This window comes from Nonomuraea sp. NPDC003709 (assembly GCF_040610775.1).
Taxonomy (GTDB): Bacteria; Actinomycetota; Actinomycetes; order Streptosporangiales; family Streptosporangiaceae; genus Nonomuraea; species Nonomuraea angiospora_A.
Window position 1 is genome coordinate 172136 of the sequence record NZ_JBEXMW010000014.1, and the last position, 55753, is coordinate 227888.

Sequence of the window (55753 nt, forward strand, 5' to 3'; positions counted from 1 at the left end):
TACAACGCGGCCAGGACCCTGCGCCTGTGCCTGGAGTCGGCGCTGTCCCAGACCCGGCCGCCCGACGAGATCGTCGTGGTGGACGACGCCAGCGACGACGGCTCCCGGGCCATCGCCGAGGAGCTGGGCTGCCGGGTCGTCCGGCTCCCCGACAACCGCGGCGTCTCGGCGGCCAGGAACGCCGGGGTGGAGAGCACCACCGGCGACGTGATCTTCTTTCTCGACAGCGACGTGGCGTTACGCCCGGACGCGGTAGCGGGCGCCGTCCGGATCCTGGAGGAGGATCCCGGGGTCGGCTGCGTCCACGGCGTCTACGACACCGAGCCGCTCATCGACGACGGCCCGGTCGAGTGGTATCGCCTGCTCCACCAGGTCCACTGGCGGCGCAGGCACCTCGGCGAGGTCAACAGCGTCGTGTTCGCGCTGGCCGCGATCCGCCGCTCGGTGTGGCTGGAGGCGGGCCGGCTCGACGAGGGCCTGCGCGACAGCGAGGACGTGGAGTACAGCAGCCGCCTGGCCGTGCGCACCAGGATCCTGCTGACCGACGCGGTGATGGGCCGCCACGACGAGGGGCACCGGTTCCTGCCGGTGCTCGCCGAGCAGTGGCGGCGCGCGCTGCCGCTGATCCCGCTCGCCCTGGCCACGGCCAGGCGCGGCGCGGCCAAGCCCGAGAACGCCAACAGCCGGGCCGGCATCCTCGCCTGCGCGCTCGCGCTGGCGTCCCTGCCGCTGGGGCTGGTGCATCCCGGCCTGTTCGCGGTGCCGGTCGCGCTGGTGGGGTGGTTCGTGGTGGCCGATCCGCGGCTGCTGCGGTTCGTGCACCGGGAGCGGGGGGCGGCCTTCACCGCCTACTTCATGGCCGTCCACCTGGCGGTCCACGTGGTGCTCGTCACCGGCCTCGCGGTGGGCTCCCTGCGCGTGCTCAAGGGCGGCGCTCCCGCATGACCCGGCCGCGCGGCACACGTGGTCAGCGGAGCTGCCGCCCGGCCTGCACCGCCGTCCGGTAGACCTCGGCCGTCCCGGCGGCGGCGCGCGACCAGCTGAGGCTCTCCCTGACGAACCGCTCGCCCCGCTCGGCCAGCCCCCGCCGCAGTGCCGCGTCGGACATCACCTCGATCACGGCCCGCGCGATGTCGGCGGGCTCGCCCGCCCGCACGACGTACGCCGCGGGCCGGTCCGGGTCCGGGCCGAGGAAGACCCGGGAGAAGCCGTCCCCCAGGATCGTCGCCCGGCCCATCGCCATCGCCTCGGTCGCCACCAGCCCGAACGGCTCGAACAGCGACGGGAACACGCACGCCGCGGCCAGCTCGTAGTACTCCAGCAGCTCCCGCCCCCCGACGAACCGCCCCGGGACCAGCACCCGCCCCCGCAGCCCCGTCGCGGCGACGATCCGCTCGACGCCCTCGACGTCCCCCTCGCCGAGGATCACCAGCCGCAGCCCCGGCACCGCCCCGGCGGCCGCCCGCATCGCCTCCAGCAGCTGGTAGACGCCCTTCTGCCGCTCGATCCTGCCCACGAACAGCAGCACCGGGTCCCCTTCCGCCAGCCCCAGCCGCCCGCGCAGGGCCGCCGCCCCGGCCCGCAGCGCGTCGCGGTCCAGCGACGGGAGCACCGCCTCGTACGTCCCGCCCAGCGGCACCACGTCGATGGGCGTCCGGGCCCACCCGGCGGCCACGAGCTGGTCGCGCACCTCCGGCGTGGCCACCACCACCCGCCGGGCGACCCGGGCCAGCCACCGCTCCAGCGCCGCGAACACCTTCAGCGGGTCGGAGATGCTGCGCTGCGGCGCGACGCCGTACTCCGTGGTGTGCACGTGGAAGACCACCGGCAGCCGCAGCACGTAGTGGCAGAGCAGGCCCGACAGGAAGTTCGTCGAGTCGTGCACGGCGACCAGGTCGGGCCGCTCCCGGCGGCGGCGCAGCCGCAGGAAGTAGCGCCAGTTGCTGACCACGACGTTCAGCGCGAGCAGCAGGAACTCCGAGCGCCTGGTGCGGTTGAGCCGCCTTCCCCCGAGCAGGGAGCCGCGCGGCCGGTGCACGCGGACGCCGTCCACGATCTCGTCCACCGGCAGGCGGCCGTCGTTCGTCGTGTACACGGTCAGCTCGTGGCCGCGGGCCAGGTACGGGGTGATCAGCTCGGCGTACCTGCCCAGCCCGGCGGTGACGTTCGGCGGGAACTGGTTGACGACGCAGGCGATTCTCATCGGGGGCTCCGGTAGACGCGGGCGGCCGCCACGGCCACGACGGCCAGCAGGACGAGGTTGGCCAGCGCGAAGCCGGCGAGCCCGCCCGCCAGCCCCTGCCGGTGGATGCAGGCCGCCAGCACGGCCAGGGCGGGCGGCGTCCCCGCGGCCAGGCAGCCGATGAGCACCCTGGCCCCGCGCACCCCGTCCATGGACAGGGCGACCGAGTACAGGTTGAACGCCGTGTGCGCGCCGATGCCCAGCGCCGACAGCGCCATCAGGCCCAGCGAGTACGGGTACTCGCCGCCCATCACCCGGAAGAACACCGTGCTCGCGGCGAACGAGAACACCGCCGTGACCCCGGCGACCGCCGGAACCAGCCGGGCGATCCGCCGCATCAGCAGCGCTTTGTCCATGGTGGCCATCGCCGGCAGCAGCACCAGCCCGACCCCGTCGGTGAACACCACGCCCAGCAGCCGCTTGGGGAAGCCGTTGTAGACCGAGTACACGCCGACCTCGGCCGGGCCCGCCCAGTGGTTCAGGAAGATCACGTCGACGCCGAAGAGCACGCCGGTGAGCGCGGCGATGACGGTCACGTACATGCCGTGCCGGTACAGCGACCGGGCCAGCCGCGCCGACCAGAGCCCCGGCCGCACCCGCACCGCCGCCAGCGCCGCCACGGCGAACGCCACGTTCGTGGCGATCAGCGCGACCAGGTACGGCTCGGCCTCCCTGATCCCCAGCACCAGCAGGCAGTATGCGGCGGAGCCCAGGTACACGACCGCGATGGCCAGCTTGAGCCCCGCCACGAAGGCGAAGCGCTTCAGCCCGCGCAGGAAGCTCTCGGTGAGCTGGTTCACCGTCATCGACGCCGCCAGCGCCAGCCCGAAGGCGAGCGTGCGCGTGTCCACGTTCAGCGCGGCCGTGAGCAGCGGCGCCGCCAGCAGGCCCAGCGCGGCCAGCCCGGCGCTGACCGCCAGCGTGGCCGGCAGCGCCGTCGCCACCAGCTCGGCCCGCCGCCCCGGCTCGGCCCGGGGCAGCTCCTGCAGCATCACGTAGTGCAGGCTCGTCAGCATCCCGACGGTGACGATCAGCGCGATCGACAGCACCACCGTGAACTGGCCGAACGCGCTCGCCCCCGCGCCCCGCGCGATGACCAGCGTGGTCGCCGCCGCCGTGCCGCTGGCCACCGTGCTCACCAGCGTCGGCCCCGCCACCGGGCGCAGGCGCGCCGTGCGGGACTTCAGGAGCCGCACCGCTGGTACGCCCGCCGCGCGAACTCCAGGTCCTCCGGAGTGTTGATCCCGCGCGCCTCGGCCGCGTCCGCCACCGGCACGACGGTCACCGGCCGCCCTTCGGCCCGCGACAGGTGCGTCAGGAACGGCAGGAAGTTCACCTCGCCGGTGGCCGCGCCCGCCGCCGCCCCGGCCGCGTACCGCTCCCACGCCTGCCGCAGCCCGCCGGTGGCCAGGCAGAACACGCCGACGTCGCTGAGCCCGCCGGGACGGCACTCGTCGCCCTCGCGGGACTGCCGCACGCGTACGAGCCCGTCCCCGTCCAGCTCGTACTCCACGTACGGATCGGCCATCGGCACCAGCGGCAGCGTCAGCCCCTCGCCCGGGTGGGCGGCCAGGACGTCGCGCACGGTCGCGGGGGAGAGGTTGGCCTGGTCGCCCCAGACCACCAGGATCGTCTCGTACGCCGCCCAGTGCGCGGCGGCACCGAAGATCGCGTCCCCCATGCCGGTCGGCCGCTCCTGCACGCTCACCGACACCGCGCCCGCGGCGATCTCCCCCGCGGCGAGCTCCCGGAACGGGCCCTCGCCGTCGGGGGAGACGACGACGTGCACGTGCCGCGTCCACGGCCGCAGCCGCCGCAGCAGCAGGTGCCACACGGTGACACCCTCGGCCACCTCGATCATGATCTTCGGAACCCCCTGGCCCAGCCGCGTCCCCCGCCCCGCCGCCGGGATCACCGCACAAACAGTCACTTGTCCTCCAGCAGGGACACGATGTCCTCCAGCCCGCGCACCGCGACCGCGCCGGGGGCGGGCTCGGTGGTGTGGACGTGCAGCGTCGCCAGGCCGGCGCCGACGGCGGAGGCCACCCCGTGGGCGGAGTCCTCCAGCACCACGGCCTCGGCCGGATCGACGCCCCAGCGGCGGCAGGCCAGGCCGTAGAACTCCGGGTCCGGCTTGCTCACCGGAACGTCGTCGGCGGTGAGCACGTCGCGGAAGCACGCCCCCAGCGACGAGCCCGCCAGCACCCGCTCCACCGACCCCCGGCTGCCGGCGGTGACCAGGTACGCCACCCGTCCCCGCGCCGCCAGCCGGTCGAGCAGCCGGCGCGCCCCCGGGAACGGCCGGACCCGGCCCGCCGCCACGAACTCCCGGTAGAGCGCCTGCTTGCGCCGCGCCAGCCGGGCCGCCACGTCCCGGTCCCCGGTGAGGAGCGCGGCGACCTCGGCGGTGCTCGCGCCCGCGTGGTCGGCGTACCGGAAGGACGGGAGGGCGGCCGGTACGAGCTCGGCGACGGCCTGCCGGAACGCGGCCTCGTGCGCGGGGAAGGAGTCCACGAGCGTCCCGTCGAGATCGCACAACCACACCCGCCGCCCGGCCACCAGCCTCGCGACCGGCCCCGCGACCGGCCCCGCGACCGGCGCACCGGCGCCGACGGCGCTTCCCCGGGTGGCGCCGGGTGCGGCGGCCTTCTGGACGGCGCCGGGTGCGGCGCCCGCGGGGCCGCTCATCCGGCCCGTGCCAGCGGGATCTCGCCGAGCACGGCCCGCAGCGCCGCGGCCGTGCGCGGGCCGTCGTGCGTGCCGGGACGCCCGGCGTCCTCGACGTCCGCGCCGATCCAGCGGGCCCCCGCCCAGCAGCCGCGCTCCACGACCCCGAGCGGCACGGCGGGACCCCCGGATCCGCCCCGGCGGCTGAGCACGTGCGTGATCGTGCGCCGCTCGTTGCCCGGGTCGCCCAGGTACGTCAGCGTGCGGTCTACCAGGTCGGTGGCGGTCAGCCCCTGGATGTCGTGGTCGCCCCCGAGGTTGACGACGAACACCCTGGCCGCGGCCCGGCTCTCCGCGACCGCCCCGGCCAGCCCCGGCGTCAGGTAACTGGGCAGCAGCGACGAGTGCGGCGTGCCCGGGCCGTACACGATGAGGTCGCTGTCCCGGACGGCCGCCAGCGCCTCGGGGCTGGGCGTGACCGTGGCGGCGCGCCGCGCGAGCAGCTCCGGCGACCCGGAGAGCTCGTCCGGGCCGGGCGGCTCGCGCAGCAGGAACAGCCCGGTGATGGCCACCGCGTCCTGCGGCGCGACGATGTCGGCCTCGTCGGCCAGCACCCGCCCGTCCGCCTTGAGCGCGACCAGGAACGCGTTCTCGCCGCCCGTCACGTTGAGCAGCCGCGCCGGCGACCCGAACGTGTGCGCGCACGCGCGTACCGCCGCGTTGAAGTCCTCGCCCAGCCGCAGGTACGCCCCCGCGAGCACCAGGTTGCCCAGCGCGCAGCCGGCCAGGTCGAGCCCGTCCGGCTCGGCGCGCAGCCGCCCGGCGAACACCCGCAGCTCCCGCGCGATCCGGTAGTCCAGCGGCCCGTCCGCCAGCCGCGCCAGGTCCGCGGCCGTGGTCCCGGCCGGCAGGCGGCGTTCGAGCAGCTCGCGCCGGGGGTCGCCGGGGTCCAGGTGGAGCAGGAGGTTCTTGCGGAAGTCCGAGGGGCCGAGCATGCCCGGCAGGTAGCGGCGCAGCGCGCCGGTGGACAGCCCGTTGTCGTACCCGTTGATCAGCAGGGACAGCTCCAGCCCCGGCACCCGCAGGAGGGCGCGGGCGATCCCCGCCGCGCCGCGCCCGCCGCTGAACATGGCGACCCTCACCGGACCTCCTCGTGGCCCGCGGGGACCCGCAGCACGCCGCGCCGCAGCAGCCAGTGGCGCAGCCCGAGGTAGCCGACGAACAGGGCCCGGTCGCGCGCCCCCCGCCAGAACCGCCAGCCCCGGCTGCCGCCGCCCCGCTCGCGGTGCTCGATCGGCAGCTCCACCCACGCGTGGCCCAGCTCGGCGACGCGGGCGGTGATCTCGGTCGAGCAGTTCATCCCGGCCGACTCCAGCGGCAGCGCGCGGAACAGCGGCCCGTGCACCACCTTGAAGATCGAGTTGAAGTCGCGGTAGCGGGTGCGGTGCAGCAGGTTGCTGACCGCGCCGCTGGCCGCCGACCCCCACCGGTACGGCAGGCTGTCGGCCTTCCTGATCCGGGCGCCCGAGAACGCGAGCCCCGCCCCGGCCCGGATGCGCTCGATGAACCGGTCCAGGTTCGCGATCGGGAACTGGCCGTCGGAGTCGAGCAGCACGACCCAGTTCATCCGGGTACGCGCGATCGCGGCCGCGATGGCGGCACCCGCGCCCCGGTTGCGCTCGAACGTGACGACGACGAGCCGCGGGCACTCCGCCCGCAGGCCCTCCAGGATCCTCCCGGTCGCGTCGGCGCTGCCGTCGTCGCACACGACGATCTCCCAGGCGCCGATCGCCGGGTTACGCTCCAGGTAGTCCCGCCATTCCGTCACCGCGGCCGCGATGTTGTCCGCCTCGTTGTACGCGGGCGCCGCTACCGAGATGTCGATGAGGGGCGCCGCGTCAGGCGCGTTCGGCAAGGGTCACCTCCTCCGGGTGGCATCCGCGCCGGCTCCCGTCAGGCGCGCGATCCAGCGGTCAAGGGGAAGCAGGTTGACGCCCACGATCAGGGGGACGTGCGCCAGCGTGAACCAGATCGCCGCGCCGAACGTGATCGGCCCGCCGGTGAACAGGTTGATGTGCGGGGCGTCGATGCGCTCGGGGATCGGCACCGGGTTGACCACCTGCCACATCACGTCCAGGAATCCCGAGAACACGATCAGCACCCCCGTGGCCATGATCTTCAGGCAGCGGCCGGGGGAGCCGCCGCCGATCCGGTACGCGGCGGCGGCGGTGAGCACGATCCCCGGGTAGAGCAGCAGGTAGAGATGGGTGTAGAAGCCGTCGCCGTACGCCCGAGCGCCGTCGCCGTAGTAGAACCAGCTGATCCGCGGGATCAGGTAGCCGGTCAGGAAGACGAACGGGGCGTACAGCAGCCAGTGCAGGCGTGGCGACACCCACGGGAAGAACGCGATCGCGCAGCACAGGAAGGCGAAGGCGAGCAGCTTGGCCACGAGCTGCCAGGCGGCGCCGATCTCCCGGGCGTGCGGGGTGGCCAGCCAGACGAAGGCGAAGCCGGCCGCCCCGATGGCCAGGGCGATCCACCAGATGTGCGCGGCCCATGGGCGCCGGGCGTCGAGAAGGGGGTCGGGATGGTTCACTGCCGGTCCTCGTGGAGGGGCGTCATGGGGGAACGCGCTCGCGGGAGCGCTCCCAAACGCAGTATGGCACCTGCGCCCGCAATGGTGGCCTCAATACCAAATATCGGACCCGCCGGAATTGTCTGGCCTATTGACTAACCGTAGTGAAGGGGCAAAAGCCCAGCTCATCACCCTTACTTCAAGGTATCTGGAAATCTGGAACGTTTTACTCGCGAATCGGCACGGGCGGGCCTGCCTGGGATGTCAAGCCCTCGCTCTCGACGTGATTGCGCCAGCCGTTAGCCGCCCCTCAATTGGGAAAATTTCAGAATTTATGGGCATGTGTGCAGTTCAAGCGGGGTCTGATAGGCTTGGGAGCGCTCCCGCGCCTGGTCCGCATTCTGGGCCCGAAACACTGGTTTCCGGATCGCCGGAACCAGGCCCTGTGGAGGATCCGGCCGGGTGGCATCCCTGCGGGGCCCGCGTCTCGGCGCGACGGCGGGCGAGGGCCGGACCGAATCCTCCAAGGCGTAGAGCGTTGATCCCGGGCCGGAGCTCGGGAATTGCCGGACGATCTCACGATATGTGGGCTGTTGCCCACATATGTCCGACATATTTCGCGACGATAGATCGGGCTTTTCGTTTCTGTCAACATAAGTCGGCCGATCATCGAAGTAAGGTAGTACCCATGACAACGGGATCCAACGGCCAGAGCGCCGGAGCGGGGGCGCTGCTGGCGATCCTCCGGGACGGGCGGGCGCGCACCCGCGGCGAGCTGGCCCAGCTCACCGGCCTGTCCAGGTCCACCGTGTCGCAGCGGCTCGACGCGCTGATCGCCGGGAGCTGGGTGGTGGCCGCCGACGACTCGATCTCCTCCGGGGGCCGCCCGGCGGCCGTGTTCGCGTTCAACGAGGGCGCGCGGGTGGTGCTCGCGGCCGACCTGGGCGCCACCCGCGCCCGCCTGGCCGTGCTCGACCTCGGCATGACCGTCCTCGCCGAACGGGCCGCAGACCTGTCCGTCGACCGGGGGCCCGAGCCCACCCTGGAGTGGGTCGCCACCGCCTTCCGCGAGCTGCTGGCCGACGCCGGGTATGACCTCGACCAGGTGTGCGGGGTCGGCGTCGGGCTGCCCGGGCCGGTGGAGCACGCGTCGGGACGGCCGGTGAACCCGCCGATCATGCCCGGCTGGGACGGCTTCGACGTGCCCGGATGGCTCGGGTCGCGGCTCGGCGCGCCGGTGCTGGCCGACAACGACGTGAACATCATGGCGCTCGGCGAGCACTGGGCCGCCGGGCCCGAGATCGACCACCTGATCTTCATCAAGATCGGCACCGGGATCGGCTGCGGCATCATCTCCGGCGGCCGGCTGCACCGGGGCGCGCAGGGCGCCGCGGGGGACGTCGGCCACATCCGGGTCCCGGCGTCCGAGGCGCCCTGCAGGTGCGGGAACACCGGCTGCCTGGAGGCGGTCGCGGGCGGCGCGTCCATGGCCGCGCAGCTGCGCGCCGCCGGGGTCGACGCGCACGGCAGCCGGGACGTGGTGGCGCTGATGCGCGCGGGCGATTTGCGCGCCACGCGGCTCGTCAGGCAGGCCGGCCGCGAGGTCGGCGCCGTGATGGCCTCGATCGTGAACTTCTTCAACCCCTCGCTCATCGTCATCGGCGGGGACGTCGCCGAGGCGGGCGAGCAGGTGCTGGCGGGGGTCAGGGAGACGATCTACAGCCGGTCGCTCCCGCTGGCCACCCAGCACCTCGGCATCAGGTCGAGCCGGCTCGGCGACCGGGCGGGCGTCGTCGGAGCCGCCGTCATGGTCGTCGACCACGTGCTCGCGCCGGACGCCATCGATCAGGCTTTCGGGCACCATTGACCGCTTCTGCGCGGCGTAGTAACAATTGATCGTCGCAGGCTCCCCGCGCGGTGGCATGTTCGTGGAGCCGGGCACAGTTACGCCGTGACGTGGTCGGCGCACGCGTCCCTCGAGAAAGGGAAACACGCGTGAGCCAGCTCCATGAGCAGGAAGAGGCGCTCCGCCGCACGTTCGGCCTGAGCCGCCGCCGTCTCTTCGCGGCCACCGCCGGCATCGCCGCCGCGGCCGCCGTCCCCCTCGCCCAGCCCGCCGCCGCCGACCCCGTGCAGGCCCAGGGCGGGTGGAACCGGCCGCTGATCCCGCCGGGCAAGCGCGGCATCATCCTCTACACCGTCCGCGACGCGATCGGCCGCGACCCGGCGTCCACGACCCTGCCGTCCGGCTTCCGCCGCGTGTTCGAGGCGCTCGCGCGCATCGGCTACCAGCAGGTCGAGTTCGCCGGGTACCGGCAGCACGCCAACGCCGAGGGCGGCGCGAACCTGGAGACCGTCGAGGGCGCCCGGCTGCTGCGGAGCTGGCTCGACGACAACGGGCTGCGGGCCGAGGGCAACCACGGCTTCATCCCGGCCTCGTGGCCGCTGAGCACCGCCGACCTCGACCGGTTCAAGCAGGTGCTGGAGATCGCGAACATCCTCGGCCTGGACCACGTGGGCACCGGCTCCGACCCGACGGGCAGCGCGTACAAGGCCGACTGGGACGTGGCGGCGGAGAAGTGGAACGCGCTCGGCGAGCTCGCCTGCCGGGCCGGGGTCAAGCTCTACACGCACAACCACGACGCGGCGTACGCGTTCCTGCTCGACAGCGGCCCGCTCGACGACCAGGGCCGGCCCACCCGCTCCTCGGGCATCCGCAAGCTGGAGTACTTCTTCGGGATCAGCGACCCCAGGCGGGTCTACTTCGAGATGGACATCTTCTGGGCGCACGTGGCCCAGTTCAAGCACCGTACGTACACCGCGCCCGACGGCTCGGCGCAGACCGACGTCTTCGACCCGCTCGCCACCGTGCTGGCGCAGGAGAAGCGGTTCCCGCTGTTCCACGCCAAGGACGGCACCGCCAACCCGGGCACCGCCAACGGCTACGACATGGTGCCGTTCGGGGCCGGGGACATCGACTACTCCCGCTTCTTCGGCCGGCTCCGCTCCAGGGGCCTGCACAACCCGATGTACGAGCAGGACAACGCGCCCGGCACGGACCCGGGCCAGTCGCTGCAGTACGCCGAGCTCAGCTACCGCAACATGGCCGCCCTGCGCGGCTGACCCCCACCACAACGCCGGACCGCCACGCGATCCCTGCCGTTGCAGCGGCAGGCGTGGCGGCCCGGATCATGACACTCCTCGTCCTAGGAGCGGCATCACCATGCAGCGTACCCTCGCGGTGCTCGGCGGCTTCTTCCTCGCCGCCACCGCACTCGTCTTACCCGGCCCCGCCCAGGCACACGAACCGGCCACCGAGTGGTCGAGCTACGAGAAGATCACGCTGACCAAGAACGTGGGCGAGCCGATCGACCTGGCCGTCCTGCCCGACCGGCGGGTCCTGCACACCGCGCGCAACGGCGACATCAGGCTGACCGACCCGGCCAGCGGCGTCACGAAGATCGTCAACACCGTCCCGGTCTACAACAACTCCGAGGACGGCCTCCAGACGGTCTCCCTCGACCCCCGCTTCGACGACAACCACTGGGTCTACCTCTACTACGCGCCCAAGACCATGTCGGCGCCGTACCCGGAGACGACGCCGACCGGTTCGGCGCCCAACTCGCTGCCCGCCGGGGCCGACGAGACGTACTGGAACCAGTGGAAGGGCTACAACCAGCTCTCCCGCTTCAAGTGGACCGGCAACGCGCTCGACCTGTCCACCGAGCAGGTCATCATCAAGGTCGAGACGCAGCGTGGGCAGTGCTGCCACGTGGCCGGCGACGTGGACTGGGACGCCGACGGCAACCTCTACCTCGCCACCGGCGACAACACCCCGGCGGGCGCGCCGGGCGCCAACGGGTACGCGCCCAACAACGACGCGCCCGGCATGAACCCGGGCTTCGACTCCCGGCGCGGCGCGGGCAGCAGCGACGACCTGCGCGGCAAGATCCTGCGGATCAAGGTCGCGGACGACGGCACGTACACGATCCCCCAGGGCAACCTGTTCCCGCCGGGCACGGCCAAGACGCGGCCGGAGATCTTCGTGACCGGGGTGCGCAACCCGTTCCGGATGGACGTGGACGGGGAGACGGGCACCCTGTCGTGGGCCGACTACGGCCCCGACGCCGGCACCCCCGACCCGAACCGGGGCCCGCTCGGCTACGTCGAGTGGAACATCACCCCGCTCACCAAGCCCATGAACAGCGGCTGGCCGTACTGCACGGGCGACAACTTCAACTACAACGACTGGGACTTCGAGACCGCCCAGCCGGGGCCGTGGTTCGACTGCGCGGCCGGGCCGCTGAACACCTCGCGCTGGAACACCGGCATCGACCGGCTCCCGCCGGCGGTCCCCGCCGACCTCTACTACGGCGACAACAACACCCACCAGCCGGCCGAGTGGGCCGGGCTCGTGGACTTCGACCCGCAGGGCGGCCAGGGGCCGATGGGCGGGCCGATCTACCACTACGACCCGGACAACCCGGCGCCCGGCAAGCTGCCCGCGTACTGGGACGGCAAGGCGTTCTTCGCCGAGTTCTCGCAGGACTACCTGGCGGCGTTCACCGTGACGTACCCGGACGGGCCGGTCACCAAGCTGGAGCACTTCCTGCCCAACGCCGAACTGCGGGACGCCGCGCAGCCCATCACCGACAGCCCGATGGACATCGAGTTCGGACCGGACGGGTCCCTGTACGTGCTGGAGTACGGCGACGGGTTCTTCCGCGCGAACCCCGACGCCGGGCTCTACCGGATCGACTACACCCCGGACAACAAGACGCCCCAGGCCAGGATGACCATGGACAGGACGTCCAGCGGCCAGGCGCCGCTCACGGTCGCCTTCGACGCGTCGTCGTCCAGGGACACCGAGCCGGGGACGCTGACGTACGAGTGGGACTTCGACGGGAACGGCACGTTCGACGCCACCGGGGCGACGGCCACGCACACCTACACCGAGCTGGGGCAGTACGTGGCGCGGCTGCGCGTCACCGACTCCGGCGGCCGGGCGGGCCTCACCTCGGCCGAGATCACCGTCGGCAACACCGCGCCCGAGGTCAGCGTCCAGACGCCGCCGGACGGCGGGTTCTTCGACTGGGGGAACGCGGTGCCGTACAAGATCGCCGTGCATGACGCCGAGGACGGCGACAGCCCGGTGTGCACGCGCATGCAGTGGACGTTCGGCCTCGGGCACGACGTGCACGCCCACCCCGAGACCACCGGCACCGGCTGCACCGGCGCCTGGCCGACGCCCGCGAACGCGCCCGAGCACGGCGAGACGGAGAACATCTACGGCGTGGTCGTCGTGAGCTACCGCGACAACGGCGCCAACGGCATCCCCGGCGCGCTCGGCGAGGCCGCGCTCACCCTCAACCCGAAGCTCGCGCAGGCCGAGCACGCCGACCAGAGCAGCGGCGTGACCAGGACCGCCGACGACGGGGCGTCGGGCAAGTTCAAGATCACCTCGTTCGACGCGGGGGACTGGCTCGCCTACGACCCGGTCAACTTCACCGGCATCACCGGGGTCCAGACCAAGGCCTCGGGCGCGGGGACGCTCTCCCTGCACTGGAAGTCGCCCACCGCCGCGCCGTTCGCGACGGTGACGATCCCGCCGGGCGACGGCTGGCAGACGATCACCACCGCGCTCGCCGACCCGCCCGCGGGAACCGGCCGGCTGTACGTCACCTCGACCGGCGGCGCGGACGTGGACGCGTTCACCTTCCAGGGCGGGGGCGTCGCCGACACCAGCCCGCCCACCGTCACGGCCACGCTCAACCCTGCCTCGCCCGACGGCGCGAACGGCTGGTACACCCGCAACGTCACGCTCACCGTCACCGCGACCGACAACGGCACGGTGGCCTCCCGCCAGTACTCGCTCGACGGCGGCACCACCTGGGCGAACGCCGCCAACCCGGTGACGCTCGGCGCGGAGGGCGCCAAGGAGGTCCGCTACCGCGCGACCGACAACGGCGGCAACGTCTCCCAGGTCGGCACGGTCACCGTGAAGATCGACAAATCGGACCCGGCGCTGACGGTCACCGGCGTGGAGGCCAAGCCGTACGGCGACTCGGGCACCGTCACCCCGGTCCTGACGGCGACGGACGCGGTCTCGGGGGTGGAGGGCGCCACGGCCAAGCTCGACGGAACCGCGGTTCCCTCGGGTGCGCCCGTACGCCTCTGGACCCTGCCCCTCGGCGACCACTCCCTCGTCGCCACGGCGACGGACCGGGCGGGGCGGACGGTGACGTCGACCGTCACGTTCTCCACGACGACCTCGTACGGTGACGTGCGCGCGCTGATCGCGCACTTCAAGAAGGCGCGCACGGTGACCGCCGCAGGCGCTCGGGAGCTGCTGGAGCAGCTCGACGCGGCGGAGTGGCACGAGAAGCGCGGCAGGCCGGGGCAGGCGATCGAGGCGCTGAAGCGCTTCATCAAGGCCGCGGGCAAGCACGCCAACGTCCCCGACTCCACGTCCCGCACGATCCTGACCCGCGACGCCCAAGCCCTCATCAACCGCCTCACCAACCCGTAACACCCCGCACGGGCAGTGCCCGGCCCCGCCCGTGTTCCGGCCTCCGCACCCGCCGGAGGCCGGAACACCGGTACGGCGGGCGGGCCCGCCGGAGGTTCGGGCGCCGGTGCGGCGGGAGGGCGTACGGCGGTGTCCGGCGCGACGCGTGCGGCGCGTCCTTGCGCGCGCCGGTTTCCGGATTTCCGGATTTCCGGCGGGGGAGGGGTGAGGAGGCGGTCAGGCGGGGCCGAGGCTCCAGGCCCGGACGGTACGCTCTCCGCCCGTGTCGGCGACCACCGGGTGGCCGCCCCGGTCGGCCAGTGCCAGCGTGGGGATCGTTCCGCCGGGATCCAGGTCGAGCGCTCCTATGGTGTCGCCGTCGTCCAGGTTCCAGACCCGGGTGACGTACTCGTCGTTCCACGGACCGTGGGCGACGACGGCTATGGGCACGTCTCCCCACCGTCCGGTGACCAGAGCCACGGCGCCCCGGTCGTCCGGGCTCTGGTCGCTGAACTCCCACTTCTTCCTGCGCTTGCCCGTGGCCAGGTCGTACACGCGCAGGGTCGCGTCCAGGTGGGTCGAGACGACGACGGGCTTGCCCTTGATCTCGCCGCAGGCCAGCCGCTCGATCCCGCCGATCTCCCCGGTGCTGAACGAGTGCGTCATCCGCCCGCTCGACAGCCGCCACACCCGGACCCGCTCCCCGCCGTCGCCCGTGACGAGCACGTCGTCCTTGCCCAGCCGGCCGAACGCCAGCCCTCTGATGCCCTGGAAGTGGTCGGTGATCGCGGGGCCGATCTGCTTGCCGGTGGAGATGTCCCACAGCCGCACGACGCTGCGGAGGTCCTTCATGGAGTCGTACTTCTGCGACACCGCCACCGCCTTGCCCGCGCCCGTGACGGTGACCGCGATGACGGGGTCGCTCACCTTGTGCGAGGCGAGGCTCTCGCCGGTCGGGCTCCACAGCCGCATCCGCCCGTCGGTGTGCCCGGAGACGATCACCGGCGTGCCGCCGACCTCGCCGACGGCCACCTCCGTCGTCGTGGCCCCGCCGTCGCCGAGCCGGGTGGCCGCCTGGTCCAGGCCCCACGTGAACACCGCCCCTTTGGCGGTCCCGCACACGACGGTGCTCCCCGCGGCAGCGAGCGCCGTGATCGCGCCGTCCGCTTCGGGCAGGGGCGCGGACACCGCGACCTGCGTCCCGAAGGGCTCGGCGGACGGCATCGGCGTCGGTGTCGGGGTGGGGGACGGGCTTCCGGTGAGCGGCTGCTCCGTACGCCGGTCGTCCGGGTCGAGGGGGTCGTTCCTCGGGCGCAGGACGGTGAAGGCGGACACCGCGAGGGCGGCCGCCGCCGCGGCCCCGCCGAACACGGCCCGCCGGCTGACCGACCGGCCCCGCCCGGTCTCCGTATCCGCGTCCGCCACCGGCCCGGCCCCGGCGCGGGGCCCCGTCTGAGCGCCGCTCCGGGCATCGGGGCCCGTCTGAACGGCGTTCCGGTCATCGGGGCCCGTCTGAACGGCGTTCCCGGCAGGGGGTTCCGTCCGGATGGCCGAGGAACCGGAGACGGGGGCAGCGCCGGAAGGAGACCGCACCCCAGGGGGAGGAGGCGGAGGCCCGGCGTGCGCTGCCCCACCGGGCGGCGACACCGCCCCCGAAGGAGCCGAACCGGACGGGACCGCTCCAGCGGGCGGCGCCCAGGCGACACCGGGCTGCCCCGCCCCGGCGGGTGGGCTGGCGGGCGCGGGCTGGGCCGGACCGGTGGGCGGGCCGGCGGGGGGTGTTGCGGGGCCGGGGACGCGGGCCGGCGGGCCGGCCTGGCGGATGAGCTGCTGGAGCAGGGTCGTCGGGTCCGGGCGGGTGGACGGGTCCTTGGACAGGCACGCCGCGATCGCCCCCAGCAGGTGCGGCGGCACCCCCGTGAGGTCCGGGGTGCTGCTCAGGACGCTGTTCACCACCGCCGCCAGCGTCTCCCCCACGAAAGGCGTGTGCCCGGTGGCCGCGAACACCATCGTCCCCGCCCAGCTGAACACGTCCGACGCGGGTCCCACCCGCTCGCCCCTGAACTGCTCCGGCGACATGTACGCGGGCGTCCCCATCGGCACCGACGTCCGGGTCGTCGCGTCGAGGGCCTTGGCGATGCCGAAGTCGATGACGATCGGCCCGTCCGGTCCCATCAGCACGTTGCCCGGCTTGAAGTCCCGGTGCACGATCCCCGCCTGGTGGATGGCCGCCAGGGCGGTCAGCGTGGAGATGGCCAGCCGGTCCAGCGCCCCGCCCGACCGCGGCCCCGACGCCCGGACCAGCGTCTGGAGCGTGTCCCCTGGCACGTACTCGCTCACGATGTACGGCCGCTCGTCCGCCATCCCGGCGTCCAGCACCGCGGCCGTGCAGAAGGCGGCCACCCGCCGCGCCGCCTCCACCTCCCGCAGGAAGCTCTTGGTGACGTCCTCGTGTTCCTCGTGGGCGAGGTGCAGGACCTTGACGGCGACCTCGCGCCCGTCGTCGCCGACGCCCCGGTAGACCACGCCCTGTCCACCGGAGCCGAGCACGCCGACGAGCCGGTACGAGCCGATCCGCTCGGGATCGCTCGGCCGGAGCGGGCGCAGGTCCGGCATCCCGCTCCTTCCTCGGGCCAGATCGAGCGATCACACGATAAGGCCGTACGTCCGGATTTACGACATCTTCTCGAAGAAGAACTCGTGCTTCATGAACGACGTGTCATATTCGTGCCCGGGATACGGCGGGATGAGCTGAGACGCCTGGAACAGCCGCCACCCGTCGCGCAACGCCTCCACCCCCGTCTCGTACGGCGGCTCGTCCCCGTCACCGGCGGTCGGTTCGGTGCGCCCGGTGCCGTCGTAGCGCGACCAGCCCACCACCTGGGCGTCGAGCGCGGAGGTGGCCAGGTAGAGAACGAGCACCTGCTGCTTCATGCGACCCTCCCGGGGCGGTTGTTCACGCGAGTCGTCCAGTATTCGACGTCGAACGACGGATCGTTGGTCAGGGCCCGCCACATCCGCACCCGGTTGTGGACCTCCAACCGCCCGGTCGCCTGCTCGTACCAGGGGAAACGCCGGTCCAGCTCGGCCAGGACGGCGGGATCGTCCAGGTCGGAGGTGTCCCAGAGCCGCACCTGCGGCACGGTCGGGTTGAAGCGGATCTTGAACATGTACCTGCGGACGTCGCTATCGTTGCGCCGCCCGCCGTGCCAGATGCCGTGGTGGAGCAGCATCACGGTCCCGGCGGGGCAGGTGAGCCGGGTCTGGCCGCGCAGGTTCTGGTAGCGGCCGGTGTCGCTCTCGTTGATCCGGCGCAGGTGGCTGCCCGGCACCACGAGGGTGCCGCCCATGTCGGCCGTCACCTCGCGCGGGTAGTACATGAGCTGCACGTCGAAGGCGTCCATGCGGGTGTCGATGATGGCGTCGGCGTGCAGCGGCTGGGCGTGGCCGTTGTGCGGCTCGCGCACGTGCACGGCGTGGTGGTCGACGGTCGGGTCGGGGCCGACGAGCGAGTGCAGCGCGCCCGCGACGGCGGGCAGCTCGATCAGGCGGCGGGCGAACGATCCCTCGGGGTAGGCCTGGGTGACCGGAGTGCCGTACGGCGGGCGCGGGATGCCCGCCTCCAGCACGTCGATCGCCTGGTCGTTGAGCTCGTCCGGGACGATCCCGTCGAGCCGCAGATAGCCGGCGGCCACGAATCCGGCGACCTGCGCGGAGGTCAGCAAAGTGGTTCGCATGCCTCGAAGTTAGAACCGGACACCCGCTATGTCGTGGGTTGTAATCATCAACTACTGGTCCATTTTCCCCCGCTGCGGTAGAACAGATCCCTGTGCGGCAGGTGACGATCACGCTCTCCGACCCGCCGGCGGTGGCCGGCGCGGGGGCGGCGGTGCACGGCGTGGTCAGCGCCCACGACGTGTTCCGGCTGCCCGACCTGTGGCAGCTCCACCTGTACGCGTACGCCGCCGAGCTGGTGCTCGACGGCACCGTGCACGCGATCAAGCCCGGCCACGTCAGCCTGATCCCGCCGGGCGCCGAGGTCCACTACCACTACCGGGGAAGGTCGGAGCACCTGTACGCGCACTTCAGGCTGCCCGGCGGCGACGAGCGGCGGGTCGTGCCCGTCATGCGGGACGCGGGGGACCAGGCGCCGCTCATCGCCGCCTCCCTGCGGCAGGCCATCGCGGCGGTCCCCGACACCAGGGCCAGGGCGTCGGCCGAGGTGTGGACGGTGCTCTGGCGGATCGCGAACCTGCCCGTCGCCGGCAGCGCGCACGCCGTCGTGGCGGCCGCCATGGAGTACATCGACGCGGATCTGGCCGCGCCGCTGACCGTCCCCCGCATCGCCCGCGCCGCCGGGGTGTCGCACAACCACCTCACCCGGCTGTTCCGGGCCCAGACGGGGCACACGGTGGTCGCGTACATCCGCCGCAGGAGGTTGTCCCGCGCGCTGCACCTGCTGCGCGAGTCGACCCTGGCGATCCCGGCGATCGCAGCGGCGGTGGGCATCCCGGACCTGCAGGCGTTCAACAAGGCCTGCAGACGCGATCTGGGCGCCTCACCCCGGGCCCTGCGCGCGAGCGGCTCCGACCAGCGGCGCGGGTAAGCCGCCGCCTGCGCGCGAGCGGCCCCGACCAGCGGCACGGGTACGCCGCCGCCTGAGCGCGAGCGGTCCCGATCGGCGGTGAGGCCGGGCGCGTGTCCGGGCCCGCCTGGCGCCGGGGGCGGGCCGTACCCGGTAGGTTGGCCGACCATGGAGGAACGCCACGATCATCACCGCCGCCCCGCCCGTGCCCTGGCCGCGATGGCGCTCGCCGCCCTCCTCGGCACGGCCGGCTGCGGCGACCCGGCCCCGGCGGCCTCGGCGGCCGGCCGGCAACCCGCGCCGAGCCCGACTGCGCCGAGCCCGTCCGGGTCCACCCCGCCGGCGGGCGGGACGCTGCCCGCGCCCGACCAGAAGATCCCCGGTGACCCCGCCCGGCTGGCCGCCGCCCTCAAGGGGACCAGCGCCGCGCTCAACGCCGCGATCGACGCCTGGCCGAAGACCGGCAAGCCGCCCCGGGACGTCGAGCTCCTGGCCCTTCACCAGCAGCGCGCCTACCGCTACACCGCCCGCCACCCCGAGGTGGCCGACCGCGCCTTCGCGCGCCTGCCGTCCGGGCTGGCCGCCCAGGCCAAGGACAACACCGCCGCCATCCGCGGGCTGCTCTCCCTGGCCCACCCGATCAAGCCCTCGGCCACGTTCAAGGTCCAGCCCGCCCCGCCCGCCGCCGAGCTGCTCGGCCACTTCAAGAAGGCCGAGCGCAAGTTCGGGGTGGAGTGGGAGGTGCTGGCGGCGGTGATGTTCGCGGAGACCAAGTTCGGCCGGGTGAAGTCGGACAGCCACGTCGGCGCCCAGGGGCCCATGCAGTTCATGCCCGGGACCTGGAAGGCGTACGGCATGGGCGGCGACGTGCAGGACCCGCGCGACGCCGTCATGGGCGCCGCCAACTACCTGCGCGCCTCGGGGGCGCCCCGCGACTACCGGCGGGCGCTGTACGCGTACAACCATTCCAGGGCGTACGTGAACGCCATCCTCCTGCACGCCCGCCAGATGAAGCGGGACCCGAGGAACTACTACGCCTACTACAACTGGCAGGTGTTCGTGATCACCACGGCCGGTGAGCGGCGCCTCACCGGCCCGTAGGCCCCGCTACGACCCCCGTTATGACCCCCGTTATGACAGGGCGCGCGCGGCGTGGATCAGGGGGACGTGGCTGAAGGCCTGCGGGAAGTTGCCGACCAGCCGGTCGTAGCGGGGGTCGTACTCCTCGGCCAGCAGCCCCACGTCGTTGCGCAATGCCAGCAGCCGCTCGAACAGCGTCTTCGCCTCCTCCTTGCGGCCCTGCATCGCCATCACCTCCACCAGCCAGAAGCTGCACGCCAGGAAGGCCCCCTCCCCGCCGGGCAGGCCGTCCACGTCGTTGTCCGCGGCCAGCGGGTAGCGCAGCACGAACCCGTCCGACATGAGCTCCTTCTCGATGGCCGCCACCGTCCCCACCACCCGGGGGTCGTCGGCCGGCAGGAAGCCGACCATGGGGATCATCAGCAGCGACGCGTCCAGCTCCGACGACCCGTACGACTGCGTGAAGGTGTTGCGCCGCGCGTCGTAGCCCTTCGAGAGGATCTCGGCGCGGACGACGTCGCGCAGCGTGCGCCACTTGTCGACCGGGCCGGTGCGGCCGAACCGCTCCACGTACTTGACCGCCCGGTCCAGCGCCGCCCAGCACATCACCTTCGAGTGCACGAAGTGCCGCCGGGGCCCGCGCACCTCCCACAGGCCCTCGTCGGGCTCGTCCCAGTGATCCTCCACGTAGTCGAGGAGCTCCCGCTGGATGGTCCACGCCCGGTCGTCGGGTGACAGGCCGCGCGTGCGCGAGACGAACAGGCAGTTCATCACCTCGCCGTACACGTCGAGCTGGAGCTGCTTGACGGCCTCGTTCCCGATGCGGACGGGCCGGGAGTCCTCGTAGCCGTCGAGCCAGTCGAGGCGCAGCTCGGGCAGCCGGCGCTCGCCCGCGACGCCGTACATGATCTGCAGGTCCTGGGGCCGGCCCGCGATGGCCCGCAGCAGCCACGCGCGCCAGTCGGCGGCCTCCTCCAGGTAGCCGGAGCTGATCAGCGCGTCGAGCGTCAGCGTCGCGTCGCGCAGCCAGCAGAAGCGGTAGTCCCAGTTGCGCACCCCGCCCACGTCCTCGGGGAGCGACGTGGTGGGCGCGGCGACGATGCCGCCGGTGGGGGCGTAGGTGAGGCCCTTGAGCGTGATCAGCGAACGCACCACGGCGTCCCGGTACGGGCCCTGGTAGGTGCACCGCGCGACCCACTCCGCCCACATGGCCTCGCTCTCGCGCAGCTGGGTGTCGGCCTCGATCTGCGGCGGCATCGGCTCGTGCGAGGGGTGCCAGGTGAAGACGAACGGAAACCGGTCGCCCTCCTTGACCGTGAACGTGGCCCGGTGCGCGTAGTCGCCGCCCTTCAGCGGCACGGGGGAGTGCAGCCACACCGAGTCGGGCCCGCCGATGGCCTGGAGGTGGCCGTCGCTCTGGCGCACCCACGGCACGATCCGGCCGTAATCGAAGCGCACCCGCAGCTGCGTGGACATCTCCACGGTCCCGGAGACGCCCTCCACGATGCGCACGACGTCGGGGTTGCGGTCGCGCGGCGGCATGAAGTCGATCACGCGGACCGTGCCCGTCGGGGTGTCCCACTCACTCTCCAGAATGAGCGTCTCGGGCCGGTAGCGGCGGCGGGTGGCCGGTCTGCGGCCCGTGGGGCCGAGCCACCAGTGTCCGTTGCGCTCGCTGCCGAGCAGCGACGCGAAACAGGACGGAGAGTCGAATCTGGGCAGGCACAGCCAGTCGATCGAACCGTCGCGGCCCACCAGAGCCGCCGACTGCATGTCCCCGATGAGGGCGTAGTCCTCGATCCGCATGCCTAGACGCTACTCGGGTGAGGGGTGATCCCGTGAGGGGGTCCGATCATGTCGCGTCATGCCCGGACCCCCTCACGGGATCACGTCAGGGGGAACCAGCGGGTGAACAGCTGGGTCAACGGCCCGATGGCCAGCGCGAACACCAGCGTTCCCACGCCCACGGTGCCGCCGAGCAGCCAGCCGGCGGCCAGGACCGTGATTTCGATGAGGAACCGGCCCAGCCGCACCGACAGGCCGAGCCGCATCAGCCCGGTCATGATGCCGTCGCGGGGGCCCGGGCCCATCCCGGCGCCGATGTAGAGCACGGTGGCCAGGGCGATGGCGACGACGCCGAGCACCACGTACAGGCCCTGCAGGACCAGGTGCGACGGGGTGGGCAGCAGGAAGATCGCGCCGTCGGCGAACAGGCCCAGGAAGACGACGTTGCTGACCGTGCCCAGTCCGGGCTTCTGCTTCAGCGGGATCCACAGCAGCAGCACCAGGGCGCCGATGCCGATGATGACGGTCCCGATGGACAGATCGGTCCGCAGGGCCAGGCCCTGGTGGAACACGTCCCACGGGTCGTTGCCCAGCCCGGACTCGACCTGGAGGCCGATGCCGGCGCCGTAGAGCGCGAGCCCGCCGTACAGCCTGACGAGGCGCGCGGGAAGGGACGAACTGAGCCGGGGGACGGTCGCTTCACTCATAGTGGCCACAGATTGGCATCCAATCGACTTGCCAAAACAGAGCCAATCACGAAAAGTGGCCTTATGAGGCATCTGTCGGCGGCCCAGGTGGCGCGGCTCATCAAGATCGACCCGGCGGCGCGTCCGTACTACCGCGCGCTCGCCGACGGCGTGCGCGTCCTCATCATGGACGGCCAGATCCCGGTACGCGTCCGCATGCCCGCCGAACGCCACCTGGCCGAGACCCTCAAGGTCAGCCGCACCACCGTGACCTCGGCCTACGACCTGCTGCGCGAACGCGGCTACCTGGAGAGCCGCCAGGGCTCCGGCAGCTGGACCGCCCTGCCCGACCCGGCCACCACGGCCGACAACCCGTGGCTCAGCACCGACGGCGACGGCCTCGTCCAGCTCCAGTGCGCCGCCCCGCCCGCGCCGTCGGCCCTGCGGCAGGCGATGCTGGAGGCGGTGGACGACCTGTCCGTGTACGGCATGGGCAACGGCTACGACCCCATCGGCCTGCCCGTGCTCAGGGAGCGCATCGCCGCCCACTACTCCGCCAGGGGCCTGGCCACCCGGCCCGAGCAGATCCTCGTCACGACCGGCTCCCAGCACGCCATCCAGCTCGTGCTCGGCCTGCTCGTCGGCGCCGGCGATCCGGTGCTCGTGGAGTCGCCGACGTACCCGCACGCCATCGACGTGGCCCGGCAGCGTGGCGCCAGGATCGTCCCGGTCGGCATCTCGCACGAGGGCTGGCAGGCCGACCTGGTGACGGGGGCCATGCGCCAGTCGGGGGCCCGGCTGGCGTACCTCATGCCCGACTTCCAGAACCCGACCGGCGCCCTCATGGACGACGCCACCCGCGCCGCCGTCGTGGGCGCGGCCCGGCGTACGGACACGGTGCTGCTGGTGGACGAGACCTGGTCGGAGCTGGCGCTGGACGAGGTGCCCCGGACCTCGCCGGCGGCGGCGTTCGACACCGACAGCCGGGTGATCAGCATCGGCTCGGCCTCCAAGCTGTGGTGGGGCGGGCTGCGCATCGGCTGGGTCCGCACCACGGCCGCGCTGGCCCGGCGGCTGGCGATGTTCCGGGCGGCCGTGGACATCGCCAGCCCGGTGCTGGAACAGCTCGTGGTGGCGCGGCTGTTCGACCGGCTGGAGGAGACGCGCGCCGAGCGCCGCCGCACGCTGCGCGCCTCACGCGACGCGCTGGTGTCGGGGCTGCGCGAGCACCTGCCCGAGTGGACGTTCACGGTGCCGCGCGGGGGCGGCACCCTGTGGGTGCGCCTGAACGGCCCGGGCGCCACGCCGCTCGCGGAGGCGGCCGCCCACCACGGCGTACGCCTCGCGCCCGGCCCGTGGTTCGGCCTGGAGGGCACCCTGGAGGGCTACCTCCGCCTGCCCTACACCCAACCGCCCCAGGTCCTGACGGAAGCACTCACCCGCATCCGCGCCGCCCGCGACCACGGCCCCACCGGCCCCCGCCGCCCCGTGGACGCGCTCATCGCGATGGTGTGAGGGTCATTCGCCGGAGCCCCGGGCCAAGGGGGCGCGCCATTTGCGGCGCATCGCCATGATCCGCAGCCCGAACGCCAGCACCGCCGCCGCCAGCGTGGCCGGCCAGCCGTGCAGCCCGTACGCCGACAGCGCCGCCATCACCCCCGACCCCAGCAGCGCGGGCACCGCGTACAGCTGGCGGTCGTACAGCAGGGTCGGGATCTCCCCGGCCAGCACGTCGCGCAGCATGCCGCCGCCGATGCCCGTCACCACCCCCAGCAGCGCCGCGTGCAGCGGGGCGAGGCCGTACTCCAGGGCCTTCTCCGTCCCCACCGCGCAGAACAGCCCGAGCCCCGCCGCGTCCAGCACCAGGATGAGCGGCATCACCCGCGCCACGTGCGGATGCCAGAAGAACACGATCACCGTCGCGGCCACCGGCACCAGCACGTACCCGAGGCTCTGGAAGGCGGCGGGCCGGACGTTGAGGATCAGGTCGCGTACGACGCCGCCGCCCAGGGCGGTCATCTCGGCCAGCACCACCATCCCGACCACGTCGAGCCGTTTGCGCACGCCCATGAGCGCGCCCGTCAACGCGAAGACGAAGATGCCGACAAGGTCGAGAATTTCAGACACGTCGGAATATTTACCGTATGACCGGTTCGTGGTGCTCGGCCATCATCACCCGCAGCCTCCGCGCGAACATGAACAACGCGATCCCGGCCACGATCGCCATCGCCGCCAGCACCAGGTAGTACATCGGATCCGACAGCACCCGGCCGAGCCGCCCCGTCTGCCCGCCGACCGCGTCGCCCACCGACAGCGAGATGAACCAGACCCCGAGCATCTGCCCCTTGAACGCCTCGGGTGCCAGCTTCGTCGTCACCGACAGCCCGACCGGGCTCAGCGACAGCTCCCCGAAGACCTGGATGAGATAGACGAGCACCAGCCACCACACCGACACCCTGCCGGGCCCCGCCAGCGCCGCCGCGACGGCCATGACCACGAAGCTCAACCCTATGACGATCAGCGCGAACGCGAACTTCTGCGGCGTGCTCACCCGCGTCCCGAGCCGCACCCACAACGCGGCGAAGACCGGCACGAAGATCATGATGAACAGCGGGTTGAAGGACTGCGTCGTGGCCGGCTGGATCGGGATGCCGAACAACGACAGGTCGGTGTGGTCCCTGGCGAAGAACAGCAGCTTGCTCGGCGCCAGGTCGTAGATCATCCAGAAGACGGACGCGGCCACGAACAGCCAGATGTAGGCCTTCATCCGGATCCGCTCGTCCTCGGTCAGGTCGTGGCTGCCGAGCAGGAGGTACGAGAAGTACGCCACCGGCACGATGAGGATGACCACGGTGATCGCCACGGTGAGCCGGTCGACCGTGAGCGTGCCGGTCGCCGCCCACGCGCCCAGCGCGATCGCCGCCGCCGCCGCGATCCCCGCCCCCCGCCAGAACAGGCGGTGCTGCACGTGGACCGGCCGCTCACCGATGCCCCGCAGGTGGCGGCCGCCCCGGATGTACTGGGCCAGGCCGAACGCCATCCCGACGGCCGCCGCGCCGAACCCCAGGTGCCACCGGTCGCCGGTGGCCAGCCAGCCGACCACGATGGGCGCGAAGAACGCGCCCAGGTTGATGCTCATGTAGAACAGGGAGAACCCGGCGTCCCTGCGCGCGTCGTCCCCCTCGGGGTAAAGCCGTCCGACCATGACGGACATGTTCGGCTTGAGCAGGCCGGTGCCGGCGATGATCAGCAGCAGGCCCTGCCACACGAAGTACGGCGACGACACCGGGAGGGCCATGCTGATGTGCCCCAGCATGATGACGAACCCGCCCCAGAACACCGACCTGCGCGCCCCCAGGATCCGGTCCGCGATCCACCCGCCGGGCAGCGCCACCAGGTAGATGAGCGCGCCGTAGACGCCGACGACCGCCTGCGCCGTCTCCTGCGACAGGCCCAGGCCCTGCTGCGCCGGTGACGCGGCCAGGAACGTGGCGAGGATCGCCCGCAGCCCGTACCAGCTGAACCGCTCCCACATCTCGGTGCCGAACAGCGTGGCCAGTGCCCAGGGATGCCCGAAGAACGTCCTGCCGCTCATGTGCCGCCCCCTCTGTGCACCCGGTCGATTACTCTACGTGAAGGACGCGGGTCTTTCTCCTCAGGCTCTTGCCGCTACCCCCTTGGTGTGGTGCGATGCAGGCCACTCACGCAAGTGAACACTGACTGGAGGCGCGCGCCATGGCCGAAGACCTCGAAGTCCGGGCCGAGATCGAGCGGCAGATCGCCGGCCGTACCGTCTGCGAACGGCTCAGGCACGCCGCCGAGCAGCACCCCGACGCGCCCGCCTATTCCGACCCCGACGGGGACGGCTGGACCACGCTGACCTACGCGCAGGCGCGGCAGCGGGTCCTGGAGATCGCCGCGGGTTTCGTCGCGCTCGGGCTGGAACCCGGGGAGTCGGTGGCGGTGATGATGGTCAACCGCAGCGAGCACGTGCTCGCCGACCTGGGGGCCGTGCACGCCGGCGGGGTCGGCTGCACGGTGTACTCGACGTTCGCGCCCGAGCAGATCGCGTTCGTGGCCGGGGACGTGGCCGCCAGGTACGCGGTGCTGGGCGGCCCGGCCGAGCTGGCCCGCTGGCAGCCCGTCCTGTCCCGGCTCGACGGGCTCCGCAGGATCATCATGCTGGAAGGAACGCCCGCGGACGACCGGTTCATGTCGTGGGAGGACTTCCTGGAGCTGGGCCGCGCGCGCCTGGCCGCGGACCCGGCCGAGGTCGAGGCCCGCATGAGCGCGGTCACCCCCGGCGACGTGGTCACCGTCCTCTACACCTCGGGCACCACCGGCATGCCCAAGGGCGTCCCCCTCACCCACGCGAACGTCTTCTACGAGGTCGCCGCCACCGACCGCATCACGAACCTGCCCGTCCGGGGCACGCAGATCTCCTACCTCACGTACGCGCACATCGCCGAGCGCATCCTCAGCCTCTACCTGCCCCTGGTCAAGGTCTCCCACGTGCACTTCTGCACCGACCTGGCCAACCTGGGCAAGACGCTGGGGCAGGTCAGGCCGATGATGTTCTTCGGGGTGCCGCGCGTGTGGGAGAAGATGATGGCCCGCCTGCTCGCCGTGCTCGCCACCCAGCCGGAGGAGCAGCAGGCCGCCGTACGCCAGGCGATGCGGGCGGGCGCCGCGTACGTGGAGGCCGGCCAGTACGGGCGCACGATCACCCCCGAGATCCAGGCGGCCTACGAGCAGGCGGACGCGTCCCTGCTGTCGATCATCCGCGGCATGATCGGCTTCGACCGCGCCGAGTGGACCGCCACGGGCGCCGCGCCGCTGCCCGCCGAGGTGCAGCACTTCTACGCCGGGCTCGGGCTCAAGGTCATCGACGTGTACGGCATGACGGAGACGACCGGCGCGTTCACCGGCAACAGCCCCTCCTGCTACCGCCTGGGCACCGTCGGCAGGGCCGAGCCCGGCGTCGAGATCCGCATCGCCGAGGACGGCGAGATCCTCACCCGCAGCCCGCTCAACACCCGCGGCTACGTCAACCGGCCCGAGGCCACCGCCGAGCTCATCGACGACGGCGGCTGGCTGCACACCGGCGACATCGGCACGGTCGACGAGGACGGCTTCTACCGGGTGGTCGACCGGAAGAAGGAGCTGATCATCACGGCGGGCGGCGAGAACATCTCCCCGGCCGAGATCGAGAACCACCTCAAGGAGCACATGCTCGTCGGCCAGGCCCTCGCCTACGGCGACAACCGGCCGCACCCGGTGGCCCTGCTGACGCTCGACGGGGAGGTGGCGCCGGGCTGGGCGCAGGCGCGCGGCATCGCGTTCGCCTCGCTGGCGGAGCTGGCCGAGCACCCGGAGGTGATGAAGGAGGTGGAGACGGCGGTCGAGGCCGCGAACGCCAAGCTGGCCAGGGTGCAGCAGGTGAAGAAGTGGGCGCTGCTGGGCACCGAGTGGACGGCCGAGACCGAGGAGCTCACCCCGAGCCTGAAGCTCAAGCGGCGGATCATCCACGCGAAATACGCCGACGTCATCGAGGGCCTTTACAGCGGGCCGCGTTAGGGCACTTTCGGCGGGGTTCGCCTGCTCCGGCTGATCCCGGTTTTGCCATTCGTGGCGTGTGTCGAGGTCCTGGCCATTACCGGGCGGTTCCTACCGTCTCGATCATGACCAGAAGCCTTCTTCTCGTCTCGCTCGCGGCCGGGCCGCTCACCGTGCCCGTCCCCCCGGTCGCGACCGAGCCCGTCATCCGCGCGATCACCGTCCGTCCGGCCGAACCCATCGTGGGGGCGAACGACTCCGTACGCCTGGTGGTCGACGTCGTCGCCAAAGGCGTGCGCGGCCAGGGCGGCGTCACCGTCAAAGTCGAACCCGGCGCCCCACCTGGCCCCGTACTGACCGACAAGCTACCGATCCCGGCACCGGCTCCGGCCCCGGCGCCCGCCCCCGACACCGGCTCGGTGGGCTCCGGCCCCGCCCCCACCAGCGGCTCCGTCGGCACCCGCCCCGCACCGGGCCCCGCACCGGGCACTGCGCCCCGGCCCGCACCGGTGGCCCGTCCGGCACCGGGCACTGCGCCCCGTCCGGCACCGGTGGCCCGGCCCGCACTGCCGAACCAGCCCCGACCGGGCGTCCGGCCCGCACTACCGAACCAGCCCCGGCCAGGCGTCCGGCCCGCACTGCCGAACCAGCCCCGACCGGGCGCCCGGCCCGTGGCGCCCGCCCCGGCGCCTGCACCCGTTCAGGCCCCTGCACCCGTTCAGGCCCCCGCACCCGCTCCTGTTCAGGCGCCCGCGGTCGCTCCGGCGGCGCAACCACCGCAACTGGCCGAGGACGCTCTGGAGGGAACCCCTCCGCAGCTGACCTGGCGCACCGCGGGACCGGGATCCGGCCCGCCGGCCCGCATGGCGAACGGCTGGGAGACCTGGCGCTTCCTCCCCGACAAGCAGCTGAACCGCTACTACCCGACCGGCACCTGGACGATCACCGCCACCGCCAGGGGAGCGGGCGGGACGACGGTCACCGAGTACGCGTCGTTCCAGTTCAGGCGGGACACGAAGCTCTCGTCGGTCCGGGCCGACAAGCTGGAGGGCTCCGACCTGGTACGCCTGCGCGGCTCGCTCAGGCGGGTGGACCCGCGCGGCTACACCGACTACGGCCCGTTCGCCAGGCAGCAGCTGGAGATCCTGTGGCGCGGCGAGGAGTCCACGGCCTGGGAGCGGATCGGGCAGACGACGACGGACGCCTCCGGGACCTTCGAGGCGACGGTCACGGGCCGCGCGGGTGGCCTCTGGCGCGTCCGCTATCCCGGAACGGGACACTACGCCCCAGACGCCTCCAAGTCCCGACAAATTACGCAATAGCCGAAAAGATGCCTATAGCACGGCCTTAAACCGTCGTTGCGGAATTGTGATCAGCTTTACTACAACTTTTCCTTACCCTTACGCGTCATTGGCGTTGACATGGCCCCGACTTGGGGCCGTGTCCGAGACGGGGAAGGAATTCCATTTTGAAGATGCGACGTCTAGCCGCCGGCCTGGCGGCTGCCGCCCTGGGCGCGACGATGGTGGCGACCGCCGCCTCGCCCGCGCTCGCGGACCCGGACCCGGGCCTGGACCCGGATGTCGCGGGCTACACGAGCCTGCAGTTCGACGCGAATCCCGAGCCCGCATGGCGGGGCCGGCCCATCACTCTCGAGGGCAAGCTCTCCGTGCAGTGCGACGAGGACTACATCAGTGGCTTCGTGTCGGTGCACAAAGCCGACTACTGCCAGGACTCGGAGCGCTGGCACCGTCTTGCCTGGAAGCGGATCGTGATCCTCTTCCAGCCTGACGGCAGCGGCCGCTGGGAGTACGTGGACACCATCAGGACCAGCGGCAAGGGCTACTTCTCGACGCGGGTTCCGGCCCGTACGTCGGGTACGTGGCGCGCGGTCTTCGAGGGCTCCCGTTCGCTCTCCCCGGCGGAGGGCAAGGACTGGGTCAAGGTCGTCGGCCGCCGCTGATCCACCCCGAAACGCCCGGCCTTTCCCGGCCGGGCGTTTCCCCTTTCGACCCCTTTCCCCAACCTCCCACCGCCCCACACTCCCCGCCGCAAGACCTCACGTCCCGGGCACGCCTCACCTCCCGCGCCCCAAGCCCGGCGGCACCCAGAGCCCGGCGCAACCGACGCCCAGCGTGCGCCGTGTGCCCGCGCATGTCCTGCATGCCACACGTCCCGCACCTCACGTCCCCAGAACGCTCCATCGCTCGGGCTGCCCCAGGACGCCCCACCACCCGCGCGGTCCGGAAGCGGCGGCGCGGCGAAGACGTCCCGGAAGCACGACAACCCGGCGGTGGCTAGTACGACACGGCAACCTGGACGCGGTGGTGCCGGGGCCGCTCGACCTCGTCCACCACCGCCACCCCCAGGTCGGCGAACGAGAACGCGGGCTCCAACGCCGGCACCTCCCCGCCCCCGATCCGATAACGCCCGGTCCGGGACGCCGACTCGTCGAGGAGCACGGGCGGCGGCGCGAGCACCACCCAATCGAGCCCCGACTTCTCGAACACCTCCAACTCCGCCGCATGCCCCAGCGAGAACGCCCGCGCCTCGGCCGGGAAGTCCGGCGTGTCCACGAGCCGCACCCCCGGCGAGACCTCCAGCAGGCTCCCGATCCCGACCGCCACCAGCCGGGACACCCCGGCCTGCCCCAGCCCGCCGACCAGCGCCCGGGCCGCCGCCGTGTAGAACTCCTCCGACGACATGTCCAGCCGGGCCGTCACCTGAACGGCCGCGTCGTGCCCCGCCGCGACCTCCGCCACGCCCGCAAGGTCGGTGACATCCCCGGCCACCACCCTCACCCGCGCCCCGGACGAACCCGCCCCGGAAGTACCCCACGCGCCCGCGTACTTCCCGGGATCCCGGACGACGGCCGTCACCTCGTGCCCCCGCCCGACCGCCTCCGCGACCACCCGCACCCCGGCCCGCCCACCGGCGCCGAACACCACGATCTTGCTCACCTTCACCACACCCCTTCTGCCTGGGCCGGCCTCCCCGGCCACTCAGCGGAGACGGTAAAGGGCGAGATATCGCTTTCCGCAACGATAGTTACCTACGATGTCGGGATGGCCGAGCCACTCGATCCGGACATGTTCACCGGATGCCCTCCGGTAGTCGCGCCGATCCGCATCGGCGACAAGTGGACCGCGAAGCTCATCCGCTGCCTGGAATCGGGCCCGCGCCGCTTCAAGGAACTCCAGGTCACGCTGCGCGGCATCACCCCGAAGGTCCTCACCGAGTCCCTGCGCGCCATGGAGCGCGACGGCTTCCTCACCCGCACCGCGTACGACGAGATCCCGCCGCGCGTCGAGTACGAGCTGACCGACCTCGGCCGCAGCCTCATCGAACCCATGAACGCCGGCTGCGAGTGGTCGAGAAACCACCTGGCCGAACTGATGAACGCCCGCGAGGCATGGTACGAGGCGGCGGGATGAACCCCCTGACGCCGACCGCGTGCGGCGTTTTTCGCGGTTCTGGGCTGTTCGTGTGGAATCGATCTAGGGCGCAAAGTGTTGTCGTGCGGTGAAGGAGTGATTTTGAGCGTCGCCGGACAGGCGTCGTAGTCTGGCCCTCTGGCGAACGAACAGGAGGTGACGCCCCATGTTGCGAGACTCGTTCGGACGGGTGGCGACGGATCTGCGGGTGTCCCTCACGGACAAGTGCAATCTGCGCTGCACGTACTGCATGCCGCCCGAGGGCCTCGACTGGCTCCCCAACGCGAAGCTCCTCACCGCCGACGAGATCGTCCGCCTCGTGACCATAGGCGTCGAACGCCTGGGCATCACCGAAGTCCGCTACACCGGCGGCGAACCGCTCATCAGGCGCGAGCTGGTCGACATCGTCGCCCGTACCACCGCCCTGACCCCCAGGCCGCAGGTCTCGCTGACGACCAACGGCATCGGGCTGGCCCGGCTGGCCGAGCCGCTGGCCGCCGCCGGGCTGGACCGGGTCAACGTCTCGCTCGACACGCTCGACCGCGACACGTTCAAGCGGCTCGCCCACCGGGACCGGCACGCCGACGTGATCGCCGGCCTCGCCGCCGCCGACGCCGCGGGCCTGCGTCCCGTCAAGGTGAACGCGGTGCTCATGCGCGACCTCAACGACCACGAGGCCGTACCGTTGCTGCGGTGGTGCCTCGACCGGGGCTACGAGCTGCGCTTCATCGAGCAGATGCCCCTCGACGCCCAGCACGGCTGGACCCGCGAGGGCATGGTCACCGCCGACGAGATCCTCGACCGGTTGTCGGGCGGGTTCGACCTCACGGTGGACGACCTGGAGGAGCGCGGCAGCGCGCCGGCCGAGCGGTTCCTCGTGGACGGGGGCCCCGGCCGGGTCGGGGTGATCGGATCGGTGACGCGCCCGTTCTGCGGGTCCTGCGATCGGGTCCGGCTCACCGCCGACGGCCAGGTACGCAACTGCCTGTTCGCGAGGGAGGAGTCCGACCTGAAGACGCGCATGCGCGAGGGGGCCTCCGACGAGGAACTGGCCGAACGCTGGGTCGCCGCCGTGGCACGCAAGCGCGCCGGCCACGGCATCGACGACCCGTCCTTCCTCCAGCCGGCCCGGCCCATGTCCGCCATCGGCGGCTGACGGCGTGGCGCCCTCGGCCGAGAGCCCGGGTCAGCCGGCCTTCGACGCGGTGATCCTGGCCGGGGGAGAGGCGCGCCGGCTCGGCGGGGCGGACAAACCCGGCCTCACCGTGGGTGGCAGATCCCTGGTCGAGCACGTGGTGACGGCCGTCGCGGACGCCCGCACGACGATCGTCGTCGGCCCCGAGCGCCCGATCCCCGGCGTGGTGTTCGTCCGCGAGGACCCGCCGAGAAGCGGCCCCGTCCCGGCTCTGGCGGCAGGACTGAACGGGGTCACCGCCCCATGGGTGGTCCTGCTCGCGGGCGACCTGCCGTTCATCACCGCCCCCCACGTCACGGCCCTGCTGAACGCCGCCACAACCCAGCCACCCAACACCACGGCCGACCCGGCCCCGCCGACCCCCGCAACCCAGCCGCCCGCCGCCCCCGCACACCCGACGCTTGGCGAGACGGCGCGACCGATGTCTCAGGACGTCGCAGGGGCGGTGGCGGGAGGTGCCGTGGCGCCGGCGTCCGGGGATGCCCGAGAACCGGCCCCCGAGGAGGGGCCGGTCGGTGGGGTGGTGATGGTGGATGACGGCGGGCGGGAGCAGTGGCTGGCCGGGGTGTGGCCGACGGCGCGGCTCAAGCGGGCCCTGGCCGCCTACCCGGGCCGCTCACTCAAGGGCCTGCTCGGCCCCCTCACGGCCGTACGGCTGGCGTTGCCGGGAAGGCCCTGGTTCGACTGCGACACAATGGATGACCTGGAGGAGGCTCGTATGAACGTGCTCAACGAATGGACTGTCCTGGCCTGCGAGGAGCTGGGCATCGACCCGGCCACGGTGGACCGCGACCTGATTCTCGATCTCACCAAGGAGGTCGCCCACGGCGTCGCGAGACCGGCCGCGCCCCTGACGGCGTATCTGCTCGGCCTCGCCCAGGGCGCCGGGACCGCCCCCGACGACGCGGCGGCGAAATTGATCACATTGGCGAAGCACTGGGGACAGGCCACGGCCGAGACGCTGACAGACAGCTGACACTCGAACGAACTCTTGAAGTCAAGCCGCCCTCCCGCCTGAAGATTTCCTGTGAATAACGAGGCGGGAGGGAGTGCAAACGGTTTCGGGAAAGCGGCCCTATCCGACTGAGGCCGGCGTCGCCAACTGATCAAAAACTTCCGGGAAAGGGCGACGCCGGGTGGTTACGGGGGCAAACCACCCGGCGTCGCGTCATCGGCGTTCCGACGGGGGCCCGGAACGCCGGCACCAGCACTCCGACGGGGGACCGGAGCGCTTGCCTAAAGCGTACACCTACAACCCGTGGGATGCGTCAAGACTTAGTCACGACCCGATCTCGCGTCGATGCAGCGGTATCTCGGTTTGGTTAGCTTCAGGGGTGTCAAAGGTAGGCGGAGGGGCAGCCTTCCCTCTCTCATTGGCCCCGATTACGGCTATGTATGGCAAAAAGACTGCGGCGGCGATGAACAGCAGCCGGTACGGCCACGGCACCGGCACCACGACCGCCAGGATCAGGCAGATCGTCCGGATGCCCATCTTGATGAGGTAGCCGATCTCGCGCTTGCGGATGTCGTCCGTCAGCGACGGCTTGGCGTCCGTGACCTGGTGGACGTCTGGTCTCCTGCGCCACCCCTTCATATCTTCCACCGTAGACCTGGAACAGGCCGGGTGCGACAGCGCCCCGGTGCGGGAACAGGGGTCATGCGATCATGGCCTTTGAGTAAGGAGGATGTGGAGATGACGGATCGAACGTACCGGGTGACCGAGATCGTCGGAACGTCGGGGGAGAGCGTCGACGAGGCCATCCGCAACGGCATCAGACGGGCCTCGCAGACGCTCCGTCACCTCGACTGGTTCGAGGTGACGGAGATCCGCGGGTACATCGACGCGGGAGAGGTCGCGCACTTCCAGGTCGGCATGAAGGTGGGCTTCCGCCTCGAGGACGCCTGACCCGAAAACACCTCAACGGGCCGCGTACGGCTCCCTGACGGCCGTAGGGGGCCGTGCAGGCCCCGGGGATCGGAGAGCCGTCCCCCCGCCCCTCGCCGGAGGCGAGAGGTTAGATTGGCCGGTGTGAGTGTTGAGTTCCGGATCCTGCTGGTGTGCACGGCGAACATCTGCCGTTCCGCCATGGCGCAGGTGATCGCCGAGGCGATGCTCAACTCCGCGCACCTGCCCGTGGCGACGGGGAGCGCGGGGGTTCGCGCGCTGGTCGGCCGGCCGATGGCCCCCCACGCGATCACGGCCCTCGACCGGCTGGGCCTGGACGGCCGGGCGCACCGTGCCCGGATGCTGGACCACGACCTGGTCAGCTCGGCCGATCTGCTGCTGACGATGGAGGCCGGGCACCGGGCCGTGGCCGTCGAGATCGCCCCCGAGGCGGAGCGCAGGACGTTCACGCTGCCGGAGTTCGCCGAACTGGCGACCGGGGCGGGGCACCGCCGTTATCGCTCGGACACGGCCGAACGGGCGCGGGCGATCGTCGAGTCGGCCGCCGAACGGCGCGACGCGCGGCTGGCGCCCGAGGTGTACGACCCGTACGGCGGCCCGTACGAAGGCTACGAGGCGTGCACCAAGACCCTCGGCGAGGCTCTCAGCCACGCCCTGGGCGCCCTCCTGGGCCCCCGCTGATCACGGCGGGGGCCGCGCCCGGGAAGGTCAGCTGGCCTGGCTGACCGTGGACATGTTGAAGTCCGGCACCCGCACCGCCGGCATGATCGTGCGCTGGAAGTAGTCGTTCCACTCCCGGGGCAGCGTGCGCCCGGCGGCGCCCACCTCCGTCAACCGCCCGAGCAGGTCGACCGGGCTCTCGTTGAAGCGGAAGTTGTTCACCTCGCCCACGACCTCCCCATGCTCGACCAGGTAGACCCCGTCCCGGGTCAACCCGGTCACCAGCAGCGTCTGCGGGTCGACCTCACGGATGTACCACAGGCAGGTGACGAGGAGCCCGCGCTCCGTGGAGGCGATCATCTCCTCCATGGACCGGCCGCCCTCGGGGCCCGACATGATCAGGTTGGAGATCCCGGGCGTCACCGGCAGGCCGCTCAGCTCCGCCGAGTAGCGGGTCTGCAGCAGGGCCTCCAGGGTCCCGTCCTTGATCCAGGCGGTCGGCCCGAGCGGGAGCCCGTTGTCGAAGACCGAGCTCTCCCGGCTGGAGGCGTGCGCCGTGACGAACGGCGCGCACGCGATGCCCGGCGCCGACGGGTCGCTCGACAGCGTGACGGGCAGCGTGCCCAGCCGCTCGCCCACCCGCGTGCCGCCGCCGGGCTTGGAGAACACCGAGCGCCCGTCGAGCGCGTCCCTGGCCCCCGCCGACCAGAACAGGTAGATCATCAGGTCGGCCACCGCGCTCGGCGGCAGCAGCGTCTCGTAGCGCCCGGCCGGCAGGTCGACCCGGGTCTTGGCCCACTCCAGCCGCTGCGTCAGCGAGGCGTCGAGCGCCGAGACGTCCACGTCCCTGAAGTCCTCGGTGGACACGCCCGTCCACGCCGAGCGCTTCAGGTCGGCCGACTTGGCGTTGAGCTCCAGGCGCCCGGTCGGCTGGTCGTGGCGCAGCCGCAGGCCCGCGGACGTGCCGAGGAACGTCGAGGTCAGCGAGTGCTCCGCGAACCCGTACAGCTTCCTGCCGCCCGCCTCCGCCGCCGCGAACGCGTCGCCGAGCGCGGGCGCGAACCCCTCGAACACCCCGATGTCGGTCGGCTCGACGGCGGAGCCCCAGTGCGGCGACTGCGGCACGCCCTCGACGAGGGCGCGGGCGTCCTCCGCGGGCTGTGCCTCCCGCGCGGCAGCGTCGGCCGCCGCCACCACGTCCGCGAGCTGATCCTCGCGTACGGCGGCCCGCGACACGACCCCGACGCTCTGCCCCGCGATCGAGATCACGGTCAGCCGGGCGGAGCGGGCGACGCCGTTCGTGGTGAGCGTGTTGCCCGCGAACCGCAGGTTGGCCGTGGAATCCTCGTCCACCAGCACCACGCAGTCGTCGTTCGCCGAGAGCTCCAGAGCCTTCTCGACCATCTCCTGCGGCCTCATGCTTTGCCACCCTCCTGAACGGTGTTGAGGATCCGCACGCCCCTGAACAGCGCCGACGGGCAGCCGTGGCTGACCGGCGCGACCTGGCCCGGCTGGCCCTTGCCGCAGTTGAAGGCGCCCCCGAGCACGTACGTCTGCGGCCCGCCGACGGCCTCCATCGACTGCCAGAAGTCCGTCGTGGTCGCCTGGTAGGCGAAGTCCCTGACCTGCCCGGCCAGCTTCCCGTGGGAGATCCGGTACGCCCGCTGCCCGGTGAACTGGAAGTTGTAGCGCTGCATGTCGATCGACCAGCTCTTGTCGCCGACGATGTAGATCCCCCGCTCGACGCCCGAGATCAGCTCGTCGGTGGAGGGCCCGTCCGGCGCGGGCGCCAGCGAGACGTTGGCCATGCGCTGGATCGGCATGTGCCCCGGCGAGTCGGCGAACGCGCACCCGTTGGACCGCCCGAGCCCCTTCATCAGGGCCATCCGCCGGTCGAGCTGGTAGCCGACCAGGATGCCGTCCTTGACGATGTCGAAGCTCTGCCCCTGCACGCCCTCGTCGTCGTAGCCGATCGTGGACAGGCCGTGCGTGACCGTGCGGTCGCCGGTCACGTTCATCAGCGGCGAGCCGTAGACCAGCTCGCCCAGCTGGTCGAACGTGGCGAAGCTGGTGCCCGCGTAGGCCGCCTCGTAGCCGAGCGCCCGGTCCAGCTCGGTCGCGTGGCCGATCGACTCGTGGATCGTCAGCCACAGGTTGGACGGGTCGATGACCAGGTCGTAGTCGCCCGCCTCGACGGAGGGCGCCGCCAGCTTCTCGGCCAGCAGCTCGGGCAGCCTGGCCAGCTCGCCCTGCCAGTCCCAGCCCGTGCCCGTCAGGTATTCGTAGCCGCGCCCGACCGGCGGCGCGAGCGTCGACATGTCGTCGAAGCCGCCCTCGTGCGCCTTCATCGCGTTGAGCTTCGGGTGCACCCGCACCCGCTGCTGGGTGGTGACCGTGCCGGCCGTGTCGGCGTAGAACTTCTGCTCCTTGACCTGCAGCAGCCGCGCCGACACGTGGTCGGCGCCCTTCAGCAGGCCGGCCGACCAGTCGGCCAGCAGGCTCACCTTGTCGGCCGAGGAGACCTCGAACGGGTCGACGTCGTACTCTGACACCCACACGGCCTCGGCGTGCACCGGCTCGGGCGCCAGCTCGATGGGCTCGCGGTTGATCGGGGCGCTCACCTCCGCCACCCGCACGGCCTGCTCGGCCACGGCCGCGGCGGCCTGCGGCGTCAGGTGGATGCCCGCCGCGAACCCCCACGTGCCGCCCTTGACGACCCGCACGGCGTAGCCCAGGTCGTCGGCGTCCATGGCGCCTTCGAGCCGGGCGTCATAAAGGCTGAGCGTCTCGGCTCTGACGCGTTCGAGCCGGAAGTCGGCGTGCTCGGCGCCGAGTTCGCGGGCGCGTTGCAGGGCGGCGTCCGCCAGCTGCCGCAGCGGCAGCTCCAGGAAGTCGGGATCGATCTGGCGCATGTCCACGATCCTAACCCTGTGATCTTGTGCCACCCGGACAACCGCATACCCGCCGGTAGGAGATAGCGTCTGGTGCCATGGCACGCTCTGTACTCGTCACCGGGGGCAATCGCGGCATAGGCCTCGCGATCGCCCGTGAACTCGCCGCGGCCGGCGACGCCGTCGCGGTCACCTACCGATCGGGGGAGCCGCCCGAGGGCCTGTTCGGCGTGCGCTGCGACGTCACCAGCATGGCCGACGTCGAGGCCGCGTTCGACAAGGTCGAGGCGGAGCAGGGCCCGGTCGAGGTCCTCGTCTCCAACGCCGGCATCACCAAGGACACGCTGCTGGCGATGATGAAGGAAGACACCTTCACCGACGTCATCGACGCCAACCTGACGGGCGCCTACCGCGTGGCCAAGCGGGCCATCCGCCCGATGATGAAGCTCAAGCGCGGCCGGATCGTCCTCATCTCCTCGGTGGTCGGCCTGTCCGGCCAGGCCGGCCAGGCCAACTACGCCGCCTCCAAGGCCGGGCTGGTCGGCTTCGCCCGCTCCCTGGCCCGCGAGTACGGCTCGCGCAACATCACGGTCAACGTGGTCGCGCCCGGCTTCGTGGCCACCGACATGACGGCCGACCTCGACCAGGAGGCGATCGTCTCCCGCATCCCCCTCGGCCGCCAGGCGGCGCCCGAGGAGGTGGCACGCGTCGTACGCTTCCTGGCCGGCGACGACGCCTCTTACATCACCGGGGCCGTGATCCCGGTTGACGGCGGACTCGGAATGGGGCACTGACGTGGGAATTCTCGAAGGCAAGCGGATCCTCGTGACGGGCGTGCTCACCGACGCCTCGATCGCCTTCTCGGTGGCCAAGCTGGCCCAGGAGGAGGGCGCCACGGTGGTGCTCACCGGGTTCGGCCGGCTGAGCCTGGTCGAGCGCATCGCCAAGCGGCTGCCGGAGCCGGCGCCGGTGCTGGAGCTCGACGTCCAGAACAACGAGCAGCTCGACACGCTCGCGGCGCGGGTGGGCGAGCACGTGGACGGCCTCGACGGCGTGGTCCACTCGATCGGCTTCGCCCCGCAGACGGCGTTGGGCGGCAACTTCCTCAACACCACGTGGGAGGACGTCGCCACGGCCCTGCACGTGTCGACCTACTCGTTCAAGTCCCTCGCCGTGGCCTGCCTGCCCCTCATGAAGGAGGGCGGGGCGGTCGTGGGCCTCGACTTCGACGCCACGAAGGCGTGGCCCGTCTACGACTGGATGGGCGTGGCCAAGGCGGGCCTGGAGTCGTGCAGCCGCTATCTCGCCCGCGACCTGGGGCCGCACAACATCCGCGTCAACCTGGTGGCGGCCGGTCCGCTGCGCACCATGGCGGCCAAGTCGATCCCGGGCTTCAAGGAGTTCGAGGACAGCTGGCCGGCGAAGGCCCCGCTGGGCTGGGACCTGTCGGACACGATTCCGGCGGCCAAGGCGTGCGTGGCGCTCATGTCGGACTGGTTCCCGGCGACGACCGGCGACATCGTCCACGTGGACGGCGGCGTCCACGCCGTCGGCACCTGATCCGAGGCTGTTGCGGGGTCTCGCGTGGGTCGCGGGGCCCCGCTTTCGATGCGCGGGGGTTCCACCAGGCGCGGGCCCGCTCTTGGGCGCGCGAGCCGGGGCCCGCTCTTGGGTGCGCGGCCGCTCAGGCCACGCGGTGACGGCCGTTGCCGGCGCCGGGGCCGCTGCCGGCGCGCGCCGGTTCGAAGGGGATCGACTCCATCGGCTCCGTGCGCTGGCGCCGCTGCTGGACGATCCGCGTGGCCAGCACCGCCGACCCCAGCAGCGCGATCGTCAGCGCCGTCCCCAGCACGTCCGAGGCGGGCGGGCTGGGCCGTACCACCCGCTTGTCCTGCATCGGCAGGGTCAGCTCATGGGCGAACGGATTGGGCCACAGCAGGTCCACCCGCGGCTCGTCCGTGTCGACCTTCGTCTCCTTCTCGATCACCGGCCGCCCCGTGTCCACGGTCTGCGGGTGCTGCTCCGGCGCCGTGGGCCTCTTGCTGGGCAGGGATTCCACGCCCCATTCGCGGGGCCGCGACGTACGCGAGGGAGAGGGGACGGGCGAGGGGGAGAGCTTCTGCATGTCCTCCTCGCCCACGCAGGCCTGCCCCGGCCGGCAGGCGCTGTCCTGAGAGTCGTCCTCCTGCCCCGTCGCGGAGGTGGAGGGCGACGCCGAGGACTTGGTGTCAGGCGTGGCCTTGGTGGTCGGCGCCACCTCTCCGACCCGGCCGAGCACCTCGTCGGTGGTGTCGTTCACGCCGTCCGTCACCTTTTTGGTGGTCCCGCCGGTCAGGGTGTCGACCGTGCCGGTGAGCGTGTTCACCACGTCGCACAGTGTGTTGGTCACCCCTGAGAGCAGGCCCCCGTCGCGCGTACAGTCCTGCGCGTCGGCCGCCGCGGCTGTCGCGGCCCCTGGGACGGCCGCCAGCGCCACCGCGAGAACTCCAGCCGAGATCGCGGCCCTGCTCCCCATCCGTCCCCTCCTGCGTCGCTTCCGGGGGAAATCTTTATGGACATCGGACATGAGACGCAGGCGTTTGGCAGGTAAAGTTGCGATTCGGTATCGAGTAGTGATACGCGAGGGGGTCTCTCGTTCCTGGGGCGAGGGGTCAGTCGAGTGACGACACGTCATCGAGGGCATCTCGGATCTCTATGGGCAGCACCACGTCCTCGGCCGTCAGGGCCCCCGTGAGCTGCGCGTGCGTACGGGCTCCGACGATGGCCGAGGCGACCCCCGGCTGATCGCGGACCCAGGACAGGGCGACCGCCAGCGGTGAGACGCCGAGCCCGTCGGCGGCGGTCATGACCGACTCCACGACGCTGCGGCTGCGCTCATCCAGATACGGCCGGACGAAGTCGGCGAAGTGCGGGGTGGCGGCCCGGGAGTCGGCCGGGATGCCGGTGCGGTATTTCCCGGTCAGCACCCCGCGGCCCAGCGGCGACCAGGCCAGCACACCCACGCCCAGCTCGGCGGCGGCGGGCAGCAGCTCGCGCTCGGGCTCGCGGGCCAGCAGCGAGTATTCGGCCTGCGCCGAGGTGATCGGGATGCGGCCGGGGATCATCTTCTGGGTGACCGCCGCGACGGCCAGCTGCCAGCCGGTGTAGTCGCACACGCCCGCGTAGACGGCGCGTCCGGAGGAGACGATCGCGTCGAGCGCGGCCAGGGTCTCCTCCATCGGCACCTCGGCGTCGTGCGTGTGCAGCTGCCACAGGTCGACGTAGTCGAGCCCGAGCCGGTTGAGCGAGTCGTCGACCGCGGCGATCAGGTGGCGCCTGGAGGCGTCGCGCGGCCGGCGGCCGGTCGGCGTCACCACGGCCTTGGTGGAGATCACCAGCTCCGAACGCGGCACCGAGTCGCGCAGCATCCGGCCCAGCAGCCGCTCCGAGTCGCCACCGGTGTAGACGTCGGCCGTGTCGACGAGATTGCCACCCGCGTCCAGGAACGTCCGGAGCTGGGCGGCCGCCTCGTCGGCGTCGGTGTCACGCCCCCAGGTCATCGTGCCGAGCCCCAGCCGGGACACCGACAGGCCACTGTGGCCGACATAGCGCTGCTGCATGATCCCGCCAGGTTACCAACAAGAAACCTGCTCATCGGGCTGACGCACCACTGTTGTTCGCGGTTGGCGCGGCGGCGGCGGCCCACGGTGAAATGTTGTGATCCACGCCTGAGACACTTGCCGGGTGACCACGCTGCTTTTGGCCCGCCACGGGCTGACGGACCTCACCGGCCCGGTGCTGGCCGGGCGTACGCCGGGGGTGCACCTGAGCGAGGCCGGCCGGGCGCAGGCCGAGGCGCTGGCCGCCCGCGTCGCGGGCGTCAGGCTGGACGCCGTCGTCTCCAGTCCTCTCGAACGCTGCCGGGAGACGGCCCACGCGGTCGCCGACGGGCGCGGGATGGACGTGCTGATCGACGACCGGTTCATCGAGTGCGGCTACGGCGGCTGGACCGGCCGCCCGCTGAAGGAGCTCGCCCAGGAGCCGCTGTGGCAGGTGGTGCAGGCGCATCCCAGTGCCGTGACATTTCCGGAAGGGGAGTCCCTGGCCGGTATGCAACACCGGGCCGTCGCGGCGGTCCGGGAGTGGAATCAACGCCTGGGGGAGAAGGCTGTCTACCTGGTTTGCAGCCACGGCGACGTGATCAAATCGATCGTCGCGGACGCTCTGGGCCTGCACCTCGATCACTTTCAGCGGATAACAGCCGATCCTGCGGCCCTGACCATCATTCGCTATGCCCCCCTGCGCCCCTTTGTTCTCAGGCTCAACGATATGGGGGAATTGCGGCTCCCCGAGGATTCGGAGGAGAAAGACGGGGGAGAAAACATCACCGGGAGCGATGCCGCCGTCGGCGGCGGACCCGGAACCACGTAAGGTCAGCGTATGCCGGTCTTCGACTACGACCCACCAGAGAGGTTCGTCGCCGGTGCCCTGGGGCAACCGGGCGCGCGCGCCTTTTTTCTGCAGGCCAGGGCCGAGGGCAGACTGACCACGGTGGCGCTGGAGAAGTTGCAGGTCGCCGCCCTCGCGGGCAGGCTGGACGAGCTGCTGGACGAGGTGCTGCGCCTGAGCGGGGGCACCGCGCACGTCCCGGCGCTGGCCCCGGCCGACCTGGCCGACGACGCGCCGCTCGAGGTGCCCGTCGCCGAGGACTTCCGGGTGGGCACCATGGCGCTGGCCTGGGACGCGGAGAGGTCGCAAGTGGTGATCGAGGCGCAGGAGGTCGTCGACGAGGAAGACGTCGAGGCCGCCGACCCCGCGGTGCTGCGGGTGCGCATCAGCGCGGGAGCCGCTCGCGCCTTCACCCAGCGGGCCCTCGAGATCGTCTCCGCGGGCCGGCCACCGTGCCCGCTGTGCGGACAGCCGCTCGACGCTTCCGGGCACGTCTGCGTGCGCCTCAACGGATATCGCGGGGGTGAGGCGGCTTCATGACCGCTCCGGAGAGCGAACCGGCAGTCAAGCCGTCCCGGCAGCCGCCGTCCATGCAGGAGGACGAGGCCCTCGCGCTGCTGCGCGACGGCCGGCTGGAGGTGGCCGGCCGCCTCGTCGAGGCCACCAACATGACGCTCTACTGCTCGGTCAAGCTGGGCTCCCGCTCGGCCGCCTGCGTCTACAAGCCGGTACGCGGCGAGCGCCCGCTGTGGGACTTCCCCGACGGCACGCTGGCCGCCCGGGAGGTGGCCGCGTTCGAGGTGTCGCAGGCGACCAGCTGGAACATCGTGCCGCCCACCGTCTACCGCGACGGCCCCTTCGGCCCCGGCATGGTCCAGCTGTGGATCGACACCGAGCGCGAGATCGACCTCCAGCGGCTGGTCAAGAGCCGAAATCCGCTGGTGCGCCGGATGGCGGTGTTCGACGCGATCGTCAACAACGCCGACCGCAAGGGCGGCCACCTGCTGCCGCTGCCCACGGGGCACGTCTACGGGGTCGATCACGGGGTCTGCTTCTCCGTCGAGGACAAGCTGCGCACCGTGCTGTGGCAGTGGCGCGGCAAGCCCCTCGCCCGCGAGGCGGTGGCCGTGCTGGCCAAACTGGAGCGCGACATCGAGTCCGGCGCCCTCGGGCGCAGGCTGCGCGAGCTGCTGAGTCTGGAGGAGGTCGAGGCCACCTGGCAGCGGGTCAGGCGGCTGCTGGACACCGGCGTGCATCCGTACCCCTCCGAAGGCTGGCCCGCCATCCCCTGGCCCCCGATCTAAAGCGTTCCCGGGCCCGTCAGGGCCCGCCCCTCCCGGCAGCGGCCGAAGCCCGTTTATTACCCTTTGCCCCATGTGCACGCTGATCGTGAAACCCGGGCGGACGCTCACCCTCATGGGCGTCAGAGACGAGTTCACCGACCGCCCGTGGGAGGCGCCGGGCGAGCACTGGCCGGAGCATCCGGGCGTGGTCGGCGGGCGCGACCTCAAGGCCGGCGGCACCTGGCTGGCCGTCAACCCGGCGGCCCGCCGCGCCGCCGCGCTGCTCAACGGGCGCGGCCGGCACGCGCCGGAGTCGGACCGGCTCTCGCGTGGCGACCTGGCGCTGCGGGCCGTGTCCACCGGCGAGCCGCCCGGCCCCGACCTGACCCGCTACGACCCCTTTCACCTGGTGCTCGCCGACCTGGCGCGGATCCGCATGTTCAGCTGGGACGGCGACCGGCTGACCACCACCGACCTGCCCGACGGCGTCAGCATGATCGTGAACACGGGCCTGGACCCGGCGAGCGAACGGGTCGTCGTGTACCTGCCCAGGTTCGAGAGCGAGGCCTGGAGCGAGCTCATCAAGGCGGAGCCGTCCGCCGACCCCGGCGCGCTCATCGTCCGGCACGAACTCCCCGGCGGGCGCGTCTTCGCCTCCCTGTCGGTGATGGAGGTCTCACTCTCCGCGGAGGACGTGACGTACCAGTTCACTGACCTGACCGCTGATCGGGACAGATAGGCTCAAACACATGAGATCGTGGGCTGCCCAGAACGTTCCAAAGCTCCCAGGTGAGAGCATTCCGCTGAGTCTCTATGACACCTCGGCCAAGCAGGTGAGGCAGACCGATCCGGGGCCGACCGCCAGGATGTACGTCTGCGGCATCACCCCCTACGACGCCACCCACCTCGGCCACGCCAACACCTACCACGCCTTCGATCTCGTCGGCCGGATGTGGCGGGACGCGGGCCACGAGGTCCACTACACCCAGAACGCGACCGACGTGGACGACCCGCTGCTGGAGCGGGCCGAGCAGACCGGTGTCGACTGGCGTGAGCTGGCCGAGCGGGAGATCGAGCTGTTCCGCGGCGACATGGAGGCGCTGCGGATCCTGCCGCCCCGCGAGTACGTGGGCGTCACCGAGGTCGTCGGCCGGGTGGCCGAGCTGATCTCCAAGCTGTCCGCCAAGGGCGTCACGTACGGCCTGGACGGCGACGTCTACTTCAGCGTGGCCGACGCCCCCAAGTTCGGCCAGGTGTCCGGCTACGACGAGACGGAGATGCTGGCCCTGTTCGCCGAACGCGGAGGCGACCCCGACAGGGCGGGCAAGCGCCACCCTCTCGACTGGCTGCTGTGGCGGGCCGAGCGGCCCGGAGAGCCCGCCTGGGACTCCCCGCTGGGCCGGGGACGGCCCGGATGGCACATCGAGTGCACGGCGATCGCCCTGGACAGCCTGGGGGGCGGCTACGACGTGGCGGGCGGCGGCTCGGACCTGATCTTCCCGCACCACGAGTGCGGCGCCTCCGAGGGGCACGCCCTCACCGGCGAGTGGCCGTTCGCCAAGTTCTACACGCACGCGGGCATGGTGGCGCTGGACGGCGAGAAGATGTCCAAGTCCAAGGGCAACCTGGTGTTCGTGTCCAGGCTGCGGGTGGCCCACGACCCGATGGCGGTCCGGCTGGTGCTGCTGGCCCACCACTACCGCGCGGACTGGGAGTACGTCCCGTCCCTGATGGCCGACGCCGAGCGGCGGCTGGCGCGGTGGCGGGAGGCGGTCGCGCTGCCGTCGGGGCCGCGCGCCGACGAACTGCTGGCCACGGTACGCGCCCGGATGGCCGACGACCTCGACTCGCCGGGCGCCCTGGCCGCCGTCGACGCCTGGGTCGACGAGGCTCTCGCCCAGGGCGGCCCCGACGCCTCAGCCCCCGCCCTGGTCCACGATCTCACCGACGCCCTCCTGGGCATCGCCCTCTGACACCGTCCGGCGAGCGCCGGGTCGAACGGCGCTCGGCGGGGCGTCGCACCTCCGCTACAGGGACGCCCGGTGCAGGCCGGGTGAATGCCGGGGGAGCGCGTGGCGCCTGGTGAGGGCGGTGTCGTAGCGGTGCCAGATGAGCGCCGCCACGTCCGGGTCCGGGCCGAGCGGGTCGCTGACCAGCCCAGCCCCCGCCGAGGCCAGCCGGTCGTGGAAGTGGCCGGGCGCGAGCACGTACGAGGCGATGGCCACCCGGGCGGCCGGGGTCGAGGCGAGCCGTTCCATGGCCTCCTCCAGGGACGGCGAGCCGGCCGAGGCGAAGGCGGCCGTGACCGGCCGCGCCAGGCGTACGGCGAGCCGGTGGGCGGCGGCGCGGACGTCGGCGAGGGCGGACGGGTCGGAGGAGCCCGCGGCCCCGAGCAGGACCGCGTCCGTCGCGCGCAGGCCGGCGCGCGCCAGCTTGCGGGCCAGCGCGGAGGTCAGCAGCCGGTGCGGCCCCAGCCAGCCGGCGACCACGGCGTCGGGGCGGCGGGAGGCGATGACCTCCGGCAGGTCGATGTGGGCGTGGTAGCCGCCGGCCAGCAGCAGCGGGACGACGACCACGGGTCCGCGGACGGCGGGCAGCACGTCGGACAGCAGGGGCGAGCTGATCTCGAGGTAGCTCAGCTCGACCCGGTGCCCGGGACGGGCCCTCCTGACCGCCTCCGCCAGGGCCGACAGGGTCGACTCCCCGGCGGCGCTCCGCGTGCCGTGCGCGGCCAGGACGAGCGTGGCCGTGCGTTCGATCACAGCCCCGCCTCGTACTGGCAGGCGAGCCGGTAGCCGCGCTTGACCACCGTCTCCACGATCCCGCTCGGCCCGAGCGCCCGCCGCAGCCGCGTGATCGCCATCTCCACGGCGTGCTCGGCCGAGTCGCGGGCGACGCTGCCGGGCAGCACGGTACGCAGGTCGGCGCGGGACACCACGTGGCCCGGCTTGTCGGCCAGGCGCTTGAGCACCGCCATCGGGGCCGGGGGCAGCGGGCGCAGCTCGCCGTCCACCACCACCGCGTGGCCGCGGATCTCCAGCCGGTGCTCGCCCGCCACGAGCCGGGTCACCCCGTGCTCGGGCAGGTGCCGGGCCAGGGCTCGGGCCAGCGCGCCGAGGCGCGAGCGTTCGGGCTGCAGCGTCGGCACGCCGCGCGAGGTCAGCGGCTCGGCGGTGACGGGCCCGACGCAGGCGGCCACGACCGTCCCGCTGAACGCCGAGAGCAGCGACTCCTCCAGCCCTTCGGCGCGGGCCGCGCCCAGCATCGCGTGTACGGCGGGCGCGCTGGTGAAGGCCACCGCGTCCACCGAGCCGGAGATGGTCTGGCTGATGAGGCGGCGCAGCGGCGAGATGTCGCGGTACGGCAGCCACCGGTAGACCGGGATCTCGATCACCTCGGCCCCCGCCCGGCGCAGGTCCGCCACGAAGTCGCTGAGCGGCTCGCCGTGCTGCTGCACCGCGATGCGCCGCCCGTGCAGGTCCTGGTCGAGCAGGTACTGCTTGACCTCCTGGCACGATTCGGTGGCGGGCGTCCAGTGGTCGTTGAGGCCGGCGGCGCGTACCGCGCCCCGGGCCTTGGGGCCGCGGGTCAGCAGCCGCGCGTTGGCCAGGTGCTCGCCCAGGTGGGACGACAGGCCCCAGCCCTCGGCGGCGGCCATCCACCCGCGGAAGCCGACGCCGGTGGTGACCACCACGTCGTCGAGCGGCTCCGCCAGGCTGAGCCGGGTCGCGGCGAGCAGGTCGGCGTCCTCGGCCAGCGGGACCAGCCGGATCGCGGGGGCGCTGACCACGCGGGCGCCGCGCCGCTCCAGCAGCGCGCCGAACTCCTCGCGCCGCCTCGTCGCGGTCACGCCGACCGTGAAGCCCGACAGGGCGTCGGGGGCCGTCTCCGGGGAAGATCCGCCCTCAAGGGCAAGCACGCTCATGCCGGCACCTCCAGGTAGTCGAAGATGCCTGGCCGGGCCCCGAGCACCCGGCCAGGCATCACAGGCACGTGTGACGCAAGTGAGATCACCCTCCGATACTGCTTTCGGGTGGTTTCACCCGCGGGTCTCCTCTGTTACCGCTGTGCTACAAGCCGGGTCCTCAGGGATTGGCGAGACGCGGTCACGGGAAACGTTGACGGTGACGACGTGGCCTATCGGGGAGTTGCGGGTGACGGTCCGGCCTATTCGCACGTTCGACGATCCGGTGCTGCGTTCGCTCGCGGAGCCGGTGCAAGACTTCGACCGGGAGCTGCGGCGCCTGGTCAAGTCGCTGACCGCCACGATGCGCGCCGGCGCCGGCCGCGCGGGCCTGGCGGCGCCGCAGGTGGGCGAGCCGGTACGGGTGGTGGTCTACTCCTACGACGGCAAGTCGGGCCATCTGGTCAACCCCCGCCTGGAGCTGTCGGAGCGGCGGGTCACGGCCGACGAGGCGTGCCTGTCGGCGCCGGGGCTGTGGTGGCCACTGGAACGTTCCTACATGGTCACAGCGCGTGGCCGCGACATGATGGGCAAGCCTGTGACGGTCCGCGCGCTGGGGGTGCTGGCGAGGGTGCTGCAGCACGAGGTCGACCATCTCGACGGCGTGCTGTTCAGCGACCACCTGGAGGCGGCCGAGCGGGAGCGCTTCCTGGCGGCGGCCCTTCCCGGCTGAGGGGCGTTCGTCAGGCGACCGAGCGCACGGCGAGCTCCCTGCGCTGCTGCGGGTCGGTGCCGCCCCACACGCCGTACGCCTGCCGCGTTGTCAGCGCGTACTCCAGGCACGGCTCACGTACGGGGCAGCCGGCGCACACATGCTTGGCCCGTTCGGCCTGCGACTGGCTCGGACCTTCCAGAGAGATCGGGAAGAACAGTTCCGGGTCCAGTTCGAGGCAGGCGGCCCTGCGGGTCCAGTCGAGCATCATCATGTTGCTCGCGTCTACCCAGCCGACCTGCTCTCATACCTCCGCCGGCTCACCAGCGGCTCCAACCAAGGGCGCGGGCCCACGGCGCGCTGATGGCCGGCACCGGCGCCTCCGCGTCGCTCAGCACCAGGTCGACGACGTCGATCAGATCGTCCGCGACCTCGGCGGCCTGCAGGATCTCCTCCTGGCACGTCTGCGGGGTGGGGACCAGGATGCCCCTGGCCCCGGCGGCCCTGGCGGCCTCCATGTCCCTGCCGATGTCCCCCACGACCACGCAGTCGCGGGGGCTGACGTCGAGCACGGCGGCGGCTCTGATCACGAGCCCGGGGGCCGGTTTGCGGCAGGTGCAGCCGTCGGCGTCGTCGTGCACGCAGATCGCCCACGCGTCGAACGGCCCCAGCAGCTCCTCCACCCGGGCGTTCACCTGATCCATGTCGTCCGGGGACAACAGACCCTTGGCCACGCCGGACTGGTTGGTGACCACGGCCACCGGCACCTCGGCCCGTCTGAGCCTGGCCACCGCCTCCACCGCGCCCGGCATGGGCTCGACGAGGTCCGGGTCGCCGTTGTACGGCACGTCCCTGATCAAGGTCCCGTCCCGGTCGAAGAGCACCGCGCCGGGACGTCGCTTTTCGAACACCTTCCACCTCCGTCGCGTGCCCGCCAGCTACCCGGGGCCTAACCAGGCAAACAACTACTTAGCGTGACCAAGTCCAGGCCGTTTCTCCTGTTTGCGCATCTCATGGGCGTGGGGAAGGTTTGGGCATCGCTCCTCTCGGTAGCGGTTCCCGTCCTCTGAGGGGGAACGATGAGGTTTCTCGGCATCGACGCGATCTTCCACGAGCCGGCCGCCTGGTGCCCGCGCGCGCAGGCGGCGATGAACGGTCGCATGCCGGGAGCGGTGCTGTGCGACCCGGCCCCGCGCCGGAGGATGAGAACGGTCCCGCGCGCGTCGGCCAGGAGGCGGGCCGTGCGCGCCGTGAGCCACCGTGGCCCGGGCGACCGGGGCCGGGTGCTGGTGGCGCGACTGGACGGCGCCGGCGCCGTGCTGCTGGCCGGGCCCGCCGTCAGGGCCGTGCGCACGCTGGCCCGCGAGCTGGTCTTCCTGGCCGGCCCGGACGGCAGGCCGGCGGCCGAGCTGCTGCCCGGCGTGGACCGGGTGATCGAATGGCGGGCCCCGTGGATCGACCACACCCCGCCGCCCGTCACCAAGGGACAGGCGGCCGACCTGGTCGGCCGGCTCGCGGGCGTCGACGAGGCGGTGATCCTCGCCTCGGTCCACCAGTCGGCGCTCCCGTTGGCCCTGCTGCTCAGGCTGGCCGGCGTCCCCAGGATCACCGCCATCAGCGACGACTACCCAGGCTCGCTCCTGGACGTCCGGCACGTCGTGGACGAGAGCGTCGACGTGCCCGAGGCGGAGCGGATGCTGGCGGTCGCCAGGGCGGCCGGGTTCGAGTTGCCGACGGGCGATGACGGCAAACTCGCTGTTCAGCGGCCATTGCCGGATATAGGCGGAAATTTGGGGCACCTGCTGGATGCCGGCGCCGATGCCGGCAAAGGCACGTACGTCGTGGTGCACCCAGGGGTATCGGCCCCCGCGCGGACCTGGCCGGCCGAACGGCATAGGCGGACCGTGCGGGAGCTGGCGCAGGACGGACACCGGGTCGTCGTGACCGGCAATGAACGTGATCTCACCGCCTACGTGGCCGGCGGCGTCGCCGTCGATCTCGGAGGCGTGACCACGTTCGCCGAACTCGCCGCCGTCATCGACGGCGCCGGGGTGCTCGTGGCCGGCAACACCGGTCCCGCGCACCTGGCGGCGGCGGTCGGGACGCCGGTCGTGAGCCTGTTCGCCCCCGTCGTCCCCGCGGCGCGGTGGGCCCCGTACGGCGTGCCCACGGTGCTGCTCGGAGACCAGGAGGCGCCCTGCCGCGCAAGCGGGGCGCGCGCCTGCCCGGTGCCCGGGCATCCGTGCCTGTCCCACGTGACAAGCGAGCAGGTGGTCAAGGCAGTGAGGGAGCTGACGCAGTGAAGGTCGATCTCATCTCCGAGCACGCGGACCCGCTGGCGCAGGTCGGCGACGTCGACTCCGGCGGCCAGAACGTCCACGTCGCCGAGCTGGCCCGCGCGCTGGCCGGGCGCGGGCACACGGTCGTCGTCCACACCCGGCGCTCGTCCGGGCGGCAGCCCGGGTCGGTGACCATGGCGCCGGGCGTCACGGTCGAGTACGTCACGGCCGGGCCGCCGGTCCCCGTCCCCAAGGACGAGCTGCCCCCGTACCTGGCCGAGTTCAGCGAGCGCCTGGCCGACCGCTGGGCCGCGAGCCCTCCGGACGTCGTCCACGCCCACTTCTGGATGAGCGGGCAGGCGGCGCTGCGGGCGGCCGGCGGGGTGCCGGTGGTGCAGACGTTCCACGCGCTCGGCACCGTCAAGCGGCGCTGGCAGGGCGACGCCGACACCAGCCCCGCCCACCGGATCGACGCCGAGCGCGCGATCGGCAGGCGCGCCGACGCCGTGCTGGCCACCTGCGGCGACGAGGTGGCCGAACTGCGCGCGATGGGCGTCCCCGAACGGCGCATCGCGGTCGTGCCGTGCGGGGTGGACCTGTCGGTGTTCCGCCCCGGCGGGCCGGTGGCGCCGCGCACGGGCGGCAAGCTGATCCTCAGCATCGGCAGGCTGGTGCCGCGCAAGGGCGTGGACACCCTGATCAGGGCGCTGCGCCGGATCCCGGACGCCGACCTGGTGATCGCGGGCGGCCGCCAGGACGACGAGGAGGCGGTCAGACTGTACGAGCTGGCACGGGCGTACGGGCTCGAACGCCGGGTCCACGTGATCGGCAGCGTGCCCCGCGAGCACGTGCCGGCCCTCATGCGCTCGGCCGACGTCCTGGTGACGGTGCCGTGGTACGAGCCGTTCGGCATGGTGGCGATCGAGGCGATGGCCTGCGGCGTGCCCGTCGTGGCCTCGGCGGTCGGGGGACACCTGGACACGGTCGCCGGTTGCGGAGTCCTGGTGCCGCCGCGCCGCCCGCGCGCCCTGGCCAGGGCGCTGAGCGACGTCCTCGACCACCCCGGCAAGCGGGCCGCGCTCGCCGCCGCCGGGGCTCGCAGGGCCCGCGACAGGTACGGCTGGGCGCGCGTCGCCGAGCTGACCGAGGCCGTGTACATGCAGGCCGTCAACGGTACGGTCGGCCGCCTGGCCGCGCTCGGAGGCTGAGCGCCCGCGCCTAACGCTCGTTCCCGGCGCGCAGCCAGGCCAGGTAGTCGGCGACCGCCCGCTCGGGGTCGTAGGCGGGCTCGTATCCCGTGTCCTCGCGCAGGCGGGTGATGTCGAGCCAGGTGTTCTGCGCGGCGGGGTTGCGGCCCTCCGGAAGGCCGACCTGGGCGTCGGGAACGAGCTTCCTGATCGCCGCGGCGACCTCGCCGTTGGTCGTCGCCCTCCCGGAGGCCACGTTGTACGTGCGGTGGGCCAGCCGGTCCGCGAGCTGGAGCAGCGCGAGAGCGCGGCCGCAGTCCTTCGCGTAGCACAGGTCGATGCCGTCCTCCATGTACGCGCCGGCGCGCAGCGTGGACAGGTCGGGCTCGGTGCCGCGCGCGGCGGCGTGCACGAGCTGGGGAGCGGCGAAGAACGGCGACTGGGGGTGGCCGAGCGGCCCCCAGATGGCGCCGATGCGGTAGTGGACCACGTCGAGGCCCATGGCCCCGGCCAGATGGTCGCCGAGCAGCTCGCCGATCTTCTTGAACGCCGGGATCGGGTGGGGTGACGTCATCGGCAGGGGGAGGTCCTCCTGGAGCGCGCCCTCGCCGGTGACGCCGCCGTACACGCCGATCGTGCTGGCCAGGCCGAGCCGCGTCACCTGCCACTCGCTCGCGGCGCGGAACACGTTCAGGAGGCTCCGGATGGACTTGTCCGCGCCCTCCAGGGGCTGGTACGCGCCGGGCGGCCACGGGATGGAGCCGGCGAGGTGCACGATGCCGGTGATCTTGTGCCGCTCGCCGACGGCCAGGAGGGCCGCCTCGTCGGTGAGGTCGGCCTGCTCGACGACGACGGGCGCGTCCGCGAACCTCTCGGGCAGCACGGCGGGCCTGCGCTGGACGAGCACGCAGGATTCGCCGAGGTCGAGCAGGGCCTGGGTGGTGTGCGTGCCGATGAAGCCCAGCCCGCCGGTGATCAGAATCATGGTCAGCTCTCCAGATCGTCAGTGCGACTGACAATCAGTCTAACCCTAGAAGCGGTAGTGGAGAACCACGTTCCCCTTCCGCGACAACACCGCGCTGGGCGCGGTCAGGCGGTTCATCAGCCGCAGCCACGCCGGGAACCCGGCCACCTCGGGCTCCCGTGTCATCAGGACCTCCTTGACCAGCTTCAGCTTCGGGTGCCAGCGTTCGGGCTCCCTTGGGTCGTCGAGGCCGGGGAACTTGGAGACGTCGATGATGTTCTTGCCGACGGCGAACCGCTTCTGGGCCCACACGGCGAATGTGCTGTAGCCGTTGAAGGCGATCTCGCCGGTGGGGAAGTGGCCGATGAGGCGGTTCACCAGCGCGATCATCTCCTCCAGGGAGAGGAACGCGATCAGCCCGTCGGCGACGATCACCGCCGGCCGGTCGGAGGGCAGGCCGTCCAGCCATGCGGGGTCGGTGACGTCCGCGGCGAGGTCGTGGGGCCTGGCTTCATCCGGCAGTAGCCGCCGCCGGGCAGCGAGGACCTCGGGGAAGTCGACGTCGTGCCATTCGGCGGTGGGCGGCGGGGCGATGCGCAGCGCCCGGCTGTCGAGGCCGGCCCCCAGATCGAGGCCGATCGCGTCGGGGTGGCGGAGGAGGAAGCGCTGGGCGATCTCGTCCAGCTTCCTGGCCCGGTGCGCGATGTAGAGGGCGCTGGAGGAGGGGATGTGGAGCTTGCCGTAGTCGTAGCCGACCTCGCGGACGATCTCGTCGGCCATCCGGTCGCCCAGGACGGGGCGGGGCAGGCGGTTGTCGAGCGCCCTGCCGCACAGTGTCAGCCACAGGGTGTCCTGGAGTGGGGTCAGAGCGGGAATGGGGGTCGTCATCGGTCATTCGTCCCTGTTCTCTTGAGAGGCCTCCCAGGCGGCCGTGGCCGCCTTCAGCGGCGCGTCGTCCGCGTACAGGCCGTGGGTGAAGAGCTCCAGCGTGGGCAGCGTCATCCGGCGCAGGACCTCGGGGCCGAAGCCTTCGTGCCCGAGCGCGCGCGTCAGGGGTGGCGCCATGGTCAGCATGGCGAGGCTGGTGAGCACGGTGAGCACGGCCATCGCCCGCACGTCCGAGGACGGCCGCACCGAGCCCTCGGCGATCCCGGCCCGCAGGATCGACTCCGACTCGGCCACCAGCGTGTCGACGAACCTGCCCCCCGCGGGGGTGTCCTCCTCGATCGCCCGGACCATGTAGCGCACCTTGAGCTGGTACTCCTCCGGGTCCGCCATGAACTCGCCCAGCAGGTTGGGCGTCCCGGCGTCGTGCGCCCGCCGTACCAGCACGCCGAGCACATGGTCGTCGCAGGCGCTCCGCAGCTTCTCCTTGCTGCCGAAGTGGTGGATGACCAGGGCGGCGCTCACGCCCGCGGTGGCGGCGACGGCCCGCAGGTTCGTCTTCTGGAAGCCGTCGCGGGCGAAGTGGGCGATGGCCGCGTCGCGGATCTTGGCCTGCGCGGTCAGGTCCGAATGCGCTGAACACATGTTCAGCATGCTAAACGCGTGTTCAGCCTCTTGGCAAGGTTTTGCACGCGCGAACACCCCGGCCCCGCCCGCGGGGTCGCCGCGGGCGGGGCCGGGGTGTTGCCGCCGTCAGGCGGGGACGGGATCGAGGCGCAGCTCGCGGACGATCTCGCGAGCGCTGGCCTCCAGCGTCGGGCCGGCGTCGGCGCCGACGAACATCTCGAGGTAGGCCCGATGGAAGCAGCCCGCGATCAGCAGTCGCGCGCTGGCCTCCGGGTCCACCTCCGGCCCTATCCGGCCGAGGTCCTGCTCGGCCGCCAGGTACGCGGCCAGCGGCGCGACCTCGGTGCGCGGCCCCAGACCCGTGTCGCGGACGGCCTCGCGGAAGCGGACCGTCACGTTCGGCGAGGTGAAAGCGGGAAGTGCCGCACTTTGTACGTCGATGTAGTAATTAATGCCCGCCCGGGCAATGGGGAGAAGGTTGTCCGCTACGCACCCTTTTCCGATGCGATAGGAGAGATTGTGAAGAATGCTCAGCCAGAGCGGAAGGCGGTCCTGCAGCAGCGCGAGGAAGTGGTCCACGGAGCCCCCGGAGCGGTCCTCCCGGAGGGAGACGGCCATCTCGAGGATGCGGCGCCTGGTGTCCTGACTTCTTTGGTGCGGGTCAACATGGGAAGTCGCCATGGCGTGCCTAACGTGCGCGGTCAGTTGAGTAGGCATCACGGCGCGAAGCCGAGGGTGTTTTCCGGATTTATCGAGCTTTGTGTCTGGAACCGCAACTTGGTGCAATCTTGTACGGCCCCGATTATTACCCGAAATCCCGAAAATTTCGCGGTTTTTATCCCTGAGGGTTAGCTGTCAGTGTCCCGGTCGCGGCGGCGCAGGTAGCGCTCGAACTCCGCCGCGATCGCGTCGCCGCTGGCCTCGGGCAACTCGGCGGCGTCCTTGCGCTCCTCCAGCTCCTTGACGTACTCGGCCACCTCGCTGTCCTGCGAGGCCAGCTCGTCGACGCCGCGCTCCCACGCGCGGGCCTCCTCGTCGAGGTCGCCCAGGGGCATGGGGATCTCCAGCATGTCCTCCAGGCGGCGCAGCAGCGCGAGCGTCGCCTTCGGGTTGGGCGGCTGGGCCACGTAGTGCGGCACCGACGCCCACAGCGAGATGGCGTCGAGCCCCGCCTCGCCGAAAGCGTGCTGCAGCACCCCGACGATGCCGGTCGGGCCTTCGTAGCGGCTCAGCTCCAGGTTCGTCGAACGGGCCAGCGCCTCGTCCGTCGCGCCGCCGAGAATGGGCACGGGCCGGGTGTGCGGCGAGTCGTTGAGCAGCGCGCCCAGCATGACGGCCAGCTCGATGCCCAGCTCGCGGCAGATCTCGATGATGTCGGCGCAGAACGAGCGCCAGCGCATGTTGGGCTCGATGCCGCGCAGCAGCACGACGTCGCGCTCCAGACCCGGCGGGCGGGCGCGCAACAGGCGCGTCGTCGGCCACACGATCGAACGCGTCAGCCCCTCGCCCATCTCCACGACGGGCCGGGTGACCTGGAAGTCGTAGTAGTCGTCCGGGTCGAGCGCGATCAGCGGCTCGGCCTTCCAGGCGGACTCGAGATGGGCGATCACACCGCTAGAGGCCTCGCCCGCGTCGTTCCACCCCTCGAACGCGGCAATGAGCACCGGGTCTACGAGCTCGGGGAGCCTTTCGAGCTCTATCACGTGTCGCCTCC

Annotated in this window: 54 protein-coding genes (1 of these 54 only partly in view); 25 read left to right on the forward strand and 29 right to left on the reverse strand. The window is 72.1% G+C overall.

The window, feature by feature from the left end; translation table 11 throughout:
- Positions 1-945, forward strand: partial view of a glycosyltransferase family 2 protein gene (locus ABZX61_RS36635; RefSeq protein ID WP_355200759.1) — the 3' portion only. Its footprint begins 30 nt before the window's first position; 945 of the gene's 975 nt are visible here — the last part of the coding sequence; its start codon lies beyond the left edge, outside the window; it ends in the stop codon at positions 943-945.
- Positions 946-967: 22 nt separating this feature from the next.
- On the opposite strand, the gene ABZX61_RS36640 is transcribed toward ABZX61_RS36635, so the two are convergent.
- Genes ABZX61_RS36640 through ABZX61_RS36670 form a run of 7 tightly spaced genes read right to left on the reverse strand, consistent with a single transcriptional unit; the run spans position 968 to position 7505 of the window.
- Complete coding sequence (locus ABZX61_RS36640; protein ID WP_355200761.1) at positions 968-2203, reverse strand: glycosyltransferase family 4 protein; 1236 nt, start codon at positions 2201-2203, stop codon at positions 968-970.
- Positions 2200-3438 carry a hypothetical protein gene (locus ABZX61_RS36645; RefSeq protein WP_355200763.1) on the reverse strand — a complete coding sequence of 413 codons (1239 nt, stop codon included), beginning with the start codon at positions 3436-3438 and terminating at the stop codon, positions 2200-2202. Before ABZX61_RS36645 ends, ABZX61_RS36640 begins: the two co-directional genes overlap by 4 nt.
- The gene (locus ABZX61_RS36650) at positions 3426-4172 is read right to left on the reverse strand and encodes an NTP transferase domain-containing protein (RefSeq protein ID WP_355200765.1); all 747 of its coding nucleotides are present in this window, start codon (positions 4170-4172) and stop codon (positions 3426-3428) included. The genes ABZX61_RS36645 and ABZX61_RS36650 overlap by 13 nt, the downstream gene beginning before the upstream one ends.
- Positions 4169-4930, reverse strand: coding sequence for an HAD family hydrolase (locus ABZX61_RS36655; RefSeq protein ID WP_355200767.1), 762 nt, complete (start codon positions 4928-4930; stop codon positions 4169-4171). Before ABZX61_RS36655 ends, ABZX61_RS36650 begins: the two co-directional genes overlap by 4 nt.
- The gene (locus ABZX61_RS36660) at positions 4927-6051 is read right to left on the reverse strand and encodes a 2-phospho-L-lactate transferase CofD family protein (RefSeq protein ID WP_355200769.1); all 1125 of its coding nucleotides are present in this window, start codon (positions 6049-6051) and stop codon (positions 4927-4929) included. Before ABZX61_RS36660 ends, ABZX61_RS36655 begins: the two co-directional genes overlap by 4 nt.
- Positions 6048-6824, reverse strand: a complete 777-nt coding sequence (locus ABZX61_RS36665; RefSeq protein ID WP_355200771.1) for a glycosyltransferase family 2 protein — start codon at positions 6822-6824, stop codon at positions 6048-6050. The genes ABZX61_RS36660 and ABZX61_RS36665 overlap by 4 nt, the downstream gene beginning before the upstream one ends.
- Positions 6825-6827: 3 nt before the next feature.
- Positions 6828-7505, reverse strand: coding sequence for a hypothetical protein (locus tag ABZX61_RS36670; protein ID WP_355200773.1), 678 nt, complete (start codon positions 7503-7505; stop codon positions 6828-6830).
- A gap of 667 nt (positions 7506-8172) precedes the next feature.
- Between ABZX61_RS36670 and ABZX61_RS36675 the strand changes: the two genes are divergently transcribed.
- The 3 genes from ABZX61_RS36675 to ABZX61_RS36685 all read left to right on the forward strand — a co-directional run bounded on the left by ABZX61_RS36675 (position 8173) and on the right by ABZX61_RS36685 (position 14013).
- Positions 8173-9351 carry an ROK family transcriptional regulator gene (locus ABZX61_RS36675; RefSeq protein ID WP_355200775.1) on the forward strand — a complete coding sequence of 393 codons (1179 nt, stop codon included), beginning with the start codon at positions 8173-8175 and terminating at the stop codon, positions 9349-9351.
- A gap of 128 nt (positions 9352-9479) precedes the next feature.
- A complete protein-coding gene (locus ABZX61_RS36680) occupies positions 9480-10607 on the forward strand; it encodes a TIM barrel protein (protein WP_355200776.1) in 1128 nt (375 codons plus the stop codon).
- A gap of 100 nt (positions 10608-10707) precedes the next feature.
- A complete protein-coding gene (locus tag ABZX61_RS36685; RefSeq protein WP_355200778.1) occupies positions 10708-14013 on the forward strand; it encodes a PQQ-dependent sugar dehydrogenase in 3306 nt (1101 codons plus the stop codon).
- 216 nt (positions 14014-14229) lie between these two features.
- On the opposite strand, the gene ABZX61_RS36690 is transcribed toward ABZX61_RS36685, so the two are convergent.
- From ABZX61_RS36690 to ABZX61_RS36700, 3 genes are read right to left on the reverse strand one after another with little or no spacing between them, the layout of a single operon-like run.
- Complete coding sequence (locus tag ABZX61_RS36690; protein ID WP_355200780.1) at positions 14230-16608, reverse strand: serine/threonine-protein kinase; 2379 nt, start codon at positions 16606-16608, stop codon at positions 14230-14232.
- Between the two features lie 57 nt (positions 16609-16665).
- Positions 16666-16926 (reverse strand): hypothetical protein, encoded by a 261-nt coding sequence (locus tag ABZX61_RS36695; protein WP_350735260.1) that lies wholly within the window; start codon positions 16924-16926, stop codon positions 16666-16668.
- Positions 16923-17729, reverse strand: coding sequence for a phytanoyl-CoA dioxygenase family protein (locus ABZX61_RS36700; protein WP_350735262.1), 807 nt, complete (start codon positions 17727-17729; stop codon positions 16923-16925). Before ABZX61_RS36700 ends, ABZX61_RS36695 begins: the two co-directional genes overlap by 4 nt.
- A gap of 92 nt (positions 17730-17821) precedes the next feature.
- On the opposite strand from ABZX61_RS36700, the gene ABZX61_RS36705 reads away from it, so the two are divergent.
- Positions 17822-18598 carry a helix-turn-helix transcriptional regulator gene (locus ABZX61_RS36705; RefSeq protein ID WP_355200782.1) on the forward strand — a complete coding sequence of 259 codons (777 nt, stop codon included), beginning with the start codon at positions 17822-17824 and terminating at the stop codon, positions 18596-18598.
- Between the two features lie 147 nt (positions 18599-18745).
- Positions 18746-19678, forward strand: a complete 933-nt coding sequence (locus ABZX61_RS36710) for a lytic transglycosylase domain-containing protein (RefSeq protein ID WP_355200784.1) — start codon at positions 18746-18748, stop codon at positions 19676-19678.
- Between the two features lie 30 nt (positions 19679-19708).
- On the opposite strand, the gene ABZX61_RS36715 is transcribed toward ABZX61_RS36710, so the two are convergent.
- On the reverse strand, positions 19709-21463 hold the full coding sequence (locus ABZX61_RS36715; RefSeq protein ID WP_350735268.1) for a glycoside hydrolase family 15 protein: 1755 nt from the start codon (positions 21461-21463) through the stop codon (positions 19709-19711).
- An 80-nt stretch (positions 21464-21543) separates the two neighbouring features.
- Complete coding sequence (locus tag ABZX61_RS36720) at positions 21544-22149, reverse strand: hypothetical protein (protein ID WP_350735270.1); 606 nt, start codon at positions 22147-22149, stop codon at positions 21544-21546.
- 63 nt (positions 22150-22212) lie between these two features.
- Here ABZX61_RS36720 and ABZX61_RS36725 point away from each other — a divergent pair, with 63 nt between their 5' ends.
- Positions 22213-23643, forward strand: a complete 1431-nt coding sequence (locus ABZX61_RS36725; RefSeq protein WP_355200786.1) for a PLP-dependent aminotransferase family protein — start codon at positions 22213-22215, stop codon at positions 23641-23643.
- A gap of 3 nt (positions 23644-23646) precedes the next feature.
- On the opposite strand, the gene ABZX61_RS36730 is transcribed toward ABZX61_RS36725, so the two are convergent.
- Positions 23647-24255, reverse strand: coding sequence for a trimeric intracellular cation channel family protein (locus ABZX61_RS36730; protein WP_350735280.1), 609 nt, complete (start codon positions 24253-24255; stop codon positions 23647-23649).
- Positions 24256-24265: 10 nt separating this feature from the next.
- The gene (locus tag ABZX61_RS36735) at positions 24266-25723 is read right to left on the reverse strand and encodes an oligopeptide:H+ symporter (protein WP_350735282.1); all 1458 of its coding nucleotides are present in this window, start codon (positions 25721-25723) and stop codon (positions 24266-24268) included.
- Positions 25724-25863: 140 nt separating this feature from the next.
- On the opposite strand from ABZX61_RS36735, the gene ABZX61_RS36740 reads away from it, so the two are divergent.
- The 3 genes from ABZX61_RS36740 (at position 25864) to ABZX61_RS36750 (ending at position 29647) form a co-directional block, all read left to right on the forward strand.
- Positions 25864-27705, forward strand: coding sequence for an AMP-dependent synthetase/ligase (locus tag ABZX61_RS36740; RefSeq protein WP_355200789.1), 1842 nt, complete (start codon positions 25864-25866; stop codon positions 27703-27705).
- A 104-nt stretch (positions 27706-27809) separates the two neighbouring features.
- Positions 27810-29006, forward strand: coding sequence for a hypothetical protein (locus tag ABZX61_RS36745; protein ID WP_355200790.1), 1197 nt, complete (start codon positions 27810-27812; stop codon positions 29004-29006).
- A 152-nt stretch (positions 29007-29158) separates the two neighbouring features.
- A complete protein-coding gene (locus ABZX61_RS36750) occupies positions 29159-29647 on the forward strand; it encodes a hypothetical protein (protein WP_355200792.1) in 489 nt (162 codons plus the stop codon).
- Between the two features lie 334 nt (positions 29648-29981).
- Here ABZX61_RS36750 and ABZX61_RS36755 read toward each other — a convergent pair whose 3' ends face one another.
- The gene (locus tag ABZX61_RS36755; RefSeq protein WP_355200794.1) at positions 29982-30644 is read right to left on the reverse strand and encodes an NAD(P)H-binding protein; all 663 of its coding nucleotides are present in this window, start codon (positions 30642-30644) and stop codon (positions 29982-29984) included.
- 105 nt (positions 30645-30749) lie between these two features.
- Here ABZX61_RS36755 and ABZX61_RS36760 point away from each other — a divergent pair, with 105 nt between their 5' ends.
- The 3 genes from ABZX61_RS36760 to ABZX61_RS36770 all read left to right on the forward strand — a co-directional run bounded on the left by ABZX61_RS36760 (position 30750) and on the right by ABZX61_RS36770 (position 33289).
- Positions 30750-31118 (forward strand): helix-turn-helix domain-containing protein, encoded by a 369-nt coding sequence (locus tag ABZX61_RS36760; RefSeq protein WP_350735291.1) that lies wholly within the window; start codon positions 30750-30752, stop codon positions 31116-31118.
- Positions 31119-31284: 166 nt separating this feature from the next.
- Entirely contained in the window at positions 31285-32274 is a 990-nt protein-coding gene (moaA, locus tag ABZX61_RS36765; RefSeq protein ID WP_355200796.1) for a GTP 3',8-cyclase MoaA, read from the forward strand.
- A gap of 4 nt (positions 32275-32278) precedes the next feature.
- Positions 32279-33289, forward strand: coding sequence for an NTP transferase domain-containing protein (locus ABZX61_RS36770; RefSeq protein ID WP_355200797.1), 1011 nt, complete (start codon positions 32279-32281; stop codon positions 33287-33289).
- Positions 33290-33592: 303 nt separating this feature from the next.
- On the opposite strand, the gene ABZX61_RS36775 is transcribed toward ABZX61_RS36770, so the two are convergent.
- Positions 33593-33907, reverse strand: a complete 315-nt coding sequence (locus ABZX61_RS36775) for a DUF3099 domain-containing protein (RefSeq protein WP_350735295.1) — start codon at positions 33905-33907, stop codon at positions 33593-33595.
- Positions 33908-34006: 99 nt separating this feature from the next.
- Between ABZX61_RS36775 and ABZX61_RS36780 the strand changes: the two genes are divergently transcribed.
- Both ABZX61_RS36780 and ABZX61_RS36785 read left to right on the forward strand, forming a co-directional pair.
- Entirely contained in the window at positions 34007-34219 is a 213-nt protein-coding gene (locus ABZX61_RS36780; protein WP_350735297.1) for a dodecin, read from the forward strand.
- Positions 34220-34342: 123 nt separating this feature from the next.
- Entirely contained in the window at positions 34343-34900 is a 558-nt protein-coding gene (locus tag ABZX61_RS36785; protein WP_355200799.1) for a hypothetical protein, read from the forward strand.
- A 27-nt stretch (positions 34901-34927) separates the two neighbouring features.
- On the opposite strand, the gene ABZX61_RS36790 is transcribed toward ABZX61_RS36785, so the two are convergent.
- Together ABZX61_RS36790 and ABZX61_RS36795 are read right to left on the reverse strand one after the other, a co-directional pair.
- Positions 34928-36298, reverse strand: a complete 1371-nt coding sequence (locus tag ABZX61_RS36790; protein WP_355200800.1) for a metallopeptidase TldD-related protein — start codon at positions 36296-36298, stop codon at positions 34928-34930.
- The gene (locus tag ABZX61_RS36795) at positions 36295-37791 is read right to left on the reverse strand and encodes a TldD/PmbA family protein (RefSeq protein WP_355200802.1); all 1497 of its coding nucleotides are present in this window, start codon (positions 37789-37791) and stop codon (positions 36295-36297) included. Before ABZX61_RS36795 ends, ABZX61_RS36790 begins: the two co-directional genes overlap by 4 nt.
- Positions 37792-37868: 77 nt before the next feature.
- On the opposite strand from ABZX61_RS36795, the gene ABZX61_RS36800 reads away from it, so the two are divergent.
- Together ABZX61_RS36800 and fabI are read left to right on the forward strand one after the other, a co-directional pair.
- Complete coding sequence (locus tag ABZX61_RS36800) at positions 37869-38564, forward strand: beta-ketoacyl-ACP reductase (protein ID WP_350735304.1); 696 nt, start codon at positions 37869-37871, stop codon at positions 38562-38564.
- A 1-nt stretch (position 38565) separates the two neighbouring features.
- The gene (gene fabI / locus ABZX61_RS36805; protein ID WP_350735306.1) at positions 38566-39330 is read left to right on the forward strand and encodes an enoyl-ACP reductase FabI; all 765 of its coding nucleotides are present in this window, start codon (positions 38566-38568) and stop codon (positions 39328-39330) included.
- 124 nt (positions 39331-39454) lie between these two features.
- Here the strand turns inward: fabI and ABZX61_RS36810 are convergent, their stop codons facing one another.
- Positions 39455-40285, reverse strand: a complete 831-nt coding sequence (locus tag ABZX61_RS36810; protein WP_350735308.1) for a hypothetical protein — start codon at positions 40283-40285, stop codon at positions 39455-39457.
- Positions 40286-40421: 136 nt separating this feature from the next.
- Entirely contained in the window at positions 40422-41369 is a 948-nt protein-coding gene (locus ABZX61_RS36815) for an aldo/keto reductase (protein ID WP_355200804.1), read from the reverse strand.
- A gap of 124 nt (positions 41370-41493) precedes the next feature.
- Between ABZX61_RS36815 and ABZX61_RS36820 the strand changes: the two genes are divergently transcribed.
- The 5 genes from ABZX61_RS36820 to mshC all read left to right on the forward strand — a co-directional run bounded on the left by ABZX61_RS36820 (position 41494) and on the right by mshC (position 45454).
- A complete protein-coding gene (locus ABZX61_RS36820; protein ID WP_350735311.1) occupies positions 41494-42180 on the forward strand; it encodes a histidine phosphatase family protein in 687 nt (228 codons plus the stop codon).
- A gap of 9 nt (positions 42181-42189) precedes the next feature.
- Positions 42190-42738, forward strand: a complete 549-nt coding sequence (locus tag ABZX61_RS36825) for a DUF3090 domain-containing protein (RefSeq protein WP_355200806.1) — start codon at positions 42190-42192, stop codon at positions 42736-42738.
- A complete protein-coding gene (locus tag ABZX61_RS36830) occupies positions 42735-43502 on the forward strand; it encodes an SCO1664 family protein (RefSeq protein ID WP_350735314.1) in 768 nt (255 codons plus the stop codon). The genes ABZX61_RS36825 and ABZX61_RS36830 overlap by 4 nt, the downstream gene beginning before the upstream one ends.
- A 70-nt stretch (positions 43503-43572) precedes the next feature.
- Complete coding sequence (locus ABZX61_RS36835; protein ID WP_355200808.1) at positions 43573-44220, forward strand: NRDE family protein; 648 nt, start codon at positions 43573-43575, stop codon at positions 44218-44220.
- 10 nt (positions 44221-44230) lie between these two features.
- Positions 44231-45454, forward strand: a complete 1224-nt coding sequence (gene mshC / locus ABZX61_RS36840; RefSeq protein WP_355200810.1) for a cysteine--1-D-myo-inosityl 2-amino-2-deoxy-alpha-D-glucopyranoside ligase — start codon at positions 44231-44233, stop codon at positions 45452-45454.
- 54 nt (positions 45455-45508) lie between these two features.
- Here mshC and ABZX61_RS36845 read toward each other — a convergent pair whose 3' ends face one another.
- A complete protein-coding gene (locus tag ABZX61_RS36845) occupies positions 45509-46243 on the reverse strand; it encodes a CbiX/SirB N-terminal domain-containing protein (protein WP_350735318.1) in 735 nt (244 codons plus the stop codon).
- A complete protein-coding gene (locus ABZX61_RS36850) occupies positions 46240-47406 on the reverse strand; it encodes a uroporphyrinogen-III synthase (protein ID WP_350735320.1) in 1167 nt (388 codons plus the stop codon). The genes ABZX61_RS36845 and ABZX61_RS36850 overlap by 4 nt, the downstream gene beginning before the upstream one ends.
- Positions 47407-47605: 199 nt before the next feature.
- Between ABZX61_RS36850 and ABZX61_RS36855 the strand changes: the two genes are divergently transcribed.
- Entirely contained in the window at positions 47606-48118 is a 513-nt protein-coding gene (locus ABZX61_RS36855) for a peptide deformylase (RefSeq protein ID WP_355200813.1), read from the forward strand.
- Positions 48119-48128: 10 nt separating this feature from the next.
- Here ABZX61_RS36855 and ABZX61_RS36860 read toward each other — a convergent pair whose 3' ends face one another.
- Together ABZX61_RS36860 and ABZX61_RS36865 are read right to left on the reverse strand one after the other, a co-directional pair.
- On the reverse strand, positions 48129-48371 hold the full coding sequence (locus tag ABZX61_RS36860) for a WhiB family transcriptional regulator (RefSeq protein ID WP_355200814.1): 243 nt from the start codon (positions 48369-48371) through the stop codon (positions 48129-48131).
- 46 nt (positions 48372-48417) lie between these two features.
- Positions 48418-49008, reverse strand: a complete 591-nt coding sequence (locus ABZX61_RS36865; RefSeq protein ID WP_350735325.1) for an HAD-IIIA family hydrolase — start codon at positions 49006-49008, stop codon at positions 48418-48420.
- Positions 49009-49176: 168 nt separating this feature from the next.
- On the opposite strand from ABZX61_RS36865, the gene ABZX61_RS36870 reads away from it, so the two are divergent.
- On the forward strand, positions 49177-50400 hold the full coding sequence (locus ABZX61_RS36870; RefSeq protein WP_355200816.1) for a glycosyltransferase family 9 protein: 1224 nt from the start codon (positions 49177-49179) through the stop codon (positions 50398-50400).
- Positions 50397-51584: a glycosyltransferase gene (locus tag ABZX61_RS36875; protein ID WP_355200817.1), complete on the forward strand. Its 1188-nt coding sequence runs from the start codon at positions 50397-50399 to the stop codon at positions 51582-51584. Before ABZX61_RS36870 ends, ABZX61_RS36875 begins: the two co-directional genes overlap by 4 nt.
- A 10-nt stretch (positions 51585-51594) precedes the next feature.
- Here ABZX61_RS36875 and ABZX61_RS36880 read toward each other — a convergent pair whose 3' ends face one another.
- The 5 genes from ABZX61_RS36880 to ABZX61_RS36900 form a co-directional block, all read right to left on the reverse strand.
- Entirely contained in the window at positions 51595-52548 is a 954-nt protein-coding gene (locus tag ABZX61_RS36880) for an NAD(P)-dependent oxidoreductase (RefSeq protein ID WP_355200819.1), read from the reverse strand.
- 45 nt (positions 52549-52593) lie between these two features.
- Positions 52594-53415 carry a class I SAM-dependent methyltransferase gene (locus ABZX61_RS36885; protein ID WP_355200821.1) on the reverse strand — a complete coding sequence of 274 codons (822 nt, stop codon included), beginning with the start codon at positions 53413-53415 and terminating at the stop codon, positions 52594-52596.
- Between the two features lie 3 nt (positions 53416-53418).
- Positions 53419-54057, reverse strand: a complete 639-nt coding sequence (locus tag ABZX61_RS36890) for a TetR family transcriptional regulator (protein ID WP_355200822.1) — start codon at positions 54055-54057, stop codon at positions 53419-53421.
- A gap of 108 nt (positions 54058-54165) precedes the next feature.
- The gene (locus ABZX61_RS36895; RefSeq protein WP_355200823.1) at positions 54166-54657 is read right to left on the reverse strand and encodes a hypothetical protein; all 492 of its coding nucleotides are present in this window, start codon (positions 54655-54657) and stop codon (positions 54166-54168) included.
- A 230-nt stretch (positions 54658-54887) separates the two neighbouring features.
- The gene (locus ABZX61_RS36900) at positions 54888-55742 is read right to left on the reverse strand and encodes a PAC2 family protein (protein WP_355200825.1); all 855 of its coding nucleotides are present in this window, start codon (positions 55740-55742) and stop codon (positions 54888-54890) included.
- Between the last annotated feature and the right edge of the window lie 11 nt (positions 55743-55753).

Coding starts and splice junctions, on each gene's coding strand:
- ABZX61_RS36640 (WP_355200761.1), bottom strand. CDS start 2,203: ATGAGAATCGCCTGCGTCGTCAACCAGTTCCCGCCGAACGTCACCGCC.
- ABZX61_RS36655 (WP_355200767.1), bottom strand. CDS start 4,930: ATGAGCGGCCCCGCGGGCGCCGCACCCGGCGCCGTCCAGAAGGCCGCC.
- ABZX61_RS36675 (WP_355200775.1), top strand. CDS start 8,173: ATGACAACGGGATCCAACGGCCAGAGCGCCGGAGCGGGGGCGCTGCTG.
- ABZX61_RS36685 (WP_355200778.1), top strand. CDS start 10,708: ATGCAGCGTACCCTCGCGGTGCTCGGCGGCTTCTTCCTCGCCGCCACC.
- ABZX61_RS36690 (WP_355200780.1), bottom strand. CDS start 16,608: ATGCCGGACCTGCGCCCGCTCCGGCCGAGCGATCCCGAGCGGATCGGC.
- ABZX61_RS36695 (WP_350735260.1), bottom strand. CDS start 16,926: ATGAAGCAGCAGGTGCTCGTTCTCTACCTGGCCACCTCCGCGCTCGAC.
- ABZX61_RS36700 (WP_350735262.1), bottom strand. CDS start 17,729: ATGCGAACCACTTTGCTGACCTCCGCGCAGGTCGCCGGATTCGTGGCC.
- ABZX61_RS36710 (WP_355200784.1), top strand. CDS start 18,746: ATGGAGGAACGCCACGATCATCACCGCCGCCCCGCCCGTGCCCTGGCC.
- ABZX61_RS36715 (WP_350735268.1), bottom strand. CDS start 21,463: ATGCGGATCGAGGACTACGCCCTCATCGGGGACATGCAGTCGGCGGCT.
- ABZX61_RS36720 (WP_350735270.1), bottom strand. CDS start 22,149: ATGAGTGAAGCGACCGTCCCCCGGCTCAGTTCGTCCCTTCCCGCGCGC.
- ABZX61_RS36725 (WP_355200786.1), top strand. CDS start 22,213: ATGAGGCATCTGTCGGCGGCCCAGGTGGCGCGGCTCATCAAGATCGAC.
- ABZX61_RS36735 (WP_350735282.1), bottom strand. CDS start 25,723: ATGAGCGGCAGGACGTTCTTCGGGCATCCCTGGGCACTGGCCACGCTG.
- ABZX61_RS36740 (WP_355200789.1), top strand. CDS start 25,864: ATGGCCGAAGACCTCGAAGTCCGGGCCGAGATCGAGCGGCAGATCGCC.
- ABZX61_RS36745 (WP_355200790.1), top strand. CDS start 27,810: ATGACCAGAAGCCTTCTTCTCGTCTCGCTCGCGGCCGGGCCGCTCACC.
- ABZX61_RS36750 (WP_355200792.1), top strand. CDS start 29,159: ATGCGACGTCTAGCCGCCGGCCTGGCGGCTGCCGCCCTGGGCGCGACG.
- ABZX61_RS36760 (WP_350735291.1), top strand. CDS start 30,750: ATGGCCGAGCCACTCGATCCGGACATGTTCACCGGATGCCCTCCGGTA.
- moaA (WP_355200796.1), top strand. CDS start 31,285: ATGTTGCGAGACTCGTTCGGACGGGTGGCGACGGATCTGCGGGTGTCC.
- ABZX61_RS36775 (WP_350735295.1), bottom strand. CDS start 33,907: ATGAAGGGGTGGCGCAGGAGACCAGACGTCCACCAGGTCACGGACGCC.
- ABZX61_RS36780 (WP_350735297.1), top strand. CDS start 34,007: ATGACGGATCGAACGTACCGGGTGACCGAGATCGTCGGAACGTCGGGG.
- ABZX61_RS36790 (WP_355200800.1), bottom strand. CDS start 36,298: ATGAGGCCGCAGGAGATGGTCGAGAAGGCTCTGGAGCTCTCGGCGAAC.
- ABZX61_RS36795 (WP_355200802.1), bottom strand. CDS start 37,791: ATGCGCCAGATCGATCCCGACTTCCTGGAGCTGCCGCTGCGGCAGCTG.
- ABZX61_RS36800 (WP_350735304.1), top strand. CDS start 37,869: ATGGCACGCTCTGTACTCGTCACCGGGGGCAATCGCGGCATAGGCCTC.
- ABZX61_RS36810 (WP_350735308.1), bottom strand. CDS start 40,285: ATGGGGAGCAGGGCCGCGATCTCGGCTGGAGTTCTCGCGGTGGCGCTG.
- ABZX61_RS36815 (WP_355200804.1), bottom strand. CDS start 41,369: ATGCAGCAGCGCTATGTCGGCCACAGTGGCCTGTCGGTGTCCCGGCTG.
- ABZX61_RS36825 (WP_355200806.1), top strand. CDS start 42,190: ATGCCGGTCTTCGACTACGACCCACCAGAGAGGTTCGTCGCCGGTGCC.
- ABZX61_RS36830 (WP_350735314.1), top strand. CDS start 42,735: ATGACCGCTCCGGAGAGCGAACCGGCAGTCAAGCCGTCCCGGCAGCCG.
- ABZX61_RS36835 (WP_355200808.1), top strand. CDS start 43,573: ATGTGCACGCTGATCGTGAAACCCGGGCGGACGCTCACCCTCATGGGC.
- mshC (WP_355200810.1), top strand. CDS start 44,231: ATGAGATCGTGGGCTGCCCAGAACGTTCCAAAGCTCCCAGGTGAGAGC.
- ABZX61_RS36850 (WP_350735320.1), bottom strand. CDS start 47,406: ATGAGCGTGCTTGCCCTTGAGGGCGGATCTTCCCCGGAGACGGCCCCC.
- ABZX61_RS36860 (WP_355200814.1), bottom strand. CDS start 48,371: ATGATGATGCTCGACTGGACCCGCAGGGCCGCCTGCCTCGAACTGGAC.
- ABZX61_RS36870 (WP_355200816.1), top strand. CDS start 49,177: ATGAGGTTTCTCGGCATCGACGCGATCTTCCACGAGCCGGCCGCCTGG.
- ABZX61_RS36880 (WP_355200819.1), bottom strand. CDS start 52,548: ATGATTCTGATCACCGGCGGGCTGGGCTTCATCGGCACGCACACCACC.
- ABZX61_RS36885 (WP_355200821.1), bottom strand. CDS start 53,415: ATGACGACCCCCATTCCCGCTCTGACCCCACTCCAGGACACCCTGTGG.
- ABZX61_RS36890 (WP_355200822.1), bottom strand. CDS start 54,057: ATGTGTTCAGCGCATTCGGACCTGACCGCGCAGGCCAAGATCCGCGAC.
- ABZX61_RS36895 (WP_355200823.1), bottom strand. CDS start 54,657: ATGGCCGTCTCCCTCCGGGAGGACCGCTCCGGGGGCTCCGTGGACCAC.